Annotated in this window: 68 protein-coding genes and 1 tRNA gene (1 of these 69 running past the window's edge); 25 read left to right on the top strand and 44 right to left on the bottom strand. The window is 64.9% G+C overall.

Going from position 1 to position 53015, the window contains the following annotated elements; genetic code table 11:
* The 4 genes from HNP02_RS24410 to HNP02_RS24395 form a co-directional block, all read left to right on the top strand.
* Positions 1 to 418 carry the 3' portion of a lipoprotein LpqH gene (locus HNP02_RS24410; RefSeq protein WP_184443075.1) on the top strand. The gene continues 17 nt to the left of window position 1, outside the view, so 418 of the gene's 435 nt are visible here — the last part of the coding sequence; its start codon lies beyond the left edge, outside the window; it ends in the stop codon at positions 416 to 418.
* A 157-nt stretch (positions 419 to 575) separates the two neighbouring features.
* Positions 576 to 1076 carry a lipoprotein LpqH gene (locus tag HNP02_RS24405; RefSeq protein WP_184443074.1) on the top strand — a complete coding sequence of 167 codons (501 nt, stop codon included), beginning with the start codon at positions 576 to 578 and terminating at the stop codon, positions 1074 to 1076.
* Between the two features lie 191 nt (positions 1077 to 1267).
* Positions 1268 to 2746, top strand: a complete 1479-nt coding sequence (locus HNP02_RS24400) for a PE-PPE domain-containing protein (protein ID WP_184443073.1) — start codon at positions 1268 to 1270, stop codon at positions 2744 to 2746.
* A gap of 20 nt (positions 2747 to 2766) precedes the next feature.
* On the top strand, positions 2767 to 3225 hold the full coding sequence (locus HNP02_RS24395) for a GNAT family N-acetyltransferase (RefSeq protein ID WP_184443072.1): 459 nt from the start codon (positions 2767 to 2769) through the stop codon (positions 3223 to 3225).
* A 2-nt stretch (positions 3226 to 3227) separates the two neighbouring features.
* On the opposite strand, the gene HNP02_RS24390 is transcribed toward HNP02_RS24395, so the two are convergent.
* Positions 3228 to 4109 carry a cyclopropane mycolic acid synthase family methyltransferase gene (locus tag HNP02_RS24390; protein WP_184443071.1) on the bottom strand — a complete coding sequence of 294 codons (882 nt, stop codon included), beginning with the start codon at positions 4107 to 4109 and terminating at the stop codon, positions 3228 to 3230.
* Positions 4110 to 4170: 61 nt separating this feature from the next.
* Positions 4171 to 4584: a DUF732 domain-containing protein gene (locus HNP02_RS24385; RefSeq protein ID WP_184443070.1), complete on the bottom strand. Its 414-nt coding sequence runs from the start codon at positions 4582 to 4584 to the stop codon at positions 4171 to 4173.
* A gap of 222 nt (positions 4585 to 4806) precedes the next feature.
* Between HNP02_RS24385 and HNP02_RS24380 the strand changes: the two genes are divergently transcribed.
* Positions 4807 to 5730 carry a nitronate monooxygenase family protein gene (locus HNP02_RS24380; RefSeq protein ID WP_184443069.1) on the top strand — a complete coding sequence of 308 codons (924 nt, stop codon included), beginning with the start codon at positions 4807 to 4809 and terminating at the stop codon, positions 5728 to 5730.
* On the opposite strand, the gene HNP02_RS24375 is transcribed toward HNP02_RS24380, so the two are convergent.
* Positions 5731 to 6021: a hypothetical protein gene (locus HNP02_RS24375; protein WP_184443068.1), complete on the bottom strand. Its 291-nt coding sequence runs from the start codon at positions 6019 to 6021 to the stop codon at positions 5731 to 5733. It abuts the gene before it with no gap.
* Positions 6022 to 6088: 67 nt separating this feature from the next.
* Positions 6089 to 6826 carry a DUF2071 domain-containing protein gene (locus HNP02_RS24370; RefSeq protein ID WP_309241676.1) on the bottom strand — a complete coding sequence of 246 codons (738 nt, stop codon included), beginning with the start codon at positions 6824 to 6826 and terminating at the stop codon, positions 6089 to 6091.
* Positions 6827 to 6945: 119 nt separating this feature from the next.
* On the opposite strand from HNP02_RS24370, the gene HNP02_RS24365 reads away from it, so the two are divergent.
* Positions 6946 to 8757: a bifunctional serine/threonine-protein kinase/transporter substrate-binding domain-containing protein gene (locus HNP02_RS24365; protein WP_184443067.1), complete on the top strand. Its 1812-nt coding sequence runs from the start codon at positions 6946 to 6948 to the stop codon at positions 8755 to 8757.
* Here HNP02_RS24365 and HNP02_RS24360 read toward each other — a convergent pair.
* The 8 genes from HNP02_RS24360 to HNP02_RS24325 form a co-directional block, all read right to left on the bottom strand.
* A complete protein-coding gene (locus HNP02_RS24360) occupies positions 8748 to 9692 on the bottom strand; it encodes a class I SAM-dependent methyltransferase (protein WP_184443066.1) in 945 nt (314 codons plus the stop codon). The genes HNP02_RS24365 and HNP02_RS24360 overlap by 10 nt on opposite strands.
* Before the next feature lie 36 nt (positions 9693 to 9728).
* Entirely contained in the window at positions 9729 to 10136 is a 408-nt protein-coding gene (locus HNP02_RS24355) for a DUF1622 domain-containing protein (RefSeq protein ID WP_184443065.1), read from the bottom strand.
* A 17-nt stretch (positions 10137 to 10153) separates the two neighbouring features.
* Positions 10154 to 10873, bottom strand: coding sequence for an MgtC/SapB family protein (locus HNP02_RS24350; RefSeq protein ID WP_184443064.1), 720 nt, complete (start codon positions 10871 to 10873; stop codon positions 10154 to 10156).
* A gap of 65 nt (positions 10874 to 10938) precedes the next feature.
* Positions 10939 to 11586 carry a maleylpyruvate isomerase family mycothiol-dependent enzyme gene (locus HNP02_RS24345; RefSeq protein ID WP_184443063.1) on the bottom strand — a complete coding sequence of 216 codons (648 nt, stop codon included), beginning with the start codon at positions 11584 to 11586 and terminating at the stop codon, positions 10939 to 10941.
* Positions 11587 to 11789: 203 nt separating this feature from the next.
* Complete coding sequence (locus tag HNP02_RS24340) at positions 11790 to 12779, bottom strand: zinc-binding dehydrogenase (RefSeq protein ID WP_184443062.1); 990 nt, start codon at positions 12777 to 12779, stop codon at positions 11790 to 11792.
* Positions 12780 to 12781: 2 nt separating this feature from the next.
* Positions 12782 to 13672 (bottom strand): oxidoreductase, encoded by an 891-nt coding sequence (locus HNP02_RS24335; RefSeq protein WP_184443061.1) that lies wholly within the window; start codon positions 13670 to 13672, stop codon positions 12782 to 12784.
* The gene (locus HNP02_RS24330; RefSeq protein WP_184443060.1) at positions 13665 to 14033 is read right to left on the bottom strand and encodes a nuclear transport factor 2 family protein; all 369 of its coding nucleotides are present in this window, start codon (positions 14031 to 14033) and stop codon (positions 13665 to 13667) included. Before HNP02_RS24330 ends, HNP02_RS24335 begins: the two co-directional genes overlap by 8 nt.
* Positions 14034 to 14127: 94 nt before the next feature.
* The gene (locus tag HNP02_RS24325) at positions 14128 to 14634 is read right to left on the bottom strand and encodes a MarR family winged helix-turn-helix transcriptional regulator (protein WP_309241675.1); all 507 of its coding nucleotides are present in this window, start codon (positions 14632 to 14634) and stop codon (positions 14128 to 14130) included.
* A gap of 127 nt (positions 14635 to 14761) precedes the next feature.
* On the opposite strand from HNP02_RS24325, the gene HNP02_RS24320 reads away from it, so the two are divergent.
* Both HNP02_RS24320 and HNP02_RS24315 read left to right on the top strand, forming a co-directional pair.
* On the top strand, positions 14762 to 15130 hold the full coding sequence (locus tag HNP02_RS24320) for a nuclear transport factor 2 family protein (protein ID WP_184443059.1): 369 nt from the start codon (positions 14762 to 14764) through the stop codon (positions 15128 to 15130).
* A gap of 4 nt (positions 15131 to 15134) precedes the next feature.
* Positions 15135 to 16040, top strand: coding sequence for an alpha/beta hydrolase (locus tag HNP02_RS24315; protein WP_184443058.1), 906 nt, complete (start codon positions 15135 to 15137; stop codon positions 16038 to 16040).
* 12 nt (positions 16041 to 16052) lie between these two features.
* Here the strand turns inward: HNP02_RS24315 and HNP02_RS24310 are convergent, their stop codons facing one another.
* Positions 16053 to 16409, bottom strand: a complete 357-nt coding sequence (locus HNP02_RS24310) for a hypothetical protein (protein WP_184443057.1) — start codon at positions 16407 to 16409, stop codon at positions 16053 to 16055.
* A 503-nt stretch (positions 16410 to 16912) separates the two neighbouring features.
* Between HNP02_RS24310 and HNP02_RS24305 the strand changes: the two genes are divergently transcribed.
* On the top strand, positions 16913 to 17296 hold the full coding sequence (locus tag HNP02_RS24305) for a tyrosine-type recombinase/integrase (protein WP_184443056.1): 384 nt from the start codon (positions 16913 to 16915) through the stop codon (positions 17294 to 17296).
* Here HNP02_RS24305 and HNP02_RS24300 read toward each other — a convergent pair.
* From HNP02_RS24300 to HNP02_RS24290, 3 genes are all read right to left on the bottom strand, one after another.
* Positions 17275 to 17365: transfer RNA gene (locus HNP02_RS24300), tRNA-Ser, on the bottom strand. The genes HNP02_RS24305 and HNP02_RS24300 overlap by 22 nt on opposite strands.
* A gap of 29 nt (positions 17366 to 17394) precedes the next feature.
* Positions 17395 to 17865, bottom strand: coding sequence for a nucleoside deaminase (locus tag HNP02_RS24295; RefSeq protein WP_184443055.1), 471 nt, complete (start codon positions 17863 to 17865; stop codon positions 17395 to 17397).
* On the bottom strand, positions 17862 to 18380 hold the full coding sequence (locus HNP02_RS24290) for a tRNA adenosine deaminase-associated protein (protein WP_184443054.1): 519 nt from the start codon (positions 18378 to 18380) through the stop codon (positions 17862 to 17864). The genes HNP02_RS24295 and HNP02_RS24290 overlap by 4 nt, the downstream gene beginning before the upstream one ends.
* Positions 18381 to 18485: 105 nt before the next feature.
* On the opposite strand from HNP02_RS24290, the gene HNP02_RS24285 reads away from it, so the two are divergent.
* Positions 18486 to 19430, top strand: a complete 945-nt coding sequence (locus HNP02_RS24285; RefSeq protein ID WP_184443474.1) for a prephenate dehydrogenase — start codon at positions 18486 to 18488, stop codon at positions 19428 to 19430.
* Here the strand turns inward: HNP02_RS24285 and HNP02_RS24280 are convergent.
* Genes HNP02_RS24280 through HNP02_RS24260 form a run of 5 tightly spaced genes read right to left on the bottom strand, consistent with a single transcriptional unit; the run spans position 19393 to position 23620 of the window.
* Positions 19393 to 19995, bottom strand: coding sequence for a putative glycolipid-binding domain-containing protein (locus HNP02_RS24280; protein WP_184443053.1), 603 nt, complete (start codon positions 19993 to 19995; stop codon positions 19393 to 19395). The two genes, HNP02_RS24285 and HNP02_RS24280, sit on opposite strands and share 38 nt — an antisense overlap.
* Positions 19992 to 20777: an ABC transporter permease gene (locus HNP02_RS24275; RefSeq protein ID WP_184443052.1), complete on the bottom strand. Its 786-nt coding sequence runs from the start codon at positions 20775 to 20777 to the stop codon at positions 19992 to 19994. The genes HNP02_RS24280 and HNP02_RS24275 overlap by 4 nt, the downstream gene beginning before the upstream one ends.
* Positions 20774 to 21520: an ABC transporter permease gene (locus tag HNP02_RS24270; protein WP_184443051.1), complete on the bottom strand. Its 747-nt coding sequence runs from the start codon at positions 21518 to 21520 to the stop codon at positions 20774 to 20776. Before HNP02_RS24270 ends, HNP02_RS24275 begins: the two co-directional genes overlap by 4 nt.
* Positions 21521 to 21522: 2 nt before the next feature.
* On the bottom strand, positions 21523 to 22632 hold the full coding sequence (locus tag HNP02_RS24265) for an ABC transporter ATP-binding protein (RefSeq protein ID WP_184443050.1): 1110 nt from the start codon (positions 22630 to 22632) through the stop codon (positions 21523 to 21525).
* Positions 22633 to 22666: 34 nt separating this feature from the next.
* Positions 22667 to 23620: an ABC transporter substrate-binding protein gene (locus HNP02_RS24260; protein WP_184443049.1), complete on the bottom strand. Its 954-nt coding sequence runs from the start codon at positions 23618 to 23620 to the stop codon at positions 22667 to 22669.
* A gap of 122 nt (positions 23621 to 23742) precedes the next feature.
* Between HNP02_RS24260 and HNP02_RS24255 the strand changes: the two genes are divergently transcribed.
* Both HNP02_RS24255 and HNP02_RS24250 read left to right on the top strand, forming a co-directional pair.
* Positions 23743 to 23976: a hypothetical protein gene (locus HNP02_RS24255; RefSeq protein ID WP_184443048.1), complete on the top strand. Its 234-nt coding sequence runs from the start codon at positions 23743 to 23745 to the stop codon at positions 23974 to 23976.
* A gap of 63 nt (positions 23977 to 24039) precedes the next feature.
* Positions 24040 to 24420, top strand: coding sequence for a lipopolysaccharide assembly LapA domain-containing protein (locus HNP02_RS24250; protein ID WP_184443047.1), 381 nt, complete (start codon positions 24040 to 24042; stop codon positions 24418 to 24420).
* Between the two features lie 13 nt (positions 24421 to 24433).
* Here the strand turns inward: HNP02_RS24250 and HNP02_RS24245 are convergent, their stop codons facing one another.
* From HNP02_RS24245 to HNP02_RS24235, 3 genes are all read right to left on the bottom strand, one after another.
* Positions 24434 to 25309: a transglutaminase family protein gene (locus HNP02_RS24245; protein ID WP_184443046.1), complete on the bottom strand. Its 876-nt coding sequence runs from the start codon at positions 25307 to 25309 to the stop codon at positions 24434 to 24436.
* A gap of 115 nt (positions 25310 to 25424) precedes the next feature.
* Positions 25425 to 26447 carry a phosphotransferase family protein gene (locus HNP02_RS24240; RefSeq protein ID WP_184443045.1) on the bottom strand — a complete coding sequence of 341 codons (1023 nt, stop codon included), beginning with the start codon at positions 26445 to 26447 and terminating at the stop codon, positions 25425 to 25427.
* 43 nt (positions 26448 to 26490) lie between these two features.
* A complete protein-coding gene (locus tag HNP02_RS24235) occupies positions 26491 to 27087 on the bottom strand; it encodes a histidine phosphatase family protein (protein ID WP_184443044.1) in 597 nt (198 codons plus the stop codon).
* A gap of 60 nt (positions 27088 to 27147) precedes the next feature.
* Between HNP02_RS24235 and HNP02_RS24230 the strand changes: the two genes are divergently transcribed.
* Positions 27148 to 28212, top strand: coding sequence for a putative zinc-binding metallopeptidase (locus HNP02_RS24230; protein WP_184443043.1), 1065 nt, complete (start codon positions 27148 to 27150; stop codon positions 28210 to 28212).
* 15 nt (positions 28213 to 28227) lie between these two features.
* Complete coding sequence (locus tag HNP02_RS24225) at positions 28228 to 28989, top strand: SDR family NAD(P)-dependent oxidoreductase (RefSeq protein WP_184443042.1); 762 nt, start codon at positions 28228 to 28230, stop codon at positions 28987 to 28989.
* A gap of 5 nt (positions 28990 to 28994) precedes the next feature.
* On the opposite strand, the gene HNP02_RS24220 is transcribed toward HNP02_RS24225, so the two are convergent.
* On the bottom strand, positions 28995 to 29384 hold the full coding sequence (locus HNP02_RS24220) for a Dabb family protein (protein WP_184443041.1): 390 nt from the start codon (positions 29382 to 29384) through the stop codon (positions 28995 to 28997).
* Positions 29385 to 29421: 37 nt separating this feature from the next.
* Entirely contained in the window at positions 29422 to 31299 is a 1878-nt protein-coding gene (locus tag HNP02_RS24215; RefSeq protein ID WP_184443040.1) for an alkyl/aryl-sulfatase, read from the bottom strand.
* 95 nt (positions 31300 to 31394) lie between these two features.
* Here HNP02_RS24215 and HNP02_RS24210 point away from each other — a divergent pair, with 95 nt between their 5' ends.
* Positions 31395 to 32696 carry an APC family permease gene (locus HNP02_RS24210; protein WP_184443039.1) on the top strand — a complete coding sequence of 434 codons (1302 nt, stop codon included), beginning with the start codon at positions 31395 to 31397 and terminating at the stop codon, positions 32694 to 32696.
* 3 nt (positions 32697 to 32699) lie between these two features.
* Here the strand turns inward: HNP02_RS24210 and HNP02_RS24205 are convergent, their stop codons facing one another.
* Complete coding sequence (locus HNP02_RS24205) at positions 32700 to 33551, bottom strand: NAD(P)-dependent oxidoreductase (RefSeq protein ID WP_184443038.1); 852 nt, start codon at positions 33549 to 33551, stop codon at positions 32700 to 32702.
* Complete coding sequence (locus HNP02_RS24200; protein WP_184443037.1) at positions 33548 to 34429, bottom strand: NAD(P)-dependent oxidoreductase; 882 nt, start codon at positions 34427 to 34429, stop codon at positions 33548 to 33550. Before HNP02_RS24200 ends, HNP02_RS24205 begins: the two co-directional genes overlap by 4 nt.
* A gap of 146 nt (positions 34430 to 34575) precedes the next feature.
* On the opposite strand from HNP02_RS24200, the gene HNP02_RS24195 reads away from it, so the two are divergent.
* Positions 34576 to 34872 (top strand): helix-turn-helix domain-containing protein, encoded by a 297-nt coding sequence (locus HNP02_RS24195; RefSeq protein ID WP_221317981.1) that lies wholly within the window; start codon positions 34576 to 34578, stop codon positions 34870 to 34872.
* On the opposite strand, the gene HNP02_RS24190 is transcribed toward HNP02_RS24195, so the two are convergent.
* Both HNP02_RS24190 and HNP02_RS24185 read right to left on the bottom strand, forming a co-directional pair.
* Entirely contained in the window at positions 34869 to 35372 is a 504-nt protein-coding gene (locus tag HNP02_RS24190; RefSeq protein ID WP_309241674.1) for an LppP/LprE family lipoprotein, read from the bottom strand. The genes HNP02_RS24195 and HNP02_RS24190 overlap by 4 nt on opposite strands.
* 51 nt (positions 35373 to 35423) lie before the next feature.
* Positions 35424 to 35765: an EthD domain-containing protein gene (locus HNP02_RS24185; protein WP_221317979.1), complete on the bottom strand. Its 342-nt coding sequence runs from the start codon at positions 35763 to 35765 to the stop codon at positions 35424 to 35426.
* A gap of 52 nt (positions 35766 to 35817) precedes the next feature.
* Between HNP02_RS24185 and HNP02_RS24180 the strand changes: the two genes are divergently transcribed.
* Positions 35818 to 36420, top strand: coding sequence for a TetR/AcrR family transcriptional regulator (locus HNP02_RS24180; protein WP_184443034.1), 603 nt, complete (start codon positions 35818 to 35820; stop codon positions 36418 to 36420).
* On the opposite strand, the gene HNP02_RS24175 is transcribed toward HNP02_RS24180, so the two are convergent.
* The 6 genes from HNP02_RS24175 to HNP02_RS24150 form a co-directional block, all read right to left on the bottom strand.
* Positions 36421 to 36780, bottom strand: a complete 360-nt coding sequence (locus HNP02_RS24175) for an MmcQ/YjbR family DNA-binding protein (protein ID WP_184443471.1) — start codon at positions 36778 to 36780, stop codon at positions 36421 to 36423.
* Positions 36781 to 36838: 58 nt separating this feature from the next.
* A complete protein-coding gene (locus HNP02_RS24170) occupies positions 36839 to 37330 on the bottom strand; it encodes a metallophosphoesterase (RefSeq protein ID WP_184443033.1) in 492 nt (163 codons plus the stop codon).
* Positions 37330 to 37716: a nuclear transport factor 2 family protein gene (locus tag HNP02_RS24165; RefSeq protein WP_184443032.1), complete on the bottom strand. Its 387-nt coding sequence runs from the start codon at positions 37714 to 37716 to the stop codon at positions 37330 to 37332. The genes HNP02_RS24170 and HNP02_RS24165 overlap by 1 nt, the downstream gene beginning before the upstream one ends.
* A gap of 18 nt (positions 37717 to 37734) precedes the next feature.
* Positions 37735 to 38997 (bottom strand): DUF445 domain-containing protein, encoded by a 1263-nt coding sequence (locus HNP02_RS24160; protein ID WP_184443031.1) that lies wholly within the window; start codon positions 38995 to 38997, stop codon positions 37735 to 37737.
* Positions 38997 to 39680, bottom strand: coding sequence for an Abi-alpha family protein (locus tag HNP02_RS24155; RefSeq protein ID WP_184443030.1), 684 nt, complete (start codon positions 39678 to 39680; stop codon positions 38997 to 38999). Before HNP02_RS24155 ends, HNP02_RS24160 begins: the two co-directional genes overlap by 1 nt.
* A 149-nt stretch (positions 39681 to 39829) precedes the next feature.
* Positions 39830 to 41224 (bottom strand): Ig-like domain-containing protein, encoded by a 1395-nt coding sequence (locus HNP02_RS24150; protein WP_184443029.1) that lies wholly within the window; start codon positions 41222 to 41224, stop codon positions 39830 to 39832.
* On the opposite strand from HNP02_RS24150, the gene HNP02_RS24145 reads away from it, so the two are divergent.
* The 3 genes from HNP02_RS24145 to HNP02_RS43795 all read left to right on the top strand — a co-directional run bounded on the left by HNP02_RS24145 (position 41223) and on the right by HNP02_RS43795 (position 43191).
* On the top strand, positions 41223 to 41420 hold the full coding sequence (locus tag HNP02_RS24145; protein WP_184443028.1) for a hypothetical protein: 198 nt from the start codon (positions 41223 to 41225) through the stop codon (positions 41418 to 41420). The two genes, HNP02_RS24150 and HNP02_RS24145, sit on opposite strands and share 2 nt — an antisense overlap.
* A 538-nt stretch (positions 41421 to 41958) precedes the next feature.
* Positions 41959 to 42126, top strand: coding sequence for a hypothetical protein (locus HNP02_RS24140; RefSeq protein ID WP_184443027.1), 168 nt, complete (start codon positions 41959 to 41961; stop codon positions 42124 to 42126).
* 312 nt (positions 42127 to 42438) lie between these two features.
* Complete coding sequence (locus tag HNP02_RS43795) at positions 42439 to 43191, top strand: CHAP domain-containing protein (RefSeq protein WP_184443026.1); 753 nt, start codon at positions 42439 to 42441, stop codon at positions 43189 to 43191.
* Positions 43192 to 44221: 1030 nt separating this feature from the next.
* Here the strand turns inward: HNP02_RS43795 and HNP02_RS24130 are convergent.
* Positions 44222 to 44629: a hypothetical protein gene (locus HNP02_RS24130; protein ID WP_255506888.1), complete on the bottom strand. Its 408-nt coding sequence runs from the start codon at positions 44627 to 44629 to the stop codon at positions 44222 to 44224.
* 225 nt (positions 44630 to 44854) lie between these two features.
* Entirely contained in the window at positions 44855 to 45118 is a 264-nt protein-coding gene (locus HNP02_RS24125) for a hypothetical protein (RefSeq protein ID WP_184443025.1), read from the bottom strand.
* A 111-nt stretch (positions 45119 to 45229) separates the two neighbouring features.
* On the opposite strand from HNP02_RS24125, the gene HNP02_RS24120 reads away from it, so the two are divergent.
* The 3 genes from HNP02_RS24120 to HNP02_RS24110 all read left to right on the top strand — a co-directional run bounded on the left by HNP02_RS24120 (position 45230) and on the right by HNP02_RS24110 (position 47414).
* A complete protein-coding gene (locus HNP02_RS24120) occupies positions 45230 to 46036 on the top strand; it encodes a hypothetical protein (RefSeq protein WP_184443024.1) in 807 nt (268 codons plus the stop codon).
* Entirely contained in the window at positions 46036 to 46665 is a 630-nt protein-coding gene (locus HNP02_RS24115; protein ID WP_184443023.1) for a hypothetical protein, read from the top strand. Before HNP02_RS24120 ends, HNP02_RS24115 begins: the two co-directional genes overlap by 1 nt.
* A gap of 206 nt (positions 46666 to 46871) precedes the next feature.
* Positions 46872 to 47414: a DUF4352 domain-containing protein gene (locus HNP02_RS24110; RefSeq protein ID WP_184443022.1), complete on the top strand. Its 543-nt coding sequence runs from the start codon at positions 46872 to 46874 to the stop codon at positions 47412 to 47414.
* Between the two features lie 34 nt (positions 47415 to 47448).
* Here the strand turns inward: HNP02_RS24110 and HNP02_RS24105 are convergent, their stop codons facing one another.
* The 6 genes from HNP02_RS24105 to HNP02_RS24085 all read right to left on the bottom strand — a co-directional run bounded on the left by HNP02_RS24105 (position 47449) and on the right by HNP02_RS24085 (position 51342).
* On the bottom strand, positions 47449 to 48306 hold the full coding sequence (locus tag HNP02_RS24105; RefSeq protein WP_184443021.1) for a hypothetical protein: 858 nt from the start codon (positions 48304 to 48306) through the stop codon (positions 47449 to 47451).
* Positions 48290 to 48466: a DNA-binding protein gene (locus tag HNP02_RS44110; protein WP_375373706.1), complete on the bottom strand. Its 177-nt coding sequence runs from the start codon at positions 48464 to 48466 to the stop codon at positions 48290 to 48292. Before HNP02_RS44110 ends, HNP02_RS24105 begins: the two co-directional genes overlap by 17 nt.
* Before the next feature lie 62 nt (positions 48467 to 48528).
* Positions 48529 to 49014 (bottom strand): helix-turn-helix domain-containing protein, encoded by a 486-nt coding sequence (locus HNP02_RS24100; RefSeq protein WP_309241673.1) that lies wholly within the window; start codon positions 49012 to 49014, stop codon positions 48529 to 48531.
* Complete coding sequence (locus HNP02_RS24095; protein ID WP_184443019.1) at positions 49011 to 49343, bottom strand: DNA-binding protein; 333 nt, start codon at positions 49341 to 49343, stop codon at positions 49011 to 49013. The genes HNP02_RS24100 and HNP02_RS24095 overlap by 4 nt, the downstream gene beginning before the upstream one ends.
* Entirely contained in the window at positions 49340 to 49681 is a 342-nt protein-coding gene (locus HNP02_RS24090; protein ID WP_184443018.1) for a hypothetical protein, read from the bottom strand. Before HNP02_RS24090 ends, HNP02_RS24095 begins: the two co-directional genes overlap by 4 nt.
* 191 nt (positions 49682 to 49872) lie before the next feature.
* Positions 49873 to 51342, bottom strand: coding sequence for a hypothetical protein (locus tag HNP02_RS24085; RefSeq protein WP_184443017.1), 1470 nt, complete (start codon positions 51340 to 51342; stop codon positions 49873 to 49875).
* 104 nt (positions 51343 to 51446) lie between these two features.
* Between HNP02_RS24085 and HNP02_RS24080 the strand changes: the two genes are divergently transcribed.
* Together HNP02_RS24080 and HNP02_RS24075 are read left to right on the top strand one after the other, a co-directional pair.
* A complete protein-coding gene (locus tag HNP02_RS24080; RefSeq protein ID WP_184443016.1) occupies positions 51447 to 52070 on the top strand; it encodes a hypothetical protein in 624 nt (207 codons plus the stop codon).
* 60 nt (positions 52071 to 52130) lie between these two features.
* Positions 52131 to 52484 carry a hypothetical protein gene (locus tag HNP02_RS24075; protein ID WP_184443015.1) on the top strand — a complete coding sequence of 118 codons (354 nt, stop codon included), beginning with the start codon at positions 52131 to 52133 and terminating at the stop codon, positions 52482 to 52484.
* Positions 52485 to 53015: the final 531 nt, after the last annotated feature.

Below are 53015 nucleotides of genomic sequence, written 5' to 3'. Positions count from 1 at the left end.
CGTCGCCGCGTTGGCCGCCCTCGGTGTGGTTGCGGGCTGCTCGTCACCGCCGCCCGCCAAGCCGCAGCCGGGCACCCTCGTGGTCGGCACCGCTGCGGTCACCGTCAACGACGTCGACGCCGGCTCCACCGACGCGGTCGCTTGCACCGCCGCGGGGGCGTTGACCACGATCACCACCGGCGACGCGCAGTCCGGCGTCACGGCGCTCGTATCCAACAAGGACGAGCTCACCGCCGAGTCGGTCAGCATCAACAATCTGGGTGGCTTCACCGGAAGTTACAACGCCGGGCTCGGCGGCGAGGCCACGGTCACCATGACCGGTCGCACGTACGCCATCACCGGCACCGCCGAGGGGTTCGCCACCGACAAACCGAGTTTCCGGAGCAACGGCACCTTCACGATCAAGGTCGCTTGCTGACCGGTTGACCCGTTCACGGGTTGGCCAACAACCGTACGCCAGCCAATCCCCAGGCAAATTTTTCGCGCAAAGCCGGGACCGGGGCTGACGGGCGGGCCATAGTACTCAGGACGATCGGCTGATCTTGGCTGGTCGCACCGACAAGAGGAGTGCATTCGTGAAGCGTGGATTGCTGGTTGCAGTGGGAGGTGCGGCGATCGTGGTCGCCGGCCTGTCTGGCTGTTCATCGGGCGACAAGTCGTCGCCATCGTCGAGCGCGTCCAGCTCGGCGGCAGGCTCGAGCTCCGAATCCTCGTCGGCGAGCGCCTCCGCAGCCCCGAGCGGCGGCGGCACCAAGGTCACGATCGATGGGCAGGATCAGAACGTCGCAGGCACCGTGGTGTGCGCAGCCGTCGGCGGAAACCAGAGCATCGCGATCGGCGATGCGGGCACCGGCATCGCCGTCCTGCTCAGCGAAGGCGATTCGCCAACCGTCACCTCAGTCGGCCTTGGCAACGTCAACGGCGTCACGCTCGCCGTTGGTCCCGGCGCGGGCGACGCGACGGCCACCAAGGATGGCAAGAACTACTCGATCAAGGGCAACGCGACGGGCATCGACATGGCCAACCCGATGACCCCGGTGAACAAGCCGTTCGAGATCGCGGTCACCTGCCCTTAGTTCAGGGCTTCGAAACACATCAGGCGGCGGCGTCCCTCGGGGGCGCCGCCGCTTCTTTCAGATAGCCGCCGCTTCTTTCAGCTAACGGATGGCAGGCACAGACGACGGTGTGCATTCCGCGATGAAACGGGCCAACCCTGCGGTACCGTCCCAGCAACGCGCGTAGTTGGGGAACTCGGAGCGGGGGGCTTGTGGCAAAGCATCGGCTGCCGAAGTATCACAGGGCACGCAAGGCCGTTCTCACCGTCGTGGCCGCAGCCGGCATCTCCAGTGCGCTGGTGGTCGGACAAGCGACCAACAGCAATCTGTTGGTGCAGCTCACCAACACCGTCATCGGTATCGGCGGCCGCGACGACTCGATGAGTATTCGGGTTCCGAACAAACTCAGCGGCACGGTCGTGCCTTCGAGCTACTTCTATGAGGGCATCAACTATCCGGCCAGCCTCGCCCTGTCAGACAGCGCCAGGGACGGACTGCCCAAGCTGCACAACGCGATCAGCTCGAGGTCGGCCGAGACGTTCTTGATCGTCGCCGGTTACTCGGAGGGGGCGATGGTCGCCGAGTTGGAGCGACGAAGGCTGCAGGCACTCGACGCTTCGGCCGCGCCGTCGAACACACAACTGAGCTTCGTGATGATCGGCGCGCCGTTCACGCCCAACGGCGGCATCTTCGGGCGGTTCCCCGGCATCCCCATTCCGGTGATCGTCGACGGGATGGGCGCCGGTGTGCCGACGCGCTACGACACCACCTACGTCACGAACGAGTACGACCCCTACGCAGACTTCCCGGCCTACTTCAACCCGCTCGCATTGCTGAATTCCCTCCTCGCCGTTCAGTATTCACACCCCGACCAGTACTACGACGCCATCATCCCCGGAGTCACCCCCGCCAACGTGACGACGGTGCACAACAGTGCGGGCGGTTACGACACCTATGTGCTGGTGCACTCCCAGTACCTGCCTCTGCTTGGACCGCTGCGTCAGGCGGCGGCGGCGGTGGGCCTGACACCGTTCAGCGAGCCGGTGTTGAGCGCCTTCGAGCCGCTGCTGCGGGTTCTGGTCGACATGAGCTACACGGACCGGCTGAACCTGGATCCCGCGACGCCGACGCCGTTCTCACTCATCACCCCGCCGGAGAAGATCCTCCAGGCACTCGCTGCCATACCCGGCGCGATCGCCGAGGGTCTGGCGAACCTGGTGAACGGCGGCGGTCTGACGATCGCCCCGGTGAACCAGAACATCAATGCGCTGTCGGCGCCCCCGGCCCCGGCGGCGGACAGCGGGGACACGGCTTTGAAGAGCCTGACCGCCGCACCGGAAGCCAAGGCCCTGCCCAAGTCCGAGCCCGAGGCCAAGCCGGAGCCCAAGCCGGAACCCAAGGCCGAAGACACCGCACTGAAGGCGTCCGCGGAGTCCACCCCAACTGTGTCGACCGCGAAATCACCCGACGACGGACTGCATCCCACGGTGACCTCCAACGGCAACAAGGTCACGCCGGGCGAAGGCACTCCCTCCACCCCGGCATCCCCGGGGACCACGGGCACGCCGTCCACCCCGGCAACCACGGGCACGACGACCACCACCGGCACCAGCACCACCACCAGTGGGACGACGACGGGTTCCACCCCTGGCGAGGCCTCCGGTAGCACCGGATCCGAAGCCGCCGCGTAAGCCCGATTAGGCTCGCCGGAATGGACGAGCCAGTGCTGCGGCGTGCGACGGGCGACGACATTGGCGCCATCGAGGGGCTCGTCGCAGAGTCGTTCGGCAAGTACGTCGAACGCATCGGGAAACCGCCGGCCCCCATGCTCACCGACTACGCCGGAATGCTCGACACCTCCAGGATCTGGGTGGTCGTGCAGCGTGACGCCGTCATCGCCGTGCTGGTCACCCAGGACCAGGGCGACCATTTGCTGTTGGACACCGTCGCGGTGGCGACCTCCGCGCAGGGCGGTGGGTACGGCCGCCGGCTGCTCGAGCTGGCCGAGCGGGACGCCGCCGAGCAGGGCCTGAGTGAGGTGCGGCTGGTGACGAACGAGGCGATGACCGAGAACCTGGTGTTCTATCCGCGGCATGGGTACCGCGAGACGCACCGCGCCGTTCAGGACGGCTACCGGCGGGTGTTCTTCAGCAAGAGCCTCGCGAAGTAGGCCTACTTCTCCAGCGTGAACTGATTGACGTCGATGTAGCCGACGCGGAACATGTCGGCGCATCCGGTGAGGTAGCGCATGTACCGGTCGTACATCTCCTGCGACTGGATCGCGACGGCCTCGTCGTGGCGGGACTCCAACGCCGCAGCCCACCTGTCGAGCGTCTTGGCGTAGTGCGGCTGCAGCGACTGGGTTCTGGTCACCTCGAACCCGCCTTCGGTCGCACGCTCCTGCACCATCGGGATCGATGGCAGGCGTCCGCCGGGGAAGATCTCCGTCAGCATGAACTTGAGGAACCGCGCGAACTCGAACGTCAACGGCAATCCCTTTTCCCGCATCTCATCGGGATGCAGCCCAGTGATGCTGTGCAGCAACATGATTCCGTCGTCCGGCAACGCCCGGTGTGCCGTCGCGAAGAACGCGTCGTACCGTTCGTGCCCGAAGTGCTCGAACGCCCCGATGCTGACGATGCGATCGACCGGCTCGCTGAACTGCTCCCACCCCTGCAGGAGGATCCGCTTGGATCGCGGGCTGTCGGACTCGGCGAAGACGTGCTCGACGTGCTCGGCCTGGTTCTTGCTCAACGTGAGGCCGACGACGTTGACGTCGTAACGCTCGACGGCGCGCTGCATGGTGGCGCCCCAGCCACAGCCGACGTCGAGCAGCGTCATGCCCGGCTCGAGGCCCAGCTTGCCCAGCGCCAGGTCGATCTTGGCGATCTGCGCCTCTTCCAGCGTCATGTCGTCGCGCTCGAAGTACGCACAGCTGTAGGTCTGCGTCGGATCGAGGAACAACCGATAGAAGTCGTCGGAGATGTCGTAGTGGGCCTGAATGTCGTCGAAGTGCGGAGCGAGGTCGTCCTTGCCCGTGGGCGGTTTGGCCATCAACACAGAATGCCAGCCCGCCGCGCGGCGAGTTCGCGGAGTGCTAGGTCGAGCTCGCTGGTCAGGAGCCCGGCAGGCCTGGAATCTTCGGCATTCCCATGAAGTTCCCGATGCCTGCGAAGTTCCCGATGCTCGAGAAGTCCCCGTTTGCCATCTGATTGACCATGGTCGGGCAGTACATCTGAATCGCAATGGTGGTGAACAGTCCTGCCATGCCCGGCGAGACGCCGCTACCGGTGACCGTCGACGCCGCCTGGGCGAAGTTGCCGCCCGGCTGGGCGAGGATCGGGCAGATCGCCTGACCCAGCGCCGCCGTGGAGTTCGGGTCACCGAACCCCACTCCTGCGCCGCTGAGGGCGTGGAGGAAGGCGTCATTGCCCTCGTCGGCGCTTGCGGGTGCGATGGACGACATGGCGGCCGCGAAGACGCCTACGGCCACGGCTGCCACTCGGAATGTCGATCGTTGAGAGCTCATCTGCGACTACTTCTTCCGTCGTGCGCCCGACAGTGCACTTTTGACACTTGAGTCACATTGGAACCCTCTTTCACTCCAGACACGTTTACAACAAGATCCGGTAACGATTCGCAACCTATGCGTTTCCTCCGACGGTGCTCCGCGTGGTCGATGCGAAAATCCGCCGCCCTGTTATGTTCCGAACATGCCCCGTCGTCGTTACTTCACGGCCGGATGACGCCGATGGCGAATCGAATCCAGTCCCTCCTTGGAGTGCAGTACCCGGTCGTCCAGGCGCCGATGACCTACATCGCCCGCGCAGAGCTCGCCGCCGCCGTCTCGGAGGGCTGCGGCATGGGCATGATCGAGACCGTGACCGCCGAGGGCCGTGCCGATCTGCTTAGGGTGCGCCAGTTCACGGACCGGCCCGTGGCCGCGAACCTGATGATTCAGGGCTGGAAGAAGGACCCGTCGATCGTCGACACGATGGCCGCGGCCGACGTCCGCCACGTCTTCACCTCCGCAGGTGATCCTGCGCTGTTCACCGACCGCCTGCACGACGCCGGCATGACGGTGTTTCACGTCGTGGGATCACTGAAGGGCGCCGTGAAGGCGGCCGACGCAGGCGTCGACGCGCTGGTGGTCGAGGGCGTGGAGGGTGGCGGGTTCAAATCGGCGCTCTCCGCGTCGACGATGGTGCTGTTGCCGCTGGTTGCCGACCACGTCGACCTGCCGCTGATCGCCGCCGGCGGGATGTGCGATGCGCGCACGGCTGCGGCGGCGTTGGTGCTGGGCGCCGAGGGCGTGCAGATGGGCACGCGCATGCTGGCCAGCCAGGAGGCGCTCGTCCACGCGAACTTCAAGAACGCCATCGTGGACGCCGCCGACGACGGCACATTCCTGTTGAACATCCCAGGCAATCCCACGATGCGCGTCCTGCGGGTCGGCCTTGCGGCGCGGCTGGCCGGTTCCGATGACGGAGCGCCGGTGCTTGGCGGCATCACTCGCCTCTACTTCGACGGCGACATGGACGCCAGCGTCGCCAACACCGGTCAGGTGTCGTCCCGGATCACCGACCTTTTACCGGTGTCCGAGATCGTGCGGCGCACGTGGTGCGAGATCGAAGCGGCGTTGGACGCGGCGAGCTCTCGGCTCGGTCGAACGTAGTCAACTCGCCGGGTAGTCCCGCCGCAGCAGGTCGTAGAAGGCGAAGGCGGGAATCCCAAGGGCTGCCGAGAGATCGGCGGCGTACGCGCGGGCGATGGCCAGACCCTCGGTGCGTTCGTCGAACGTGCCGGTCAGATCCACCGCGATGCGGCAGCCGAAGGTGTCGGTGATCGCATCACAGTCGACCTTGACCTCGACCACACCGCGGGGTCTTGGCAGGCGAGTAACGGCGACGCGGACGTCATCCGCCCGGGCCGCCATATCGACATAGACCGACACGAACGCATTCATACCGCTCCCCATTATCTTGGGTCCCGGCGCAACCAGACGGCCGCACAACCTCTTGGTTGCAGGCTGTTCACCCGTTGGTCATGTGGGTCGGACGACCGAAGCGGGCGCGCACCCCCGGCGAGAAGAGCGCACGCAGGCGTTCCCCGGTGGGCCGCACGCCACTGGCCGGCACCAGATCGTCATCCAGATCGACCACCTCGGCCGCGTGAAGCGGGAACGGCCCATGCTCGTTGGGCACCCACCAGGTGCGGCCTGCCTTGCGGGTGTGGGCGCCCCACCGCGCGGTCAGCCAGATCTCCAGCGGTGTCGGCTCGACGGCCGCGCCGACCTCGACGGTCAATCGAGTCCGCAGTCCCCGCCGGGGCCAGCGCCGCACGCTGGCATAGGTGATTCGGTCGCCGTGCCGGGTCATCCGCATCTTCGCCCACGTGTATGGCACGCCGAGCCCGACCCTGGTCGCAGGAACCACCGCCAGCCGGGCCGTCTCCAACGAACGGAACAACACACCGTGGCGGCCCTCGTCGTCGGTGGAGTACAACCGGACGTTCGTCTCGAGGAAGCGGCCGAAGTACGGAAGAGGGCGCGAAATGCCCAGCGCGACATCGCTCATCGCGAACGGCACCAGACCGACGTACGTCGAGCCGTCGGCGAAGACGTCCGGTCGGGTGCCCGCCGGGTAGAAGTGTGCGATCGCCTCGGGGTCGACGGGCCAGTGCACGAAGGTGAGATCGGTCCAGTGCTGATGGGTGAACACGGGCCACGGCAACGGTGGCGCGGCAACCGGAAAGCCAGCCAGCTCGGACACTCGGCGATCGTGTCACGTTCGCCCAGCCAATTGACAAAACTGACGTATCCGGGCATTTCCGCCCTGGCTGATCTAGCATTTCGACGTCAACGCAGTTCGGCGGCGTCAAGGAGCAGCACTTGGATGCGACGCCGTTCGGGCACTATCAGTTGCTAGAACTGCTCGGTCGGGGCGGAATGGGCCAGGTATACCGGGCGCACGACACCCTCACCGACCGCATCGTCGCACTCAAGGTCCTGCCCGCTCACCTCGCCGGCGACCCGGTCTTCCAGCAGCGCTTTCGCCGTGAGGCACACGCGGCGGCAGGCCTGACCGAGCCGCACGTCGTTCCCATTCACGGCTACGGCGAGATCGACGGCCAGCTCTACCTCGACATGCGGTTGATTGACGGCGAGGATCTCGGAACCGTGCTGTCCGAAGCCCAGGGGCCACTGTCTCCGGAACGGGCGGTGACGATCGTCGAGCAGGTGGCAACGGCGCTGGATGCGGCGCATGCGGTCGGGCTGGTGCACCGCGACGTGAAACCGTCGAACATCTTCATCGCCGCCAAGGACTTCGTCTATTTGATCGACTTCGGCATCGCCCGCACCACCACTGAGACCGGATTGACTACTGTCGGAAGCACTCTCGGCACCATGGCGTACATGGCGCCGGAACGATTCAAGAGCGGGCAGAGCGATCCGCGCTCGGATGTCTACGCGCTGACCTGCGTGCTGCACGAATGCCTGACGGGCAGCAGACCCTACTCGGGGGACAGCCTCGAACAGCAACTCGCCGGCCACCTGGTGGCGCCTCCCCCGCGCCCGTCCGCGCTCAATCCCAACCTGCCCAAGGGTTTCGACGCCGTGGTCGCCAAGGGGATGGCGAAGGAGCCCGACAACCGCTATCAGACCGCAGGGGAACTCGCCGACGCGGTCAGAGCCGTTCAGCCGGTGCGGCGCGCCGCGCATTCCAAGCGCAAGCTGCCATCGCCGGGTGCCCGGCGGCCGCGGCGGCTGAGCACGCTCACACTGTCCGCAGCCGCCATCGTCGGGATCCTCATAGCCGCCGTCCTCACCTGGCAGATGCGCAGTGCACCAAGCGATTCGAGGAACGGCGCCGTTGGCGGATCTTCCACCACCACCGGATCGTCGTCGACCAGCCTTGCTCCCATGATCGGCGACCCCGCCGCCATCGCCGCCTCCGTGCCCGAGGCGATCCGGTCGACGGGGAAACTGGTGGTGGGGATCAACGAGCCCTACGCGCCTGCCGAGTTCAGGGGTGCCGACGGCAACCTGACCGGTTTCGACGTCGATCTGATGAACGCCGTCGCAAAGGTGCTCGGGCTCAACGTCGAATACCGCGAGACGGCCTTCGAGAGCATCATCCCGTCCGTGCAGGGCAAGGCCTTCGACGTCGGACTGTCATCGTTCACCGACACCAAGGATCGCGAAGCGTCCGCCGACTTCGTGACCTACTTCCAGGCGGGGACGCAATGGGCCCAACGGTCCGGCTCACCGGTCAACCCGAACAACGCGTGCGGTCGGCGAGTCGGCGTGCAGTCCCGCACTATCCAGGACACCGAAGAGCTTCCGGTGAAGAGCAAGGCCTGCGTCGCGGTCGGTTCGCCACCGATCGTGGCGATCGACTACGACAGCCAGGACGACGTCACCGCTGCCTTGACTGCAGGCCAGCTCGACGCCATGGCTGCTGACTCACCGGTGACGGGTTACGCCGTGAACCGCAGCGACGGCACGCTGGAGGCGGCGGGCGAGGTCTTCAACGCCGCGCCGTACGGCTGGCCGGTGGCCAAGGGTTCGCCACTGGCCGAGTCCCTCCGGCAGGCGCTGATGCATCTGATCGCCAGCGGCGAGTACCGCACGATCATGACCCACTGGGGTGTCGAGGCGGGGATGATCACCCAGCCGGTGATCAACGGCGCCTACAGCTGACCCAGCCGACCCTCGACGAAGACGCTCTGCGGCGTCCCGTCGTCCAGATCCGACGGCACTGAGCGCCCGTTGCCGGCCATCAGCTCCTCGGCGGTCAGGGCGGTGGTGCCCCAGCGGTGCGCACGCAGCCAGTCGACGACCTCGGTCCGTTCCTCTTCGTAGAGCAGGTTTCCAGACTCGGGAATGTCCTGACGGCCCAGTTTGACCGCTGCCGCCCGGTAGCGCTCCATCTGCTCTTCCCGGCGGGCGACGCTGTCCGCACTGAAGAATTCGTTGTTGAACGCCTCCACCGCGATCCGGCTGCCGGGCGCGCTCAGACCCTGGATGCGCTCGAACAGCAGATCCTGCGCCTCCGCTGGCAGGTAGGGCAGCAAGCCTTCTGCCGACCACGCGGTGGGCACCCCTGGATCGAATCCGGCCTGCTGCAGCGCGGTCGGCCAGTCCTGGCGAAGGTCGATGGGAACACCGACGTATCTCGCAATCGGTGTGGCGCCGTGGGATTCGAGCGTCTCGGCCTTGAACGCCAGCACCTTCGGCTGGTCGATCTCGTAGACCACGCTGCCGTCGGGCCACGCCAGCCGCCAGGCCCGCGCGTCCAGTCCGGCCGCCAGGATCACCGATTGGCGCACACCCGCAGCGGCCGCGGCGAGGAAGAACTCGTCGAAGAACTTCGTGCGCGACGCCATGTAGCCCGTCATCGCCGCCATCCGCTCCCTGAACCTCGGGTCGACCTCAGCCAGTTCGGTGGGCAGCTCGTCGTTCAAGTACACGCTCCAGATGCCGTCGCCCGCGGCTTCGAGGAACAGCTGCGCGTAGGGATCGACGATAAGGGGATCGTCGCTATTGGTTTCCGCAGCCCGGCCCGCGGCTACGCCGAGCGCGGTTGCCCCGACGCCCTCGCTGATGTCCCAGGTGTCATCGCCAGTTCTCGCCATGGCATCGACTGTACGCGAAGACGTTAGATGCGCTTATCAATCATTCGTGAGCGGCTGTGTCGATTCACGGGTAGCCCTGGCAAGGACCTCCGGCCCGGTCGTCAGGGCTTTGCGCCACGGCGCGACGCCGTCGACTTCGATCTCGATCGTGATGCTCAGCACCGTTCGGATCAACACGATCATGCCCAGCACGGCCGCATCGGTCAGTGACGGCGCCGACGTGACGGTCTTGACGATGTCCGCCGCGACGAGCAGCTCCAAGCCGAGCAGTATCGCCCCACCGAGCGAGTCGCGCAGCGTCTTGAAGGCACGGCCGCCGTTGGCGGTTCGCTTCCAGGTGACCGCGGCGAGCGCGAAGGCGTACATCGAGCCGAGCACCATCGCCAGCACGCCCGATACTTCGAAGGCGTGGGTTGCCCACTCGAAGAACGCCTGCAAGTGCATGCCACCAGCCCCTTCTGCTATCGCGACCAGTCCGCTGCCTGTTCGTGGGCGATGCTCCAGCGCACCGACGTGACGCCGGGTTGTTGGCTCAGCGTGAGGACGGCATCCTCGACGACCTGGTCGTCGCGGGCGGCGGTCTCGAACTCTGCCTGGAGCTCCACTTGCTCGGCAGCGTGGGCAGGCCGCGTCCGCACCGCGCGCAGCTGGAAAGCGGGCCGCGGCATCGCCTGCGCGACCAGCGCCTTGATCTCGGCCTCCACCTGCCGGCCGCACACCACCTCGAGCACGTAGTCGGCAGGAGTCGCGTCGCGGCCGCTCTCCTTGTGTACCCGGTCCATTCGGCTCGCCAGCGGCTGCAGGAACCAGTTCGCGGCCAGGATGATGGCCGCGCCCGCGGTCGCCTCGCGCCACATCCACGCCCCGGCCAGCGCGCCAACGGCCGCGGTCGCCCACAGGGTTGCGGCGGTGTTCAGGCCCGTCACCGACATGCCCTGCTTCATGATCACGCCGGCCCCGAGAAAGCCTATGCCGGACACGATCTGGGCTGCGACTCGAAGCCGGTCACCCGACTGGTCGAAGCTGTAGGCGCTCAGGATGAGGAACAGCGCCGAGCCCATGCTGACCAGAGCCATGGTCTGCAAGCCCGCCATCCTGGACCGCCATTGGCGCTCGAACCCGATCGCAAGGCCTAGCACCGTGGCCAGGCCTACGCGGCTCAGCAGTTCGACGGCCAGCATGCTCCGGATTTTCCACCCTGCGGGTGGGTCGGTCCGTCAGACACGCACGCTTGAATCCAACCTGATCATGTCAGCCGTGACCGCAGAACGGCCACCCCCGGGCCGGTCAGACTTTCGAATGCCACGTTTCGCCCGCATACCGCCAACATCACCGCTGTACCCGATCCGCGAATCAATTTGCCGTCGCCCCAGGTTTGCCCGGTGTCCTCATCGTGAAGCGCGATACCGCGGAGACGACGTCGCGGGAAGAAACCGAGCTGTGTCGGGCCCGTCAGGAAGTCGATCACGCGGGCCACCCGCTGAGGATCTGGTCGATGCGAAATCCCCAGAGGTATCCGCATGTCGGCACCGTGCACCAACACGTCAGTGAGACCCGACAACGGTCCGGTCACTGGCGGACTGAGCCGGTGACCGGCTTCCCGACGGAGGGTTTCGGCAATCTCGGTGGCTGAAGCACATGCCCGACGACGGGCCAGAGCGTCGATCCCACGATCGATGCTGCCGTGACGAACGCCGCTGGCCAGGAACCCCCAGAAGCCGTCGGTGAAATCACTGATCAGGTGCGCAGCAACAGTTTTGACGTCCCACCCGACGCACAAACTCGCCGTGGCCAACTGTTGGGGGTCAAGGCCATCGACCAATGCCGCGATCGACCTCCGCTCGTCAGCCACCGCCAGAAACACCCGCTCACGTTCGTCCGGGCCGAGGCGCACGATTGCAGAATACGCAGGCGGCCAGCCCTCATTTGAAGGAGAGGTTGGCCAACGACCGGTACGTCTTGAGATGCAGGATCCGCCAAGTTATCGGCACGATCGCAACGCCGGTGCCCATCAGCAACGTGACGGCACGGGAACGCGCACACCACTCCCGCCTGAAGCCAGGCAACAGGGGCCAAAGAGCTCATCGAACTCCGCGGTTACGAACCCGGCGCAATGAACGCCTTCATGATGTCGCCGGCGCGCAGCGCGTCGAAGGCGTCCAGCGCATCGGCCAGTGGGCTGACCACCGTGGTGAGGTCGGCGACCGCGATCTGCCGGGTGGCCAAAAGGTCGATCGCGCGGTCGAATTCGTCGTTGTAGATGTAGGACCCGCGCACCGTGACCTCCTTGAGCAGGATCGTCGCCGAATCAAGACCGGGGTCGGGCCCCGCTCCGACGACGACCAGGATGCCGCCGGGAGCAAGCAGTTTCAGCGCGGACGATGTTGCAGCGGCACTGCCAGAGCACTCGAACACCACGTCGACGGCCTCGGCTGCGTCTGCCGCGATCGGCACGGCATGGGACGCCGTCGCGAACTGGACCCGCTGCGGGGCTGGCTCCATGAGCAGGATCTGATCGGGCGATCCGAGGTGGGCGAGCCTGCACGCGAGCTGCCCGATCGGACCTCCACCGGTCACCAACACCGTCCGCCCTGCGAGCTCGCCTGCGAGGTCGACCGCCCGCAACGCGGTGGCCGTCGGCTCGACCCAGGCGGCCTCGAGTGTTCCCATCTCGTCGGGGATTCGGCGCAGGTGGCCGGGGAAGGCGGCCATCAGCGGCGCCAGCGCGCCGTCTGCCTGCAGGCCCAGTGCCGTCTCCAAAGTGGCTTGCCGACAGAAGTTCGGTCGCCCCGATCGGCAGTACTCGCACGTCCCGTCTACGTTGCCGTTCGGGTTGACCGCGACCCGCTGATCGACCGCCCAGTCTTCAACCTCGTCACCGACTGCTGCGACCCGGCCGGTGGACTCATGGCCGAGGATGCAGTCACCCCGGTACACCTGCGGCAACTGGGATGCGTGCAGATCGCTGCCGCAAATACCGCACATATCCACTTCGATCAGGACTTGATCGGCCCGCAGCGTCGGGCGCGGCCGGTACTGGAGCGCGATTCGCCCTTCGTCGATGAGCACCACTGCCGGCATCGTCATCGTCAGTCCCCAGTCGTGAATTCCTGGTCGAGCAGGGCGATGTCGCGATCACTCAACGACAAGTCACCCGCGGCGATGTTCTCGGCGAGGTGAGTACGCGTGCGCGTGCCCGCGATCAGCAGGACGTTCGGCGCGATGGCCAACAACCACGCGAGGGCCACTTGGACAGCGGTCGCATCGTGCGCGGCGGCGACGTCGTTGACGAGCTGGTTGGTCGTGATCGATTCGCGCTGCGCCCGCGGAAAGCCCAAGGGGCAGAAGGGCACGAAGGCGATGCCCCGTGCGTTGCACTCGTCCAAGATGGGTCTGCTGTCGCGTGCCGCGAGGTTGAAGTAGTTTTGCACGCAGACGATTTCGGAGACCTCCATGGCGCGCATCAGATGGTCGAGGCTGACGTTGCTGATCCCGATGCCGCCAATGAGGCCCTCGTCTCGGGCGGTGATCAGCGCGCCGAGTTGATCGACGAACCGGGCGTCGGGTACCGCCTTGTCCATCACCCGAAGATTGACGGCAGTGAGTTGCTCAATGCCCAACGTCACGAGGTTGTCTTCGATGCCCGCGCGGAGCTGATCGGGGTCGTCATAGGGCAGCGCGGCTCCGGAGTCGTCGCGGCGGGCTGCCACCTTGCTGATCAACGCCAAGCCATCGGGGTAGGGGTGCAGCGCGTCTCTGATCAGTTCGTTGACCACCCCTGGCCCGTAGTACTGCGCGGTGTCGATGTGATCGATCCCGGCGTCCACGGCGGCCCGTAGCACCGCGATGGCTTCATCACGGTCGCGTGGTGGGCCGAAGACGCCGTCTCCTGCGAGCTGCATCGCTCCGTATCCGATGCGCCAAACCGACTTGTCGGCAAGGCGATAGCGGGAACCCGCCCGTGCGGCAGGGTCAGGCATAGATGGGCGTGACGTCGAAGTAGACGCGGTAGTCGTCGATCTTGCCTGCCGAGTCGGTATGGAAGATCGTGGTGCACGGGACGGTGACCTGCAGGCCATCCTTGCGGCCGTAGGTGACCTTCAGCTCGATGATGGTGTCGTCGTCGACGTTCCATTCCTTCACGATGTCGTGATGCAGGCTCGCGATCGTGTCGTAGAAAGCGTATGTGCCCTTGCGGATTTCGTCGGCGCCGACCATCGGCTGGCCGTTGCCGAAGACGACTCGCCCGTCCGTGGCGAACAGCGAGACCAAGTTCTCGACGTCCATGGCGTCGGTCAAAGCGAAGACGTTGCGTGCGAGCGGACGCGTTGTGGCACCCATGGGAGTCCTTCCATCGCCTTGGGTTGAGTGCGTCCATATTAGATGATTTATCACGCTTATGACAAGCGTGGATGCCAGCACCTGCCGCTTGGGCTTACCAGGGAGCTGGCGGCAGGGAGCTGTTGAAGTTGATGTTGACTCTGACGTGTTCCAACGCCGCGGTGAGGGGTGCGAGGAGGTCGTCGGGCAGCGGGTCGAAGAACATTCGCCTGACCAGGGCCACGTGATCGGGGGCTGCTGCATCGATCGCGTCGCGACCGGCCTTCGTCAACGTCGCGTCGGTCGCCCTGCCGTCGTCCTGCGATGGAATCCGCTCGGCAAGCCCGCGCTCGCATAGCCGTCGCAGCTGGTGCGATGCGCGACTGCGTTCCCAGCCGATCAGCGCGGCCAGGTCCGAGACCTGCAGGCGCCCGTCAGGTGCGTCGGTCAACGCATTCAAGACGTGGTAGTCGGCAAGTGACAGATCGCTGTCACTTTGCAGCTGCCGATTCATCTCGTAGTTCATCCGCATCTGCACGGCCATGAACGCGCGCCAGGCTCGCAGCTCGGGTGTTGATAGCCAAGGTTCTTGAGCGGACTTCCTGCGCGGGCTACGTGACACTTTCATTCCTTCTCGCGGTATCCGCTGAGGATATCGCGATCACGGGATTAAAAGTCGTACGCCGCGATGTTTGAATGATCTATCACGCATCATGCAGCCTGAGAGCGTCGAACCTGGAGGATCCACCATGACTGAGACCGTCGTCGAGCTGATGGAAGCGAACCTGCTCGAGGTGTTCAACGAACGCGATGCCCAAAGCAGGTCAGCGGCAATCGAGCGCATCTATGCTCCCGACGTTCGCTGGTCGGACGACGAAGGGATCGTCGTCGGCCACGAGGCGTTGGAGGCCAAGGCGATTGCGTTGCAGTCGCAGCTGGAGGGGCTGGTCTTCACCAAGGCCAGCCCGGTCTACCAAACCCGTGGCTTGGGGTATCTTGCCTGGGAGGTCGGCCCCGAGGGCGGCGACTCCGTGGCCGCCGGATTCGACGTCGCAGTGGTGCGCGACGACCTCATCTCCGAGCTCTATACGGTCATCACCACTCAACCTGGCAAGTAACCCAATGCCCACCAATGCCGACGACAATCCATCACAGCTGCTCGAGGCGTTCGTCGAGTACCTTCGCGCGCCGACTGTCGGCGACTCCGAAGGCACGGGGTTCGACGATGGCTCGTCTGAGCTGGAAGGCGTGACGCGCAGCATCGGTGACTTGGGCGGTGTCCCCGCCATCACGCTGCACCCGCGGGCCGGCGACCCCGATCGCACCGTGCTCTACTTCCACGGCGGCGGCTACGTCAGCGGTTCTCCCCCGCAGCGTTATCTTCCACTCGCCGCCGCGGTGGCACTGGCCGCCAATGCGCGAGTACACGTGGTGGACTACCGGCTCGCTCCGGGAACTCCGTTCCCCGGCGCATTCGACGATTGCCTTCGTGCCTATCGGTGGCTCGTCACCGATGGCGGCGTGGACCCGAGAACGCTGGTCGTGCTCGGTGATTCGGCGGGCGGCAATCTCGCGGTCGCCGTCGTCGCCGCGGCCCGGGATCACGGCCTGGCACTTCCCGCGCGTGTCGCCGCGATCTCGCCGTTGGCCGACCTGACGCTCAGCGGCGCCTCCATCGAGGAGCGCAAACACCTGGACCCCTTGGTGACTCGTCGAATGCTGGAATCCACGATCGTCGACTACCTTGCCGGTGCCGACCCTCGCGACCCCCGGTGCTCCGCGATCTTCGCCGACCTACGCGGCTTCCCTCCGATGCTCATCCAGGTCGGCGAGAACGAGATCCTCTACGACGACGCGGTCCGCCTCCGGGATGCTGCCACCGCCGCAGGTGTCGAGGTGGCCTTCGAGTCGTGGCGGCACGGAATCCACGTCTGGCCGGTGTTCGTCTCTGCCGGGCTGCCCGAATCCGCTGCTGCCATCGAACGTCTGGCCACCTTCGTCAAGGGCCAAGCGGCACACACCGCCTAGCGGGCGAATTGGCTACAGGCCGCCGCATCGCGAGGGAGCGAAGAACGGAGACCACGGCGGGCAGTCCGGAGGCAGGGGCTGCGGCGGCGGTGGTGGAATCGGAGTGGGAAACAGGTTCTCGCCCTCCCAGTACGTCGCAGGTGCGTGAGTCCGCACGTCCCAGTCGAACCAGTAGGTGTGGCAGATGTTCATGTCCCAATCCAAGGAGCCCTCCTGCCGCGGGGGGTCATTCGGCAAGTCCTGGCCTGGGCACCATTGGAACGGGCCGTAGGTATACGCCTGGGCAGTTCCTGCGGCGAGCCACAGACCGGCCGTACCCAGACCGCCAGCGACCAACACCGCCGTTGCCAGCCGCGAGATTCGGTTCATGGTTCGTTCCTTCCGGAGTGCGTCGCAGTCAGACTGCGACGGACCTCTTGGAGGATTCTTGGAACGCAAGGCCGTCCATGGGCACGGTCAGGAGTCACCTCCCAGCGCGGCCTGGATCGGCGTAACGTCGGAGTCAGCAGGTCAGGGAGTGCTTTGTGTTGGGAATCTATGTTGCGGCGGACGACCGGTATCTCGACGTTTCCCCGACGGCGCTCCTGATAGGCGCGGCGGTACTCGTCGGGCTGTTCGTCTTATGCCTCGTCGCGGAGAAAGCAATCGGGTGGTTTCGAAGTCGACTATGAGCCGTCTCGCAGGACGGTGATGGGGCGAAGCATTTTTCGCGGAGCCACGAAAAAATACACCGGATTCAAGCACGGGGATTTCGCAATCGCCCGGGCGGCAAACTGTCTTGCTGATTTGGCAATGCCGAGGGTTCCCGATTCCAAGTCAGAGAACCTCAGTTTGTCCTCGATGAACTCTCGGTGCAGTGCCAGGTTCGCAGGATGGATCAACTGGTGTTCGGCGACGGCGAGCACTACCAGCCCCGGCCGAAGTCGATGGGAGGCTGGTTCGCGGGAGCGGTGAAGCGGGCCAAGGTGCAGGAGATCAGCCCACATGATCTGAGGCATACCTGCGCGTCGATCGCGATCAGCTCCGGGGTAAACGTGCTGGCGCTGGCGAGCGTGCTGGGCCACGCCGATCCGAGCGTCACCTTGCGGGTCTACGCCGATCTGTTCGACACCGATCTCGACGGCGTTGCGACGGCGTCGGATTCGAAAGCGTGCAAAGTGTGCGCACGCGGAGGATATCCATCGCTCCGTAGAACGCAAAACCGCCCTTACCTGAACGAACAGGAGGGCGGTTATGGCGGTGGCGGAGGGATTTGAACCCTCGGACGGGGGTTACCCGTCACACGCTTTCGAGGCGTGCTCCTTAGGCCGCTCGGACACGCCACCGTGTGGCACCTTACCGGTCGACGGCCCCGCTAATCCAATCGCTGCTTGGCGAAGAACGCCTCCAGCGGCGCCGCGCACTCGTCGGCCAGCACCCCGCCCCGCACCTCGGGCCGGTGGGTGAGCCGCCGGTCGCGCACCACGTCCCACAGCGAGCCGACCGCGCCGGTCTTGGGCTCCCACGCGCCGAAGATCACCCGCGCCACCCGCGCCATCACCAACGCTCCCGCGCACATCGTGCACGGCTCGACGGTCACGGCCAGCGTCGCACCCTCCAAGCGCCAACCGTCACCAAGAACCCGCGCGGCCTTACGCATCGCGAGGATCTCGGCGTGCGCAGTCGGATCGCCAAGTTCTTCACGGGCATTGACCGCACGTGCCAGCTCGGTGCCGTCCGCAGCGAACACCACCGCACCGATCGGCACGTCGCGGGGACTGGCGGAACCCGCTGCATCCAGGGCGAGGCGGATCAGCGCCTCGTCTGTGGGAGTGTCCGATCTCACCGATCGAGTTTGTCGACCACGGCGGACATCTCGTCGCCGAAGCCCATCTCCTGTGCGATGCGGGCCAGCTGCTCGTCGGCATAGTCGTCGTCGGAGAGGATGATGCTCAGCACGCCCTCGTTGAGGCCGACGTCGGCGAGCACGCCGAGGTCACCCTCCTCGAACGGGTCCTCGTCGTCGAGGTCGGCCAGGTCGATGTCGGCGTCCAGCTTCTCGAGCACTTCGGCGGCGATGTCGTACTCCAGCGCTGCCGTCGCATCCGACAGAAACAACCGCGTGCCTGCAGGAGCGGGCCGCACGATCACGAAGAACTCATCGTCGACGTCGAGCAACCCAAAAACGGCGCCGGCGCTGCGCAATTCTCGCAGCTCGGTTTCAGCTGCACTGAGGCTGATCAACGCGGCCCGGCGCATCGCCGTGCAACGCCACTTTCCGTCCTCGCGGACGACCGCGATACCAAAGCCGTCAGGGAGTTCTGCGGCTTGCTTCTTCGCCTGTGCACGCTGCGCTCCCATGAAACCAACGCTAGTCGCAGACCTGGCGCTTTGACCAGCGATCGTGCTGATGCCTGGTGCAGGCACGATCCGGCGATATGCCAACCTTTAACGGTGACCACTCCGGTGTGCGTGCTTGGCTTGGGGCTCATCGGCGGATCGGTGATGCGGGCAGCAAAGGCGGCCGGCCGCGAGGTCTTCGGATACAACCGGTCGGTCGACGGCGTCGAGGCCGCTCGATTCGACGGTTACGACGCCACCGACAGCGTCAACGACGTCCTGGCTCGGGCGGCGGCAACCGATGCGCTGATCGTTCTCGCCGTTCCCGTTCCTGCACTGCCGATCATGCTCGGCCACGTCCGTTCCTCAGCCCCTCAGTGCGCGCTGACCGATGTGACCAGTGTGAAGGGCGCCGTGTTGCAGGCGGTCCGGGACCACGGCCTCGTCGACCGATTCGTCGGCGGGCATCCGATGGCAGGAACGGCGCGATCGGGCTGGGCCGCGAGCGACCGGCGCATGTTCGTCGGCGCACCATGGGTGATCAGCGTCGACGATCACGTCGACCCTCGCGTGTGGGCGAAGGTGATGCACCTGGCGCTGGACTGCGGCGGTGTCGTCGTCCCGGCCCGTTCCGACGAGCACGACGCCGCCGCCGCGGCCATCTCGCACCTCCCGCACCTTCTCGCCGAGGCGCTCGCGGCGACGGCCGGTGACGTCCCCCTTGCGTTCGCTCTGGCCGCGGGGTCGTTCCGAGACGGCACGCGGGTGGCCGCGACGGCTCCCGACCTGGTCAGGGCCATGTGCGAGGCGAATTCCGAGCAGCTACACGGCGCGCTGGATCGCACGATCGACCTGCTCACCAGCGCCAGGGACCACCTGGCGGCCGGGCAGCCGGTGACCGAGCTCGTCGAAGCAGGCCACGCCGCACGGATGCGCTACGACAGCTTCGACAGGCCGGAGATCATCACCGTCACGGTCGGCGCCGAGAACTGGCGTGACGAGCTGGCCGCCGCGGGTCGTGCCGGCGGCGTGATCAGATCCGCTCTGCCAGTCCTGGGTAGTCGAGGATGAAGCCCTCGCCGTCGACGGTGATCGTGGTGTCGGCGACCGGAGATACCAGCTTGATGCCGCCGGTCCCGTCGCTGCTGTAACTGGTGACCGCCTGCTCGACCGACAACTCGGGCAGCCGCACGTACACCACCGGCGTCGTGATCGAGTCGGCCTGCTCATAGAGGCCGGTGCGGCGGATCGGCAGGGCGTTGAAGAACGGACTGAAGATCACGTCGACGTCGAGCGCACCGTCGTAGGCCGCGCGCGTGGTCTGATTCTGGTGATCCTGAACCAGCCACATGTTCTCTTCGTCGCGCGCGATCGAGAGCTGGCGTTCGCGTTCCGCGAGAGTGACCGTCAGGGACAGGCGTTTGGTGGCTCCGCGGTCGTCGGTGACCAGGTCGTAGGACGCGCTGAACGCCGGGTGCTTCGGCGTGGCGGCGGCGACGATCCGCCCGTAGGCCTTGATGCGATTGCCCGACAACTGCACCCGCACGGACTCCATGCGTGGAACGTCGTGGGCGCGCCAAGTCAGGATCGCCGGCCAGGCGTCATCGGCTGCCTCGGAGCGGGCTGCTGCACTCACCCCCCTACCGTAGGCGACGGACCCTCCCGTTCGTAGCCGCCTCGGGAACTCTCCCCAGATCGAGATCTAGTCGATGACTCGAGGGCCACTTCGTCGCCGATCAACGGCTGCGGCATCCGGCGGAACCGGTCGGTGCCGGGCTCCGACCACCACACGACGAGGGCCATCGCGGCGTCCAGGATCAGCGCCAGCGCGGTCACCATCAGCGCACCGACCAGGGCGAGGTAGAACTCGCGCACCTTGATGCCGTCGATGAGGTAACGGCCGAGACCGCCGAGGCTGGCGTACGCGGCGATGGTGGCCGTCGCCACGATCTGCAGCGTCGCGGTGCGCAGCCCGCCGAGGATGAGCGGTAGCGCGTTGGGCACCTCGACGCGCATCAGCACCCGCGGCTCCGTCATGCCCATCGACCGGGCCGCATCGACCACGGTGGGGTCGACGTTTGCGATGCCCGAGTAGGTACCCGCCAGCAGCGGCGGGATGCCCAACAGCATCAGCGCTACGGTCGGCGGCACCAGCCCGAGCCCCCACAGCAGCACGCCCAGCAGAAGCACGCCGAGGGTGGGCAGGGCCCGCAACGCGTTGACACCCGTTACGACGAGGAACGTGCCGCGGCCGGTATGGCCGATGATCATGCCGATCGGGATGGCGATCAAGGCCGAGAAGATCACCGCGACGACGGTGTACTGCAGGTGCTCCAGGATGCGGGCTGTGAGACCGGCTGGGCCACCCCAGTTCGCGGCGGTGAAGATGTAGGACAGCGCCTGCTGCAGGAAGTTCACTTCGCTTCCCCCGTCGCTTCGCTCGCCCGTGCCGCTGCCCCCGTCGCTTCGCTCGCCCGTGCCGCTGCCCCCGTCGCTTCGCTCGCCCGTGCCGCTCGACGGCCGACCTTGCCGGCTCTGATCCATGGTGTGGCGGCCTTGCCCGCCAACATGATCAGGGTGTCGACGACCACTGCCAGGACGAAGATCGCGATGATGCCTGCAATGATCTGATCACTCTTGTCGGACTGATATCCGTCGGTGAACCACGTGCCGAGGCCGCCGATGCCGATCACCGAACCGACCGACACCATCGAGATGTTCGTGACGGCAACCACGCGCAGACTGGCCACTAGCACCGGAACAGCCAGCGGCAGTTCCACTTTCAGCACCCGAGTCAGGGGCTTGTAGCCCACCGCGGTGGCGGCGTCCAGCGCGGCCGGCGGCACGGCGTCGAGTGCTTCCGGCACCGCACGCACCAGCAGAGCGACCGTGTAGAGCGTCAGCGCCACGATCACGTTCGTCGGATCGAGGATGGTAGTCGGGATGAGCAGCGGCAACACGACGAACAGCGCCAGCGACGGAATCGTGAACACGATGCTCGCGATGACGGTGGTGATTCTCCGCAACACCGTCGTCCTGTGCACGAGAGCGCCGAGCGGCACCGCGATCACCAACCCAAGCACCAACGGGAGCAACGAGAGCCACAGGTGAATGACCGTCAGCTCCCACGCTTTGTCGAGGTGGGTGAAGAGGTAGCGCACGGCTACCCCACCTCCGGCACGCGCCGCTGGTTCTGGAGCGCTTCCAGCACGTCGGCGGCCCTCACCCCGCCGAGCAGTTGACCGTCGTCGTCGACCGCGACGCCCAACCCGCTCGGGGAGGACAGGGCGGCATCCAGGGCCAGTCGCAGCGTGCCGTGGGGCGGAAAGAAGGAACCGCCACCGACGGTGCTGTCGTACAGCGCGCTGCCCTTGCGGTGAACGTCGACGCCGTTACCGTTGATCCACGCGAACGGTCTGCCGTCGACCCTGGTCACCAGGGCCCACTCACCCTCCGCGAGCTCGAGGGCGTCGACATCGGTTTCGACGACGCTCCGGATGTCGTGCAACGGCAGACCGGTCGCCTTGAAGAACTGAAGGCCGCGGTAACCACGGTCGTTGCCCACGAATCCCGAGACGAGCTCGTCAGCCGGATTGGACAATACGAACGAGGGTTCGGCGTACTGCAGCAGCTTCCCGCCCTTGCCGAACACCGCGACCTTGTCGCCGAGCTTCACGGCCTCGTCGATGTCGTGGGTGACGAAGACGATGGTCTTGCGCAATTCGCTTTGCAGACGCAGGATTTCGGTCTGCAGCTCCTCGCGCACCACTGGGTCGACGGCACTGAACGGCTCGTCCATCAGCAGGATCGGCGGGTCGGCGGCAAGCGCACGGGCCACGCCGACACGCTGCTGCTGACCACCGGAGAGCTGCGCCGGATAGCGGTCGGCCAACTTCGGGTCCAGCCCGACCCGCTCCAACACGCCCAGCGCGGCTTTCCTTGCGCTGCGCCGGGATTCGCCCTTGAGCACGGGCACCGTCGCGACGTTGTCAACCACGCGAAGATGCGGCATCAGCCCGGCGCTCTGGATGACGTAGCCGATGCCGAGCCTAAGCTTGACCGGATCGACCTTGGTCACGTCCTTGCCGTCGACGGTCAAGGTGCCCGACGTCGGGTCGATCATTCGGTTGATCATCCGCATCGAGGTGGTCTTGCCGCAGCCGGACGGGCCGACGAACGCCGCGAGCGTGCCCTCGGGCACCTCGAGCACGAGGTCGTCGACGGCAACGGTGCCATCCGGATAGACCTTGCGGACGGCATCGAATTTGATCACGTTGGTTCCCCGTATCTTCTGCTCTTCGCTGCGCTTAGCCTGCGATCGGCTTGTCGAAACCGTTCTGCTGAACCCATTTCTTCGCCGCCTGATCGGGGTCGATGCCACCGTTGCCCGACGTTTCGGTGTTCATCTCGATGAGTGCTTCGGTGGTCAGCTTGGCGCTGACGGCATCGAGCACCGTCTTGAGCTGATCCGACAGCTTCTGCGAAGCGACCAATGGGACGACGTTGGCAGCCAGGAAGTTGTTCTTCGGATCCTCGAGCACCACCAGCTTGTTCTGCGGGATCGCCGGTGACGTGCTGAAGATGTCGGCGGCGGTCACCGTGCCGTCGACGAGCGCGCGCACCGTCGCCGGACCGCCCCCGTCGCTGATTGCGATGAAGTTGGCAGGCGACACGTCGAGGCCGTACTTCGCCTTGAGGCCTGGCAGGCCCTCGGCCCGACTGATGAACTCCGACGGCGCACCGAACTTCACTTCCGTGGAGTGCGCCGCGAGGTCTCCGATGGTCTTGAGGTTCCACTTCTTGGCGGTCTCGTCGGTAACCGCCACGGTGTCCTGGTCGTTGGCAGGCGATGGCGTCAGGATCGACAGATCACCGGGCAGCGCGCGGTACAACGCCAGTTCGACGGCAGAGGGGTCGGTCGCCTTGGTCTTCTTGTCGAAGTACTGCAGCAGGTTGCCGGTGTACTCGGGGATGAGGTCGATGGAGTGATCCTTGACCGCGGGGATGTACGTCTCACGGCTGCCGATGCCGAACTGCCGACGGACGGTGAAACCGTTGGCCTCCAGCGCCTGGGCATAGATCTCGGCGATGATCTTGGACTCCGGGAAGTCCGCGGAGCCCACTGCGATCGACTTGAGATCACCCGATATCGCACCGCCACCGAGCGGGTTGGAACTGCCGCACGCTGAGGTGATGAGGACGAGGACGACTGCGAGTACGGCCAGACTTCTCTTGTGCACGGTTCGTCGCGGGGGGTTCATCCCAACGTCCTTTCGGCGTCACATGCTTTCCGCGACCCTAACGGCCTGCACAGGATGTTGCCGGGCTTTAACTCGTGCTGAACGGACGGTTGACCCCGCAATTCGGATGACACACTGACGCGATGACATCCAACGACGTTTACGAGCGGCTGGGCATTCTCGAGCAGCTCGTCCAACACCTTTACGAGAAGACCGGCGTACCGATGCCCGATCTGCGGGCTCTCGCCCAAATCCAGGTGTCGGCCGCCGTGCAACGGCTGGTCGCCTCGGGAAACAAGATCGAGGCCATCAAGGTCTACCGAGCCGAGACCAATGTCGATTTGGCCACGGCGAAGCGGATCATCGAGTCCTTGTGACACTTCGGTGTTAATCCGGTACCGCTGGTTACATTCGCAAGGCCGACCGGCAAAGATGGGGTCATGAGTACCGACCCGAACGTGTCGCCCGTCGAGCCGGTTGCGCCCGGGCCCCTCGATCCGATCGCCGACGAGCCGCCGCCGGACGCACCCGCGCCAAAGCCGCCGCCACCCGAGAACGCGGTGAAGTTCACCAGGGCCGCCGCGCTGTGGTCGGCCCTCATCGTCGGCTTCGTCATCCTCATCGTGTTGCTGATATTCATCGCGCAGAACACCGACTCGGCCACCTACCACTTCCTCGGGTGGAACTGGAGCCTGCCGAACGGTGTGGCGATCCTGCTGGCCGCGGTGCTTGGCGGCCTCGTCACCACGCTGGCAGGCGCAGCCCGCATCGTCCAGCTTCGCCGCGCCGCGAAGAAGAACTACAAGGCCGCGCTGAGGTAAACAGCCCGGCGGGTCACCGGATCGACACCAGCTCGTTGATCGAGTCGTTCGGCAGTGGGCCGTCGACGACGGCCGTCACCGCCGCCCAGTTCAGCGTGATCGAGCCGTTGTGGTTGTCAAGGAACGCGGTATCGGCGGCGTCGCGTCCGGTGCTGATCCGCACCAACGTCTGACGCGGCGCCAGCAGGGTGGCATCCACCACGCGCCAGTGACCATCCACGTACGCCTCGGCGACGGCGTGGAAGTCCATGGGTTCGCAGCCCGGCGCGTACACCGCGACCATCCTGGCAGGCACGTTCACCGCACGGAGCAGGGCGATCACCAGGTGTGCGTAGTCACGGCACACGCCGCGTCCAGCCAGCAGCGTGTCGACGGCGCCGTCGATCGGGTCCGATGAGCCAGGGACGTAGGCCAACCGGGTGCCGACCCACGACGACACGTTCTCCAACAGCGTGGCGTGGTCGGTGTACGAACCGAATTCGGTTGCGGCGAAACCGAAGAACTTGTCCGACTCGGCGTAGCGACTCGGTCGCAGATAGGTGGACATGTCGATCTCGGCGAAGGGCGCGGGCTGCGCCTCGCCGATGATCGTCGCGCTGTAGCTGGCCAGCAGACTGCCCTGGCCGGCGTCGAACTTGTGGATGCGGTTGCCGTGGTCTCCGATGACCTCGTTGGCCTGAATCTCGTTGCCGTTCAACGTGAACAACATCGATTCGGTGACGGCTGCGCCAGGCTGTGGACCGACCGCGATCTGGAACTCCAGAGTGGTCGGTTCGGCGATCCAGACGTCGAGTTCGACGCCGACGTGCCGCTTGAGGGCGTCCGGCGACGGCGTCGCCTCATCGGGCCCGTCGAGCTTGTCGCGTCCGCGCAGGGTCCATGACGGCATGTGTGACCGCCTTTCCATCAATGGGGACTCTCGCGTCAGCGCGAGGATTCGGCCGAAAGTACCCCAGTTACTGCCCCATCAAACCCCAGAGAGACCCTGCCGTCTCGCCCGAGGGCTACGCGAGGGACGTGAGGCCCATCGCGATGAGGGGCGCGACGGCCTCGCCCACCTTGTCGCCGTATTCGGTGCCGCCGCCCATCCGGTCGCGGAACTGAATGCCCGCGGCGATGATCGCCAGCTTGAAGTACGCCAGCGCCATGTAGAAGTCCCAGTGCGCCAACGGCAGATCGGCAGCGACGGAGTATTTGTGCGCCAGCTCGTCGGCCGACGGGATCTGCGGCGACGACCACGCGGCGTCGGCGTGCACCATGTCGAACATCGGGTGGCGGTACACGCACATCAGCGCCGCATCGCTGAGCGGGTCGCCCAGCGTGGACATCTCCCAGTCCAGCACCGCGCGCACCTTGGTGGCATCTTTCGCGTCGAGCATCGTGTTGTCGATGCGGTAGTCACCGTGCACGATCGCGCTGCGGCTCTGTGGCGGGATTCCGTCACCGAGCTTGGCGTGCAACAGCTTTACGTCGGCGTCGCGGGCGTCGTCCTCGGTCTTCACCAGGTCCCACTGCCCACCCCAGCGCCGGACCTGACGCTCGAGGTAACCCGTTGGCTTGCCGAAGTCGCCGAGGCCGACGGCCTCCGGGTCGACGGCGTGCAGCTCGGCGAGCACCTTGATCAGCGCGTCGACGCAGGCCTCGATGGTGGCTTGGTCGCCGAGCGCCTCGAGCTCGGCGGTGTGCCTGACGATGCGTCCCGGCACGAAGTCGACCATCTGGAACGGGGCGCCGAGCACCGAGTCGTCGTTGCGCAGGGTCACCGCATGCGCGACGGGCACCGGGGTGCCCTCCAGCGCGGCGACCACCTTGTACTCACGGGCCATGTCGTGGGCCGACGGCGTCAGGCCGTGCAGCGGCGGGCGCCGCAGCACCCACTTCGACGCGTCGTCGAAGACCAGAAACGTCAGGTTGGACCGGCCGCCCGAGATCAGCTCCGCCTGTAGCTCACCGGTCCGCTGAACGCCGATGGACCGCAGGTGATTGTCGAGTGCGCCGAGATCAAGGCCGTCGAGCGAAGAAGTCACCCGAAATGTCTACCATCCGATACTTTGCTCTTCGCGCGAGCGCTCATCGCTGATTCCGCGGGAGCAGGTCCCATACGTGCTCGGTCCCGTTGACGGAGGCGACGCGCAGCTTCCCGTCGCGCGACGACAGCAGCCGGGTGACGCCCGCGTAGTCGACCTGGACGCACAGCAGCCGCTCGGTGCGCATGACCCGGTGCACCAGCGCGTTGATGACGCCACCGTGGCAGAACACCACCACGGTGTCCTCGTGGGCCGCGGCCGCGACGAGGTCGTCGACCCCCGCCTCGACCCTGGCGATGAAGGCCTCCTCGTCCACGTTGCCGGGCAGGTGGCCGTCGATGAGTCGCTGCAGGTCTTCCTGCGACGCCTCTTCGATGGGGGTGTAGTGCGAAAGGCCGTGGTCGTACTCGGCGAGCCGCTCGTCGACGTCGACGGCGAGGCCGAGCGCGTCGGCCACCGGTTGCGCGGTCTGCAGCGCGCGCCGCTGCGGGCTGCTGACCAGCCGCGCGATGGGGAATCGGGCCAGCGCGTCGGGCAACCGCTTGGCCTGTTCGATGCCGTCCTCGGACAGGTCGGGGTCGGCGCCCTGCCCCGGCTCGCTGCGCAGCGGCAAGGCGTGCCGGATCAACAGCAGTTGCATGTGACGTCTCGTCTCCTCGATGAACCGTTCGGTGTGGCTGCCTGTGTCACGATATGGGCCGTGCGCGCATTCGCCTGCCCCGTGTGCAACGCCTTCACCCCGTTCGACTCGGACGGGTGCGCCGAATGTGGCACGACTCTGGGCTTTCACCTGGCGACGAAGTCGATGCTCCCGATCACCGACGGGGTTGTCGCGCTCGACGGCAGGCAGTGGGTGCGGTGTACCCAGCACGAGACGCTGGCGTGCAACTGGCTGGCACCGGCCGAGCAGACGGCCTTCGAGCGCGGCCGCTGCCTGGCTCACTCGTTGATCCGCCGCGAGCCCGACGCCGACGACACGCTGGCGCGCGAGAAGCTGGTGCCGACCGCGGCAGCGTTGCGCAGGCTGGTGTATCAGCTCCACGACATCGGCCTGCCCATCGACCCGTTCTGGCGCCAGGACGGTGGGCTGGCATTCGACCTGTTGTCCAGCTACACCACCGGCGAGCGGGTGATCATCGGGCACGCGGGAGGCGTGATCACCATCGACCTCGTCGAATCGCTCGACGACTACCGCGAGTCGCTGCGGGTTCGCCTTGGTGAGCCGTATCGCACCATGCTCGGGCACTTCCGCCACGAAGTGGGCCACTACTACCAGCACGTGCTGGTCGAAACCGGTTTCGGCGCAAAGGAATATCTCGACGAGTGTCGCACCTTGTTCGGCGACGAGCGCGCCAGCTACAAAGATGCGATCGCCCGGCACTACGAGTTCGGCCCGCCCGCCGGATGGAGCGAGACGTTCATCTCCGAGTACGCCACCATGCACCCGTGGGAGGACTTCGCCGAGTGCTTTGCGCACTACCTGCACATCGCCGACACCATCGATACCAGCCGCGAGGCGGGCATGGTGCTTCATGCCGACCTGGTTCGGTTCGCCGCCCCGCGCGACATCGTGCCGTTGGAGTCCTACGACGACGTGCCCATCGAGCGGATGCTGTTCGACTGGCGGTGGATGTCGCTGTTCTTCAACCGAGTCAACACGGCGATGGGTAAGAATCCCCTGTATCCGTTCGAGATTCCCAGGGCCGTGGCGGGCAAGCTCAGCTTCATCCACCGGGTGATTCGTGAAACGGCCCACGCGACTTGATCGAGGAGTACTGAGATGGGTTACGCGGACCAACTGTTCGACCTGACCGATCGCGTGGTGCTCGTCACCGGCGGCAGCCGCGGATTGGGTCGCGAGATGGCGTTCGCGGCCGCGGAGTGCGGCGCCGACGTCATCATCGCCAGCCGCAACCTGGAGTCCTGCGTGGTCACGGCCGAGGAGATCTCGGCGTCCACGGGCCGGACGGCGTTCCCCTACCAGGTGCACATCGGCCGCTGGGATCAGCTCGACGGCCTGGTTGACGCCGCCTACGAGCGGTTCGGCAAGGTCGACGTGTTGATCAACAACGCAGGGATGTCGCCGCTGTACGACGGGTTGCCGTCGGTGACCGAGAAGCTGTTCGACGCCGTGATGAACCTGAACCTCAAGGGGCCGTTCCGGTTGTCGACGCTGGTGGCCGAGAGGATGGTGGCGGCCGGCGGCGGATCCATCATCAACGTCAGCTCCACCGCGTCGCTGCGCCCTACGCCGGACGTCGTGCCCTACGCGGCCGCGAAGGCTGGGCTCAACGCGCTGACCGAAGGCCTGTCCAAGGCGTACGGCCCGACGGTGCGGGTGAACACCTTGATGGCGGGGCCGTTCCTCACCGATATCAGCAAGGCTTGGGGACTGGAAGAGGGTCACAACCCGTTCTCGCACCTGGCCCTCGGACGCGCCGGCGAGCCGAACGAAATCGTCGGCGCCGCACTGTTTCTCGCATCTGATGCGTCGAGCTACACCACCGGGTCGATTCTGCGGGCCGACGGCGGGCTGCCCTAACAGGGCTACTCGTCGACGGCGATCGAATCCAGCTGTCGACCCCATTCCGGATACTTGGCCACCTTCACCTGATGCAGCGTGAACACCTTGGTAGCGGTGTCGGGGTCATCGTCGTCGGAGAACCGCACAGCCGACAGTCTTGCCACCCTCGGCAGGATCACGTCGTCACCCGCAAGGTGTACCGGATCGTGCATGTACTTCTCGAGGTCGGCCAGGCCGTCGATCGCGACGACGTAGCCGAAGGTCAAGCCGGTCGGGTCGGCGAACTCGGGCCCGACCGACGAGAACGCGACCCACGGCAGGCCGGCCGTTCGGCGCAACGCCGTGAGCACCGCGGCGCGCTGTTCGGCCGTGGTGTCGTCCTTCAGCGTGAGACGTAAGACGTTCAGGATCATGACCGGTGAAACCGGGTGTGCCGTCGACCTGTTCCCGCTACGGGGTGACGATGTCGAACCCAGGGTCGGGCCGGTCCAGCACGCCCAGTAGCGCAGGCAGCGCGTTGGCGTCGCCCGCTGCGTCCAGGCCCGGCGACGTGGCGTCCCCGGCAGCGAACGCCAACAGCCGCACCTTGTTGGCCAGCGTGACGGTCGCCGTGGCGGTCGAGGCGTCGGCGGCCGCCTTGCGGTAGACCAGGACGCCGTTGCGCAGCGTCAGCCGGTAGTTGGTCCCGATGTCGCTGAACGTCACGTCGATGGCGAGGTCGAGGTCCCACGCCCTCGGCCCGTTGACGCTGATGGCGAAGCTGTCGAACAGCTGCTCAGGGGTCAGCTGGGAGAGCATCGACATCGACGTGGTCGTGGTGCCAACGCCGAAGTTGCCGTCCCGCAGCTCGGTCGCCCCGGAGAGGAAGAAGTTGCGCCACGTCGCATTCTCGGCGCCGTAGGCCAGCTGTTCCAGGGTGTCCGCATACAACGCCTTGGCAGCCCCGTGGTTCTCATCGGTGAAGATGGCGTGATCCAACAGCGTTGCCGCCCAGCGGAAGTCACCGTCGTCGAAGGCGCGCTGAGCCAGCTCCACGACCCGGTCGATGCCGCCGATGGCCTCGACGTAGCGCGGCCCGATCGCCTCGGGTGGGTGTGGCCACAGCCTGGCCGGGTTGCCGTCGAACCAGCCCATGTAGCGCTGGTAGACCGCCTTGACGTTGTGATTGACCGACCCGTAATAGCCGTGGGCGTGCCATGCCCGGTGCAACGCGGGTGGCATCTGGAAGTCCTCGGCGATCTCGATCCCGGTGTGCCCCTGGTTCAGGAGCCGCAACGTCTGGTCGTGCAGGTAGGCGTACAGATCCCGTTGCAGGGAGAGGAATTCGACGATCCGCTCCTTACCCCAGGTCGGCCAGTGGTGCGACGCGAACACCACGTCGGCGCGGTCGGAGAACGTGTCGATGGCCTCGGTCAGATAGCCCGACCAGCCGTGCGGATCGCGCACCAACGCCCCGCGCAGGGTCAACAGGTTGTGCAGGTTGTGGGTGGCGTTCTCCGCCATGCACAACGCGCGGAACTTGGGGAAGTAGAAGTGCATCTCCGCGGGAGCCTCTGTGCCTGGCGCCATCTGGAACTCGATCTCGACGCCGTCGATGACGTGCGTCTCGCCGGTCTCGCGAATGTCGAGCGTCGGGACGATCAGGGCGATCTCCCCCGTGGACGTGTTCTGTCCCAGACCGCAGCCGACCTGCCCTTGCGGACCTCGAGCCAACAGCGTGCCGTACATGTAGCCTGCGCGCCGCGTCATCGCCGTCCCGGCATAGACGTTCTCCTGCACGGCGTGCTGAGTGAACCCCTCTGGCGCGAGCACCACGACCTTGCCCGCATCGACGTCGGCCTGGGTGGTCACGCCCAGCACGCCGCCGAAGTGGTCGACGTGGCTGTGGGTATAGATAACCGCGCTCACCGCTCGATCTCCGCGGTGGGCGCGGTAGAGCGCCAGAGCCGCAGCCGCGGTCTCGGTGGAGATCAACGGGTCTATGACGATGACGCCGCTGTCGCCCTCGATGAAGCTAATGTTCGACAGATCCAGGCCGCGGACCTGATAGATCCCGTCGACCACCTCGTAGAGGCCCTGCTTGGCGGCCAGGGTGGACTGCCGCCACAGGCTGGGATGCACCGAGGCGGGCGCGTCCCCTGACAGGAACGCGTAGACGTCGTTGTCCCACACCACCCGTCCGTCCGCGGCCTTGACGACGCACGGCTGCAGCGCTGCGATGAAGCCGCGGTCGGCATCGTCGAAGTCCCTGGTGTCGTCGAACGGCAGCCCCGTCAGATGTTCGGCGTGCGCGGCTTCGATGACGGCGGTGGGCGGCTTCTGATCCATGCCACCGAGATTGCCATTCGAGTGGCACCGAGGGAGCGGTTCGACACGATATTCACTCAACCGTCAATCGAGCCGCCTAGTGGTTGACTTGGCCCATGAGCGGAGCGCTAGGCACGGGTTCGATCACCACCGCCAGTGCGACCGCGATCGGCGTCGGCGGGATGATGGGCGCCGGCCTGTACACGCTGCTCGGCCTTGCGTCGACGGCGGCCGGGGTGTGGTTGCCTCTGGCGTTCGTGGTGGGCGGCGTGGTGTCGGTCTTCAGCGTGTACTCCTACGCCAAGCTTGGTGCGAAGTATCCGAGTCGCGGTGGCGCCGCGCAGTTCCTGCTCCGCTGCTTCGGCGACGGGCTTATCGCGGGCGGCCTCAACGTCTTTCAGTTCCTCGGCTGGATCATCGCGATGGCGCTCTACTGCGCGGGATTCGCCGGCTACGTCCGCGCGCTGCTGCCGTGGGAGACACCCGCATGGTCGGGCAAGCTCATCGGGATCGGTCTGGTCGTCGTGGTGGTGCTGATCAACATGGTGGGCTCCAAGCTGGTTGGCCGGTCCGAGTTGTTCGTCGTTACCGTCGAATTGGCGATTCTCGGGGTGTTCGCAGTGTTCGGTCTGATGAAGGCCGACCCAGAGCGGTTGGCCGAGAACGGCGATCACCACTGGCTCGGTGTGTTGTTCGCCGCCGGTCTGCTGTACGTGACGTACGAGGGGTTCGGCGTGGTGACCAACTCCGCGGGGGACATGCGCAACCCGGCCAAGGAGTTGCCGCGCGCGATGTTCTCGGCGCTGGCCATCGTGGTGGTGGTCTACGTCGTGATCAGCGCGATCGTGGTGACGACGTTGAGCCTGCCGTCGATGGACGCCAACCAGGGCCACGTGTTGTCGGAGGCCGGACTGGCGGCGATCGGTCACGTCGGCTTCGTGGTGATCGGGATCGCGGCGCTGCTGGCCACCGCGTCCGGGGTGAACGCCACCATGTTCGGGGACACGAACCTGGCCTTCATGGTCGCGAAAGTGGGTGAACTACCAAGCGATTTCACCCGCGGGGTATGGCGCGGCGGTACCGTCGGACTGTTCGTCGCCGCAGCATTGACCATGCTGTTCGTGGTGTTCTTTCCGCTGTCGGCGGTGGGGTCGATGGCCAGCCTGGCGTTCCTGATCGTGTACGCCACGGTCAGCGCGGGACATCTGAAGGTGTACCGCGAGACCGGTGCCAAGCCGTGGCTGCTGGTGGTGGCGGTGGTGCTGAACGTGGCATTGTTCGCCCTGCTCTTCGGTTACACGATCCACACCGGGCCCGCCAGCACGTGGATCACGTTGTTGGCCGTGTTCGCGCTGAGCTTCGTGTTCGAGATCGTCTACCGCAAGCGCACGGGCCGCCCGCTGAAGGCCCAGCACTAGTACTCACTGCATGGCGCCGACGCGAGAGAGGTCGTCGTGCCCGTAGCCTGCGTCGACTGCGGCATCGACGTGCCTCCGGAGTGACTCCAGCGCACCGGCTTCCACACCGGCGTCCCGCGACGCGGTGATCAGGTGCCGCAGCGACGCCGCGACGGATGTCACCGGTGCGCTGCTGTCGTCGTGGCGATCGGCTTCGATGCGCTCGGCCCACTCGGCGAAGATCGGCGGCAGGATCCCCACGATGCCGTTGGCGTGCGGCAGCAGTTCGCCTGGCGCGATGCCGTTGGCCCGGGCCACCGTCAGGGCGTGCAGGAATCCACTGACCGATGTCCAGAACAGGTCGAGTAGCGCCATGTCGTAGGCGGCGGCGCGGCCGTGATCTTCGCCGAGCCAGGTCGGTTCACCCATCGCGGCGAAGAGTGCTCGGTGGGTGTCGAAGACGTCCCGTGGTCCCCCGAAGAGGATGCTCCCGCTCGGGGTTCCGATCGTCGTCGTCGGCGTCATGATGGCGCCATCGAGGTAACGGCCGCCACGATCCTCGACGAGCTTGGCCGTGAGCTTGGCCCGATCGGGAGTATCGGAGCTGAGACCTACGATGACGCGCCCATCGACGGCGTCGCCCGCCGAAACAAGTACGGAATCCACCGCATCGTGGTCGATGACGTTGATCAGGGTGAGATCGCTTGAAACGACAGCCGCCGCCGGGCTTGCCGCCACCACTGCGCCGCGCGAACGCAGTTCCTCCGCCTTCGCCGCCGTGCGATTCCACACCGTGGTGCGGTGATTCGCGTCGAGCAGAGCACGCGAAAGCGCCTGGCCCATCGGGCCGAGACCCAATACGGTGACCGATGTCATGCTGCTGCCTCTGGACGCTTGATGCTCTCGATGACGCGGGCGAAACCGTGGCTGCCGTGCCCGGCGTCGATCTGGCGGTGAATGAGACGTTGCACCATGTCGACGACTTCGGTGCTAACGCCTTGGCCGCGGCTGGCCTCGACGATCTCGCTGATGTCGGAGAACTGCAGACTCTGTTGGCCCGCCAGCGTGTAGTCGCCGCCGTCGACGATCTCTGCGTAGTCGCCCAACACCGGAAGCACCGCCTGTAGCCATGCGGTCGCGCGGGTGGCGAACTCCTTGGCCGGTACACCGGCGGCGCCGACCATCGCGGCACCGTGGAAGAACCCCGCGAACATCACATACATCCCGGCCAGCAGGGCGAGGTCGTACAGCGATGCCATACCTGCGTCGTCACCGAAATACTCAGGACGACCCCATGATTCGAGAAGATCGCGGTAGTCGTCGTAGAGCCGCTGCGATCCACTGTAGAGGACGCTGGATGCGGGCGATCCGATCATCTCCGGGACGGCCATGATCCCGCCGTCGAGGTAGTCGACACCCGCGGCGCCCGCCCAAGCGGCCAGTTCCCTTGCGCCGTCCGGTGAGGTGGTGGTCAGGTTGATCAGCCTGCGTCTGGTCAGCCGGTCCACAACCGGGTCGAGCACCTCGTGCACCGAGCGCTGATCGAAGAGGCACACCACGACGACGTCGGCGGCGTCGACAGCCTCGCCCACCGTGGTCACCGCGCGGGCACCGGCCTCGACGAGTGGAATCGTTCTATCGGGGCTGCGGTTCCAGACGGTCGTTGAATATCCGGCGCGGATTGCGGCATCGGCGAGTGCCGACCCCATCTCACCCACTCCAAGGAAACTGATCCTGCGCTGTGTAGCCGTCATGCGACCATCGTTGACGCGACGCGGAGTTTTCGACAAGTACCCACTATAAAGTGCGATACTTACCAAATGGAAAGTATTGGCTCTGACCTGCTAGGAGAGTGCGCGTGACCGCATTGGGGCAATTCACCTGCGAGCTGGACGCGGCGATGGCGGTCGTCGACGGGAAGTGGAAGCCGCTCATCCTTTGGGAGCTGAAGGAGGGACCGACGCGGTTCAACGCACTGCATCGCAGCCTCACCGGGATCTCGCAGAAGATGCTGACCCAGCATCTCAAGGAGCTGCAGCGCCACGGTGTGGTGCACCGCGAGAGCTATCACGAAGTGCCGCCGCGGGTGGAGTACTCGATGACCCCGGCCGGCGAGGAACTACTGGAAGCGCTTGAGCCGCTAGGCAATTGGGCGGCCAAACACATCAAACTGATTTGCACTGCCGCCGTCGGCTAGCTTCCCGGGTTCGGCGGCAGCGGGTCGAGTGTCGCCACGCGATCGTCGCGCCACTGGTAGTGCACCTCGTAGGAGGGACCGGGGCAGGCCGTGCAGACGTTGCGGCCGTCCTTGTAGTCCAGGACGACGGTGTCGTCGGCGGTCTCGTCCTTGTTCAGTGCCGTGAACGGATATGGCGTCGGGGTTGCAGTCCCGACGTATTCGCCGAGGTGGAAGAGCAGCGCGTGTGCGGGTGAGCTGCCCGTGGCGCCCTGCACTGTCACCAGCGCGACCGACAGCGTCGCGCAGGGATCGAAGTTGCCGCCGTACGGGTTCGGATCCCACGGGGCGTCGACGCCGCGGATCGCCGGGGGCAGCGAGCGCACGGCAAGGGCGATCTGCGGGGCCGTGAGGTTCGCGCCGCACTGCGATCCAGGTGGCGCGGCACTGGCCGTCGGCGACGAGGCGAGGGCGATGGACGCAGCCAAAACCACGAGGCTCGTCGTCACGGCGCGCAGCACGCTCAGGAATCTACCCCGATGTGTCACCGGGTAAACATCTATTTCACGGGTCTAACCAGTGGTGACGTAGTCGCTGACGACACAGGCACGCGTTCGGGAGCGTTCGAGAAACCGCGCCTCATCTGCGGCGACGAGTTCGCCGTTGTCGCCCGCGGTCACTGCGGCGATCCAGGACCGGAACGCCGCCCGGTCGGCGAATTGTTGCTCGGTCACGACGTGGAAGTCGATACCCGTCTCACCCAGGTTCAGGGCGTCACCACGCTGCAGGTAATGCCGCTTGTAGACCACGGGTGGCGGCGCCAGGCTCAAAATCAGTGGCACATGGTGATTCTCGTAGTAGTCGACGAACTCCTCGGGGGACATGCCCTCGCGTTTGACGAGATAGCTCAGCATCTTCAACACCCTGCTAGGCTAACTGGGGAGTTCCCCGTTTAGCAAGGACGAGATGCCGCAGACACCACCCGCCGACCCTCGTTCTTGGTTGGAGCTGCTCGTGCATCCACCGCTGCGGGCCGATGCCCGCCGCAACTACGAGGCGCTCCTCGCGTCCGCCGACGAGCTGTTCACCACCGACGGCCCCGATGCCTCACTGGACAAGATCGCCCGCCGCGCCGGTGTCGGCAACGCCACCCTGTACCGCCACTTCCCCGACCGTCGAGACCTGTTGGTCGCGGTCTGCGTCGGCGACGTCAGGGCGCTCTGCAAACTCGGCGACCAACTCCACGCGGATCCCGATGCGGACCAGGCCTTCTCCGGCTGGCTGCGTGCCTACATCGACCACGTCGGCGCGAAACACGGTCTGGCAGCGGCGTTCGCCACCGGTCGTCGGGACGATTCAGAACTGGTCGCCGCATGCCAGGCTGCGGTGGCGGCGATCGGCAGCTCGCTGCTTCGACGGGCCCAAGACGGTGGCGCCGTACGCACCGACGTCACGCTCCCCGACGTCGTCACACTGGTCAACGCCATCGCGATGGCCACCGAAAGTAGGGCCGCCGGCGAAGCGGACCGCATGCTGGCGATAGTCCTCGCCGGCATTGCGTCCCGCTGATCAGCGCTGACTGGCCAGCCACTGCTCGCCGCGACGCTTCGACGCCCGCGAGAGCCACGCGTCCTGGATCAGCTCGGTGAGTTCGGTCCTGTCGATCTCACCAAGTCGGCTGCCGCGCACCAGAACCGACGGGTGATCGTCGAAACGGTCGGTGGTGAAGAACGGCGAATCGCGGTCCTGCACCAGTGCCAACTTGTCTCTCTCGGACTCGACCCAGATCATCACGACGTCCGGGTACTTCTCCCCGGTCTCGGGATCCCGCGCGTCGGGCTGGGGAGTTCGGAAGAACACGAACGACTTTCCGCCGACCTGATACACCGCGTTGCCCTTGGGCCCGTCGACCCGCGTCACGTGCGGCATCGCCGCAGCGAGCTCGTGCACGTCGGCGACACGGGCTGGACGGTCATCCGCCCTTCGATCAGACACGGTGCAGCGTCACCTCGGAGAGCACGCCGTCGGCCACCGTCGCCGTCATGTAGGTGCAGAACGGCTGACGCCTGCGGTCGGTGGGCGAGCCCGGATTGAGCAGGCGCAGGCCAGTTTTCGCGGTGGTATCCCACGGAATGTGGCTGTGTCCGAACACCAGCACGTCGGTATCGGGGTAGAGCATGGCCATCCTGGCGTCACGCCCGCCAGAGGCCCCCGTCTCGTGCACGACCGTGAACCGCAGCCCGCCCAACGTGACGTCGGCCCGTTCGGGCACCCGTCGGCGTAACTCGTCGCCGTCGTTGTTGCCCCAGCAGGCGACCAGCCGCTCCGCGCGCTCCTCGAGTTCGTCGAGCAGCGACGGCTCCACCCAGTCACCGGCGTGCAGCACCACGTCCGCGCGGGCGACCTCGTCCCACACCACAGCGGGCATGTCACGGGCGCGTTTGGGCACGTGGGTGTCGGCGACGAGCAGCAGACGCATCAGGACGGTTGAAGCAGCTCAGCCATCTTCGGCATGATCACCTGCAGTGCCTTGAACGGCCGCATCATCACCTTGAACGAGATGATCTTCTCGTCGTCGTTCCACTCGATCATGTCGACGCCGTTGACGTAGATGCCGTCGACCGTCGCGGCGAACTCCAGCACGGCGGAGCGCTCGCTGAACCACTGGCCGACGTAGTGAAAGTCCGTTGCCGAGAACAACTTCTCCGCGGCGCCCAGGTACAGCGCCGTCTTGGTCTTGCCCTCCTGCGGCGAGAAGACGGCGGGCGAGTAGAACACCGCGTCGTCGGCCAGCAGGCCGTCGAGCTCTTCGGGACGGTGGTTGTCGATGATGTCGATCCAACGCTGGATCACCGGTGGGGTCATGGCTACATCCTCGCAGGGTCAGTGCGCGAACAGTTCGATCATCTGAACCTGGAGCTCACCGACCAGACCGCCGAGGATGGCGCCGACCGCGATCATCAGAGGCTCGTCGTCCTTGAAGACGGGTCGGAGGATCGACTCGTACTCCTCGTTGGTGAGCGCGTTCATCTTCTCCACGATGGTGTTCTCCAGTTCGATCGCCTCCGTGGCGTAGTCCTGGGCGTCGAGCAAGGTCGTCGGCAGCCGCTCGAGGACCAGCGCCACCACCTTGTCCTTGAGGCCGCGGTAGCGCTTGGTACCGACGGCGAGTGCGACGACGGGGGTCGCGATGCCCGTCTGGGCATCGATCGCCGCGTCGATCTCCTTGGCGACGAGCGCGAAGAGCTTGTCGGCGCCCGGTCCCTTGATAATGCCGTCGAACAGGATCTCCGGGGTGAAGAGGTCGTCGGCCAGGATCTTGGCGTAGTCGCGGGTGATCTTGCCCCGCTGGGCGTGCAGCAGTCCCTGGAATGGGATGAAGCCGAGGAACTTGCGCTGGTGTACGGGGCGGAACAGCATGTTCAGCGCGATGTAGTCGCTGATGAAGCCCACCGCGAAGCCGAACGCGGGCATGATCCACGGATTCTTGAACAGCGCCCACGCCACCATCTGGACCAGGCCGATGCCGAATCCGAAGACGATTCCGCTGCGCCGTACAAACGCCATCGCGTCGGTGGTCATGCCGCGGAACAGCTTGACCAGCTTCTCCTTGTTCCGCACCAGGGTGGTGACGGCGAGGAACTGCAGGTCGACGTACCGGCTCAGGTCCGCCTTCATCTCGAGGAGCACGTTCTCGGTGATCCGTGGTACCTGGGACTGAATCCTGGATTGGATCGCCTGCCTGCCGGCGTCTGGAAGGGAGTCCCACAGGCCGGGGCGGAGCTGCTCGGCGAGTTCCCGGGATATCTCGTCGACCGCCTGGATCAGGGGCTCCCGCAATGCCTCGACCGCGTCGTTGGCGTCGATGCGGTCCAGCAGCTCTTCGGGTTTGAGCAGATTGGCGGTCAGCAGCTCGATGGTCTTGGAGCCGACCTTGCCCGCCCGCCGTGGCACGATGCCCTGCCATCCGAATGGCCCGATGCCCTTGAATTCCAGTGGCCGGTACAACATCTCCAGCGCGACGATCTTCGTGCTCCACCCGACGAAGGCTGCGATCAACGGCATCGACAGATAGATCAGCCAGTTGGTGCCGAAGTCGTGGGTGATCTCCGACCAGCTGGACAGCGCGACGAGGGATGTGGTCACTAGGCGTCGCCCTGCGTGGTGGCCTCCCATAGCGACCTGCCGAGGCCTGACAGGCTCAGCACGTACTTGTCGATCTTCGCCGAGATCGGTCCTCGCGAAGCGCTCTTGATGGCGGCGAGTACCGACGTCTCGGCCATCAGTACCTCGTACTCGGTGTCCAGAGCGGTGTCCTCGGGCCCCTTCTCGACCAGGCCGAGCGACAGCAGATGGCTCACGTACTGCGGGACCATCTGGGGCAGCGCAACATTGGCGGTCCGGCCGATGAGCGACGCGTTCTCCAAGGTCGCCTGTCCTTGCACACGCGGCCGAGTCCAGGTGTACACGTTCACCAACGGCGACACCGAGCCGTCGGACAGCGCCCCAATGATCCTGGCCTCGTCGGCCACCAACTGGTCGAGCAGGTGATGGTAGAGCTCGACCTGGCTGCCACGGGTGTTCTGGCCCAGTGCCCGGTCCAGCAGCTGAGTCATCTTGCCGCTCAGCGAGTCGGGGGCCGGTTCATCATCGACGGCAGTCGGTTCCTGAGCCAATGTCTTGGGAGCGCCATCGGGGTCCAAGGCGTCGAGCCCGGTGCGCAGTGCGGCAACGATCTGTTCCTCGGCCCAGTCGTAGACGTTGATGCCTATCCGAGCGGCGCCGACAGCTGACCCGAGCCACCCGCGAGGATCGAAGGAGAAGTCCACTTGGGAAACTTAGCGGCGCGGGCCGCTCGGCCACGCGGCTTCGGCACAATCTCACACCCGAAACCGGGGGTGCGCCGCAAACAAGCCCGGCTACAAACTCCGCCCGAAGGGATTCGAACCCCAACCTTCTAATCCGTAGTCGGGCAAGGTCATGACGAGGGTGACTTTCTGCGTGCGCGACGGAGGAAGATGAAACCGACGATGGCGAGTGCGCTTCCGCCTGGCACAGGAACGGTTATCACGGTGTACCCGATGCCCGCGAGGATGCCGAGTTCGATCGCGTTCGGGATTCTGACGCCTGGCCCCGTGGCTAACTGGGCGTTCATGATGTTCCGGTCCGAGCCGGTGAAAGTCGCGTCATCCAGATGCGATATCGCGCTGCCGTCCTCCCACGGACTGGGCGTATAGAGCGGCACGAGCGCGCCGTAGGCCGTGACGGCATCGACGCCGCCAAAGTACAGGCCGCCGTTGCCCCCCGTCAGATTGGCGTCGAATGCGGTGTTCCACGTGTAGTCGGGGCGGATCGCCTTGGTGCCGTTGTTCGTGGAGATGAAGCTGTCGTACACCGTCCACGCCCGACCCGTGTTCGAACCTGCCGCTCCGACATAGGACATGAACCCCAAGGTATGCATCAACTCGTGCAGCGCCACGGTCGTCAGGTCGTACTCGGTGCTTCCCACCGAGTCACCGAGCGCCCACGGGTAGCCGAAGTTCCAGTCGATCTCTCCATCGGCCGCCGCGCCGTTGGAGTCGATACCGGAGATGAGCTTGTTCTGGACAACGGTCTGCCAGAAGCCGGGCGCGGAACTGATGAGCGGGCTTCCTGCCGATGCCAGGGTGCCGTCCGCTGAGTCCGTTGCGCTGACGTCGTAGGTGAGGGTGACGGCATGGGTGACCAGGAGGTAGGCGTTGTAGCCAGCGGCCGCCTGCTCCAGTGCCGCACGGCGATCGTCGGTCCACAGTTCCGAGCCCGTGGTGTAGTTGAACGCGAATTTGATTGCGCCCTCGTTGACCAGCGCGCCCGCCGACGCCCCAGCGCCGCGGAACGGGTTGAGCAGGTTGACGTGCAAACCGAGATCCTGGGCCATGACGACGAAGGTGTCGACGCCGTTGAATCCTGCACCGGGTGTGTATACGAAGCTGCCGTCGGAATTGAGCTGCACGCTGCCCGACGCCGGGCCCTGAACCAAGCGGTAGACGATCTGATCCCCCTCGGGATCAACGGCGTCCACGTGACCGGTAATCAGCGTGTCGGACAGGCCAGTGAGCAGAATCGGCGCCACCGTCGGGGTCTGGTTGAGCAACGTTTGACGCACCGCGAATGCGGCACCGTTCAGCAGGTCCTTGAACGGAGTCGGCAACGGCATTTGGGCGACGAAGGCCTGGAACGCTGCAAAGAACCCCGTGACCTGATCACCCAGAACGTTGTTGTTCGGGGCGACGACCTGCAGTGCCCACGGAATGACGGGACTGGATGCCGCCGCCACCGAAGGTCCCGAATCTGCTACGGCGGCAGCGGTTTCCGTCACGGCCGGCGCGGACATGAGCGCTACGGCAGGCGTGCTAACCACGGCCGCCGATGACGACGCGCGTTCGGCGACGCTGCTCGACGAGGACGAGGACGCGAAAGTGGAGATCGACGCGGACTCAGACGAGGGCCCCTCCGAGGACGAAGAGGAGGACGATTCGGACGACGCCGACACACCCGAGTGCTTGGCACTCAACCCGGTGGAAGTCTGATCATCGGCCTGCGTGCTGCCGGACTGCAGAGAGCCCGTGTTGGTCTGGGCCGTGACCGCCGTCTTGTCGTCCGCATCACTCTTCGAACCCGTCGAAGCCGAGGACGCCGAGCTCTTCCCATCGGAACTCGAACTCGAGGACGGCGACTCGACCGTGGCCTGCCCGTCGGACGCGGCCGACGAACTCGGACTCGCCGCCGGGGAAGTGTGCGATCCAGCGCCATCGGCCGACGATCCGCCCGAATCCGAACCACCTGAACCATCCGAACCCGACGACGATTCTTGCGACGCTTGGCCGGAATCGTCGGCGAGGGCGACACTCACCTGCGGACCAGCCAGTGACACACCGAATAGCGCTGCGCTCACACCCGCCGAGGCGGCACCAACCTGCAACCACTGCCGAACACCAAAGCTCTGCGACCGACGAGGACTCTTCGACCGACGTGCACGATGCCTACCCCGACCGCCCGCTTTTCCAGTCGCCATTTTCTGACCCCCGCGTCAATTGTTGGTATCCCAAGTTAACCCCCTGGAGCCACGTGCGCAGCGAATTCAATCCGGCGATTTCGGGAATGTGCATCGCCGCCCTGTCAAGCACAATCGCCCCGTTGGCTGAACTGGATGATGGCGTCACGCACGGAATCGTGAACATGGGGGAGAAGAAAGAGCAAACCACGTCATCCGTTCGGACGAAGTGCACCGACTGAGTTCGGCTAGCGCAGGTTCGGCGTGGATGCTCGTAGCGGACGTGACCGTTGACGGTTGAAATCTAGGCCAGCTAGCCCCTACCGGCGAAGTTCTCGCCAACGAATCGATCTTGATTTGCTGCGCTTGATCAATGGGACTGATATACCCATGCATGTGGGTCGGGGAAGGGCCACACGCGCGGGAGGACTCACGTGTTCGATTTTGGAGTGCCTTCCTGTCTTCGCGCCGACGATCCTCGACTGAGGTCGTCCACGCCCACTGCTGAATCGCGCCACCTGAAGACCGCCCCGCACGGACTGGCGGCGATGGCCGTGGCTGCACTCGTCGCAGCAACGGGTATGCAGTCGATGACTGAGGCCCCTTCGGCGTCCGCCGATGCGAGTGCCACGGTCGAAGCAGACACCCCACAGATGTCCGACGCCAACCTCACGTCTCCCCAGGACGGGTCCTACAACCCCGGGGATCAGCTGACGTTGGTCTGCTCCACGCGCGGGCAGAACGTGAACGGATTCTTCAGCTCCGACATCCCCGGCGGCTGGGACGACCTGTGGTACCGAACGTCAGATGGCCACTTCGTTGCCGATGCCGACATCGCAACCGCCACACTGAACGTCGCCGCCCCCGAATGCAGCCCGCCACCCCCGAGCGGCGGCAGTGGGTCAGCGCAGACCGCCCACACCGACCGCGCGATGGGCAGGACTCAAGGAAGCAATCCGGGGACGGACGGTCAGTGCACCTGGGGTGCTGCACAAAAGTGGTTCGAGGCCAGCGGATCGTATCCGGCGTTTCGTGGCGACGCGCTGGCGTGGAGGGACTCGGCAATCGCTGCGGGCTGGACCGTCGTGGACGACGCTCAGGACCGTTCGATCGTCGTGTTCCAACCCGGTATTGCCGGTGCGAGCCCAGTCGGCCACGTCGCGTGGGTGGATTCGGTCTCCCAACGTCCCGATGGCCGATGGATCCACGTGACCGAGATGAACAATTCGCAGCTAGGCGGCGTCGGCATCTTCAATGGCCGCGACGTGAAGGACGTCCCCGGAATGTCCTACATCCTGTTGCCCTGACCAACCGGACTGTTCGCCGTCTCTGGATGATGACAACGCCGCGTCACGCCTCGCCGGAATCGGTTACTACTCAGTGCCGCAGCATATTTGGCCCCTCGTCATTTCCAAGGACATCCCGCGCGAATCACCCTGGAAACACTGATCGGGCAGGTCGTTGTGAGGCAGCAGGTGTTGGCGTGGTTCGCACGGCGGCCGGAACAAATTAGGACCACGAAGTCGAGGGCGTACTCGAGGCTCTTGCCGAGGCAACACGAAGGAACCGACAGCCCCTACGTCCTACCAACCATTCGGCCCGTCACCCCTCCCCTGCAGATTGGGTGAACGCCACATGCGGGCGATCCGTGACTAGGTTATGAGCACGACGATGCGGACCGAGGCACCCCAATTGGCCGGGGAAGTGCGGTTTCGACGCGAAGGCGACCAACTGTGCGTCGATCACGCGACGCCGGTGATGTGGTTCGCCCTCCATGCCCTGCAGCAGGGCCGAAAGGCCCCCGACGTCGGGTTGAGTTTCGACGGCACTCACGTGACCCTCCATGCGTCCAATGGGCGATGGATCTGGAAGCTAACTGGCCGCAGTCGTTGCCATGACAGAGGACCAGACGCCGAGTCGCTCGTCATGGTCGAAGGCATCTGGCCAGACTGAAGACCGCCAAAACTGTCGTCAAAAACCATCAGAGGCGCTCTCCGCAATCGCGAAAAGCGCCCCTGACCTGCGTGCGCCCGAAGAGATTCGAACTCCCAACCTTCTGATCCGTAGGAACAGGCCGATCCCATGAACAGCCACGATACGCACTCCGGCGGCGTGCAGGTGGCGGTGTCGGGGAGTCCGGCTGTCGTCATCGCTGTCGTCAGAATTGTCGTCAAGTCATGGTGTGAAATAGTGCACTCCCACCGCTTCCTGATACCCAGCGATCCTGCGCTGACGATCGGATGTGGCAGGGGTGCGAAGCCATCACGTGGTGACGTCGAAGACGCCCTTTACTCGCCGATCGGGGAGTCAGACACTTCGCATGAAGGGGGCGCTTGATTAGACAGCGGCGCCATTGGGATTGTGACGGTCGGCTTTGGTGTAAGCGTCCAGAAGCTTGTTGTCGGCGGTGCCGAAGCATTTGAGCGCCTCAACCAGCAAGGCGATGACGTCAGCGACTACTTGCCTGTCGTCTCCCTCAGGAAGCCCGTAGCTATGCAATTCCCACCGGTGCTTGTGGTCTTCCAGGCGAGGCCACAACTCGGTGATCACAGGTGTGAAATCGCTGGCCAATTCGGCCAATTCGGCGCGCAGACCGGCATAGTCCTGCGGCCCGGCTGGCGTATCGGACATGCCGGACAGCTCGTTCACGCGCGGATGTACCTCCAGATCGCCGGCACCGCGTAAGCGCCTGAAGAAAGCATAAGGCGGCTGACGCCGACCGACGCGCACCAAATCGGTCCGCACGGGACCTGCCTCTTCTCCCGTGACCTGGAGCGTCGACAGGTGGCAAACCTGCAGGGTTATGGCTCTCACCAGCACCAATGGCACACAAGGCGGCTGAGCGACCTACTCCCTATCTATGCCAGGCCAACGGGGCTTATCTGCAACTGTGGGCAGATTGTGGGCACGGCGTGGGCGTTTGGCTATATGGACCCGCGCGGCGGTGCCCTCTCGCGCTTCTCAGAGACCCTAGTCGCGGTGACGCCAGTCCTCGATGTTGACGACTTCCGCGGAGCTGGCCGTGCGTCCCTCAAGTTCTGCCAGTTCCCACGCCGCCGCGTTAAGCCGCTTTAGGCAGTGGTCTTGCCAGGCGCGTTCTAAGGCAGCCTCCGGACAATCGGTGGGGAGGTCGAAAATCCGTCCGCCCGTGCGGTCTCTCCCTTCATCAACCCACAGTTGGTGTTCCCGGTTGAGGAGGTAACGCTGAAGCTTGATTCCGTCGTCCTTGGCCATGCACACATTCTCAGGCCCGGGTGGTAGCGGTCGTAGGTATCGGCACGTCGCAGCCGGTTTGTCGGTCAGTCCGCTTACTGTGAAACTCGTGAGGCTCGCGGATGAGGTGACGTGACAGGCGAAAGTAGCGAAAACAGCCTGCTAGCGGCGCTAACGACGTACAAAACGGCGCTCTACGCCGCCGGCATCGTGATCGCCGGATTCTGTCTGATGTGGGTTTCCAACATCGACTGGTTCGAACACCATAAGCCTCTTCAAGCTACGGCCAACCAAGTCGGAGGACTCTTCGTCACGATTGGCGGCCTGGCTGTCTTGTGGGACCTTCGGGCGAAGCGAGACTTCATGCGCGAGGTTCTTGCGGAAGCCAGGATCGCAGCCGATGTCAGTGCAGCGGGCGTTGAACGGGTGACGATGAACTGGCTCGATGTCCCCTGGGAGGACCTCTTTAAACAGTGCAAGCACCTGTCCGTCTTCATTTCCTACGGCAGTAGCTGGCGCAAATTGCATTGGCCGAAAATTGAAGAATTCGCCAAAGACAAGAATCACTCGCTGAAGCTCTTTCTCCCAGACCCCGACGATGAGCCGACGATGCGAGTCCTGGCGCAACGGTACGACTACACGTTGCAGAAGATCCGCAGGGAAGTCCTCGAGACAACTAAGGAGTTCGCCGAGCTCGCCGAGTCTTGTGCCGCCGATATTCGCATCTACTACCGCGCGGGTGACCCGACGTACACCTGTTATTACTTCGGCGACAAGGTGCTCATGACCCTCTACGCAAATCGGAGGCGGCGCGGCAATGTGCCAACACTGCTAGTGGGGCAAGGGACGTTCAGCGACTTCTTCAGAGAAGATCTCGATGCGATCGAGAACCAAAGTAGATCGGTCGCATTGGCCGATGTCACCGGAGGTGGGGAGTAATGATTTCAACCCGGGAAGTCGATCTGGTCGAGGGCGACGTCTCCTCGGACTTCGAATGGGCCGTCAGGGACGCCGCGATAGTGGCTTGGGATATCGAGACCAGCGGCCTCGACTGGCGGCTCGATCGCATCGGCACCTGCCAATTGCACGTGCCGGACGTCGGGACTCAGGTAATCCGCATGAACGGCCATCAGCCGGAGAGACTCCGAGAGTTGCTGATGTCTGAGCATGTTCGAAAGGTGTTTCATCACGCGCCCTTCGATCTCAGGTTCATGCGACACCATTGGAAGGCGAATGCCCAAAGTGTGGCGTGCACCAAGGTGCTGTCGAAGATCGTCCGACCGGCCGCGTCCAACGAAGAGCACAGTCTCAAGCCGACTTTGGAGCGGTTCCTTGGGGTGGTGCTTGACAAGACTCAACAGACATCCAACTGGTTGTCGACAGCGTTCACGCCGGAGCAGCTTGCATATGCAGTACGGGACGTCGAGTTCTTGATCCCGTTGTTAGACACGTTGATGAATGAAGCGCGGGCGAACGGCGTGGCGGACATCGCCGAGCGGACATTCGAATATCTACCAACGCGTGTCGAGACTGATATCCGCGGCTGCGGTGACGTTTTCGCCTACTGACCCCCGGCACATACCAACGGCGGCGTTGGGGGAACTTAGTTCGGCCAGCGGTGGCCCGAGCCGGTCCTGTTGGTCAACCTCTTGTGTGCCCGGGAGGACTTCATCCGACACGCATCCGAACACCCACCGCCCGGCGCCCGAACTACGGGCCGACTCCGCAGTGCCGCACTACCGCGGTTAGCGGCGGATGCATACGCTTGCACCTTATGCTCACGTCAAAGCCGACGAAGTTCGTCGTGTCGCTGGCGGTATCAATGGTCCTGGCTGGCTGCAGCTCGGAATCACCACCACCAGCTGTGACCGTGACGAAGTCCGTCACCATCGCTGCTCCTACCGCACCCGCGCCGACGGCGGCGACTGCCCCAGCTCCGCAAGTGGGCATCGGCCAAGTAGCCCGTGATGACGGGTTGGCGTTCATAGTCACCGAGATCCGCCCTCTCTCCGGACAGATGGCTGGTAAGGGTTTCGCCGTGTTGCTGACCGTCAAGAACATCGGCAATACCGCCCGCACATACGCTGCGGCCGACCAGAAGTTGATCGATAGTGGCGGGCGCGAATTTTCCGTCGATACCGACGCGATGATCAAGGACTCTGGGGAACCTGGGGTCGTGCTCCGAGCCGACATTAACCCGGGTATCCAATTGGACGTCGGGCTGATAATCGATATGCCATCAGACGCGAAGCCAGCCCGGATAATGCTCCACGAATCCAGCTACTCGCGTGGAGTAATAGTCAGTCTGGCGTCGTGATAGTCGGCGTCTTCCATCGAGCGTTCGCCTGGATTCACTGCTTGTCATCGACTACGGGCAGTGTCTTCAGTTCTTCCCTGAGCTGTGCGGCTTCGGATTCCAACTTCTTCAAACGTTTTTCGAGCGTCTTGCGCGCGGGCGGCTTCGGCTTGGGCGGCTTCACCGATTTCGGCTTTGGTTTGACCCATCCGACGCCCTCGTAGGCCACGACTGTTCGAAGGTTGGCGCAGGTATGGCACTGGTTGAAGGGTGCCGGCTGGGGATGCTTCTCGGCGTAGATGCGCCGCCAATAGGCTTCGTCGTCATCGTCCTTGGCGACGACCGGAAGGATTTCCTCCAGCCCCCGCCACTTTTTGGTGCGCGTCGAGCGCGCCGGTCCGTCCTCGGGCTTCCAGCCGGGCTTGGTGAATTTGGTGTCGAGGTGGCCGCAGCTGAGCAAGACGTCCCAAACCGCGTCGTCGTGTGGCGTTCCGATTGTCTCGCCGTCGATCTCCATCGGCTCGAAGTGGTGTAGGTCGTCGTGCCGTTTCCTCCACTCGACGATGTCGCGCACCGGGCCGCCGGTGAGGCGATGCTGTGGGCATTTTGGGTCGTGGCACAGCCATTGGCCCTCAGGTAGCTGTTCCTCGCTGTGCCAGTGGTGGTAATTGTCAGATCGCTGCATGAGGCGCTCAAGTGCGTTCCCGTGGGTCACGACGTCGCGGATGCAGCCGCAGTTCAACTGGATTCGCCATTGATAGGTGTCTTCGGGCTTGGGGACGAGAAGGTCGAATATGGCCGCCTGTCCGGGTCCCTTGTTCACGTTGCGCCAGCGCCAGTCCTCGTATTGGCGAACCAGTTGTTCGCAGGGGATGGGCGTACCGGGGAGTTTGCGTTCAACCACGTTGTCCACGGGGATCATCCGTTCGTTGAATGGTGTTGTGCCGTAGCCATTCCAGTACGTCGGTCCAGCGGTAGCGCACACGATGCCCGACCTTGATGAACTTTGGGCCGCTCCCGAGGTAGCGCATCTGTGCTAGTGAGTTGACCGTCGTGTGGAGGTACTTGGCCACCTGGGCTGGCGTAGCCAATTCCGGTAGGCCAGGTGGAAGTTCCACTGGTTTGCGCTGTTTGGTCACGGTTGGCGCTTCTTGCGGCGCCGTTTGATGTCTTCGAGGAATTCCTTGCAGCTACAGGCCGCGCACGACCCGATTGGCCGCGGTTCGCCGATTCGTTCGTCGAGGGTTTGGTCTGTCCAGATGTGACTGATAGCCCGATCGCCGCACTGGCAGTAGCGCCAGAAGGTTTCATCGAGGGGATCGGGTCCGGTGGGTTGGCGGGGCCGTGTGACGGTCCTGGCGCCGACAGTCGTCGTCGGTTTCGCAAGCGGGCGGGCGCTGGTGCGGGTCGACCCTGCCTTGCGTGGTCGCCGCGGGGGTTCGGCCATCGGGCGCATCAGTTGTTCGTCGATCTCGTCGAGGTCAATCCTGATGCGCGCGTGACTGCTACGTCCTATCCGGTAACCGGATAGCTGGCCGTCGGCGATCAGCCGGCGCACGGTCTTCTCGCTGATCTGCAGATGCTCGGCCGTTTCGGCGACGGTGATGTAGCGGCGGCTCACCATGTTCTCCGGTAGCGGCCCAGCTGTAGTAGTGACTCGCGGTCGATGCGGATGCGAGTCAGGCGGGGGCTGATCTGGTAGTGCGCGGCTGCCTGGTTGATGGTTACCCAGCGGGGCAGTGGCTGCGGCGGCACGTTTGGTTCTCCACGCAGGCGAAGTATTGGTCCGCGTTCGACTCGGATGAGGCGACCAAACGGCATGGCGCCGCCGCGCGCGCCGATGCGTCGAACCTCCAGATTGTGCAGCACCTTGTGGTACATCTCGGCGCGGTCGATGCCGAAGTACTCGGCTGCCTGTGTGACCGTTAGCCAAGCGGGCAGATCGGTCACCGCTCGCGCAGCTTACCCAGACACTTCCGACACATCGGGGCGTCGGATTCCTTGGGCTGGCCGCACGTCTGGCAGATCAGCTTGCGCCCCTGGCGTGCTGCCGCGGACTTCATCGCTAGTCGTTGGTAGTACGCCATACGCGCGTACTCGGCGCGCTTGGCACGCTCTTGGATCGTGAGCTTGCCCTCGGGGTCGACTTCCGTCTCGAACTTGTCGAGCATCGCTCGCCTCGCCGGCAGCGTACGGGCCGCCCGGTCCTCCGTCTTTGCCCACGAGGTGTAGGCACCCAGCCTGCCCCGCTGACTCCGGAACTGAGGATTGTCAGTTGATTTCGCCATTTATTGAACCTAGAAGGAACGAGGGGGTGACCGTCGCCCGAAGATAGCGATGTTCGAGTATCGGACTTGCCTCAGACACCCGCTGTTGATCCGACGGTAAACGTCAGGCGGGATCAAGCATCGACCTTCCAGTGGCGTCTTCGCTGGTGGCGCGGACTCGTTAGCTGCCCTGGCTGCACCGCCTGGCGGGTTCACTCCGACTCGTCGGCCGTTTGGGCTTTGAGTGACGCGTCCCATTCGTCGTACGAAATCAATTCCGGAATGAGCTTGATCGATGCGACTTTTTGCACGACGTCCTCAAGGCTGAGAAACTCGTAGATCGCGCGTACGACCTCACGTGATACTTGAGCCATGGGCGTATCAACGCGAAATTTGTCGCCCGTGGGCCAAGAAATCTCGATGGAGTACGGAAGCGATTGGTCGGCTTCGGTCGCGTTGGTTCCCACTACTGAGACACCCGCATCGACGAGCGCTCGATCGAGCCGAGCCCAATTGGCTACTGCTGCGATCACCAGACGACGGTGTATCAAGTCGCTGACGGCGACCTGTGGAATCTCGTAGCTGAAGAAGCGCATGATCGGAAAACCATCCAAGTCGTACTCTTCTTTCATCGGAACTTCACGGACAAGGAGAAACGGGTTCGCCGCTTCCCCAGGATGAAGCTCTTCTGCAACCCGGTCGACGTATTGCTTCCGGAACTTCTGCATGTGCTCTTCTGTTACGCCGTCCCGTTGGTAGAAGAGGGCGTACGCGATGAAGTTGTCGACCGAGAAGAAGGCAAAGCCGTCAAGCCGAGCGACCCGTATCGCGCGCCTCAAGTCAACCCAATGATGCGTGTCGTCGTGTTCGAGCTTGAGCAAGATGTTCGGGACGCCCTCAATGGTCGTCATCGCGTTGTCTTTCATGTCGCGACGCTCGATCATTTTGTCCAGCCGCTTAAGTTGCCGCTGCAAGCGACGATCGCTCTCCAACGGATTGCGCTTCGGGGCAGCTTCCTGCGACGGCGCGACGGCACCAACCGTGGGCCTATCAGCGATCTCCGTCAGCAGGTCTATCCGTTCATTGCTCCAGATATTGACCGCGAGAACAGCGTTTGTCACACCGTCCTCGGCGGTTTCACTCTCCCGGACAGAACTCTTCAGTTCGACCGTTTGAAATCGCCACTCGCCCTTCTTCTTCGGCTGCATGAAAGTGATGTCGCCGATGCGCAACCAGTTGGTGATGTCGTGAATGATCGGGACGCCGAACTGTTGTCCTAGAAGATGCCCCGCCATGGTCACAACGGCTTGTGTGTTCGGCGCTATCTCCACGACACCGGGCTTGGGTCCGCTCATTAACGCTGCTATTGCTTTGCGGTCGAACAGAAGAACCTGCCAGGCGAGCGCATCGCCCACACAGCGTGCATACCAACGAAGGACACGCAAGTAATCTAACGACGGTCGCGCCTCGCTGTTTCTTCGAACCGTTCGCTTGAGCGCGCCGATGTCGCGTTGGATCACCGCCTGGAAGCGTAAGAGGTCATCCTGAAAGCCGATGAAGACATCGACGCCCTCGGTCAGCAGTTCGGTCATCTCCGCGCGTTTTGCAAGCTTCACTAGTCTGCGTTGCATTCGCCGGATTCGCTTGCCGGTGTATGGCTCGCCAGCCTCGTACGCCTTCACGACAGCCCATCGTACGAACCGGCACCCACAATGTTCGGCGCTTTTTGTCGAACGGCACCCGCGTCATCGATGCTCTTGTCCGACCGAACTGCGACGATGACTGCATGATTGATTACGTCGAAACCCCCGGCGAGCCCGGTGGGGTTTACGTCGATCAGGTACGGATCGTCTACCGGTCAATTGACGGCCAGACCGATATGACGGGCCGCGCCACCGTTGTCCTGATCTCTGATGCCGGGATGCCAATCGACCGCGAGCGGTTGCGGCACGAAGTCGAGCGGCTGCACTACACGCCCAATCCTGCCGGTGGGTCGATCCACGATTCGTTCTTAAGTGAAGAGCGCCTAAGAACGACTAGCTGGGGCGCATCCGGCGCATCGCTGGAGCTGTTCATGTGGGTGACTTCGGCAGCAGTCAGCGGCATACTTGGTAGCGCGGCGTATGACGGATTGAAGGGTGTTGGCAAGCGGCTGCGCGACTTGCACCCACCGGCTTGGAATCCCAGACCGCTGGACGGCCGGGACGCGCAGGGACGCGCAAGTCAAATGGCGCAGGCCGCCTGGCCGGATCTCGGCGAACCGCTCACTGTGCTGTCGTGCAATCTGGACGGTGACACTGCGACGGTGGTTCTGCGAGCGCCCGATGGTTCGACCATCACCGCGCAACCGACGATAACCGCCTTCGACGCCATTGGCCCGATTACCCGCGCCTATCCTGATCCGCAATGATTAGCCCGGCGAGAGGATCACGGCTACATTCCTCACCTCTGTAACGGCATACTCAAATTTATGAGCACTAACTGGACGCCGGAAGAGGTCGCCGACATCAAGAACGTGATCGCCATCGTTGGGAGCGCGGCGATCGACGGCGACGAAGTGGTCAGCGCCCAAGGCCGATTGGACAAATACCTCACCAATCTCGACGGTGCCGCGCGAGTTGCCACCGACGCGGTGAATCTCTGCGGGCTGCTGCTTGAGCATCTCGTTCAAACCGAGCAGAAGAATCAGGACTTCATGCGAGTTCTGCTCGATGCGATGCAAGAGATGCGGCCCGGAGGCAACCAGCCACTACCTGAACCGCCCGCGCCACGCTCGTACGCGCAAATCCTTCGGTTCATCTCAGAAGGACTGCCGAAGAAGTAGCGAACTGGTCTGGACTCTCGGAAGCTCTTCACGACGCCTTGGCGGTCGTTCAGTATGAGACGCGGCGACCGGCGCTGACCCCGACGTAGTAGCGCGAACGGCCGCGCTTTGGTTTGAGTTCGATCCCGGGGCGCACGCCGACATACTCGCCGCCAGGGCCGACACGACCAGCGCTCACTTTGCGCGACACTACTTTGGTCGGCACGGCGCGTTTCACCCGCGACGACCGCGAGCCGGTCGGCGCGAATCTCCCGCGGCGGTCGCGCTTGATGTTGCGTCGCTTCGCCATTCGTCAGCGCTTCTGCTGACGGCCGTTGCTCTTGGCCCGTCGGCCGACCTTGGTCGATCCTTTGGACCGCGCCTGCTTCGCGAACTTGGCGCCCGCTGCTTTCTGCTTCTTGATCGCCACGTCAAGCATTCCTCCCGTTGGCGACCGTGACCGCGCTCGCTGAAATTCCCCACTGCCGCTCATCGAAATTCCCCACCCGTGTGGCTCCGCCGAGAAGGGCGGGCCTCCCTCGATGCTGCTGG

This window comes from Mycobacterium sp. AZCC_0083 (genome assembly GCF_014202335.1).
Taxonomy (GTDB): domain Bacteria; phylum Actinomycetota; class Actinomycetes; order Mycobacteriales; family Mycobacteriaceae; genus Mycobacterium.
Note: the sequence above shows the minus strand (reverse complement) of the source record. Positions and strands in the feature narration are given on the sequence as shown.

What these genes read in the sequence shown, in the direction of transcription:
- HNP02_RS24375 (WP_184443068.1), bottom strand. Translation starts at nt 6,021, where the DNA reads ATGAATGCGTTCGTGTCGGTCTATGTCGATATGGCGGCCCGGGCGGAT.
- HNP02_RS24245 (WP_184443046.1), bottom strand. Translation starts at nt 25,309, where the DNA reads ATGCCGTCATGGACCCTGCGCGGACGCGACAAGCTCGACGGGCCCGAT.
- HNP02_RS24360 (WP_184443066.1), bottom strand. Translation starts at nt 9,692, where the DNA reads ATGGCGAGAACTGGCGATGACACCTGGGACATCAGCGAGGGCGTCGGG.
- HNP02_RS24320 (WP_184443059.1), top strand. Translation starts at nt 14,762, where the DNA reads ATGACTGAGACCGTCGTCGAGCTGATGGAAGCGAACCTGCTCGAGGTG.
- HNP02_RS24185 (WP_221317979.1), bottom strand. Translation starts at nt 35,765, where the DNA reads ATGCTGAGCTATCTCGTCAAACGCGAGGGCATGTCCCCCGAGGAGTTC.
- HNP02_RS24115 (WP_184443023.1), top strand. Translation starts at nt 46,036, where the DNA reads ATGATTTCAACCCGGGAAGTCGATCTGGTCGAGGGCGACGTCTCCTCG.
- HNP02_RS24380 (WP_184443069.1), top strand. Translation starts at nt 4,807, where the DNA reads ATGGCGAATCGAATCCAGTCCCTCCTTGGAGTGCAGTACCCGGTCGTC.
- HNP02_RS24350 (WP_184443064.1), bottom strand. Translation starts at nt 10,873, where the DNA reads ATGCTGGCCGTCGAACTGCTGAGCCGCGTAGGCCTGGCCACGGTGCTA.
- HNP02_RS24215 (WP_184443040.1), bottom strand. Translation starts at nt 31,299, where the DNA reads ATGGATCAGAAGCCGCCCACCGCCGTCATCGAAGCCGCGCACGCCGAA.
- HNP02_RS24290 (WP_184443054.1), bottom strand. Translation starts at nt 18,380, where the DNA reads ATGGGAGCGCAGCGTGCACAGGCGAAGAAGCAAGCCGCAGAACTCCCT.
- HNP02_RS24235 (WP_184443044.1), bottom strand. Translation starts at nt 27,087, where the DNA reads ATGCAACTGCTGTTGATCCGGCACGCCTTGCCGCTGCGCAGCGAGCCG.
- HNP02_RS24305 (WP_184443056.1), top strand. Translation starts at nt 16,913, where the DNA reads ATGGATCAACTGGTGTTCGGCGACGGCGAGCACTACCAGCCCCGGCCG.
- HNP02_RS24310 (WP_184443057.1), bottom strand. Translation starts at nt 16,409, where the DNA reads ATGAACCGAATCTCGCGGCTGGCAACGGCGGTGTTGGTCGCTGGCGGT.
- HNP02_RS24145 (WP_184443028.1), top strand. Translation starts at nt 41,223, where the DNA reads ATGAGCGCTACGGCAGGCGTGCTAACCACGGCCGCCGATGACGACGCG.
- HNP02_RS24330 (WP_184443060.1), bottom strand. Translation starts at nt 14,033, where the DNA reads ATGGGTGCCACAACGCGTCCGCTCGCACGCAACGTCTTCGCTTTGACC.
- HNP02_RS24220 (WP_184443041.1), bottom strand. Translation starts at nt 29,384, where the DNA reads ATGATCCTGAACGTCTTACGTCTCACGCTGAAGGACGACACCACGGCC.
- HNP02_RS24335 (WP_184443061.1), bottom strand. Translation starts at nt 13,672, where the DNA reads ATGCCTGACCCTGCCGCACGGGCGGGTTCCCGCTATCGCCTTGCCGAC.
- HNP02_RS24075 (WP_184443015.1), top strand. Translation starts at nt 52,131, where the DNA reads ATGAGCACTAACTGGACGCCGGAAGAGGTCGCCGACATCAAGAACGTG.
- HNP02_RS24180 (WP_184443034.1), top strand. Translation starts at nt 35,818, where the DNA reads ATGCCGCAGACACCACCCGCCGACCCTCGTTCTTGGTTGGAGCTGCTC.
- HNP02_RS24210 (WP_184443039.1), top strand. Translation starts at nt 31,395, where the DNA reads ATGAGCGGAGCGCTAGGCACGGGTTCGATCACCACCGCCAGTGCGACC.
- HNP02_RS24205 (WP_184443038.1), bottom strand. Translation starts at nt 33,551, where the DNA reads ATGACATCGGTCACCGTATTGGGTCTCGGCCCGATGGGCCAGGCGCTT.
- HNP02_RS24355 (WP_184443065.1), bottom strand. Translation starts at nt 10,136, where the DNA reads ATGCACTTGCAGGCGTTCTTCGAGTGGGCAACCCACGCCTTCGAAGTA.
- HNP02_RS24175 (WP_184443471.1), bottom strand. Translation starts at nt 36,780, where the DNA reads ATGCCGCACGTGACGCGGGTCGACGGGCCCAAGGGCAACGCGGTGTAT.
- HNP02_RS24110 (WP_184443022.1), top strand. Translation starts at nt 46,872, where the DNA reads ATGCTCACGTCAAAGCCGACGAAGTTCGTCGTGTCGCTGGCGGTATCA.
- HNP02_RS24260 (WP_184443049.1), bottom strand. Translation starts at nt 23,620, where the DNA reads ATGAACCCCCCGCGACGAACCGTGCACAAGAGAAGTCTGGCCGTACTC.
- HNP02_RS24385 (WP_184443070.1), bottom strand. Translation starts at nt 4,584, where the DNA reads ATGAGCTCTCAACGATCGACATTCCGAGTGGCAGCCGTGGCCGTAGGC.
- HNP02_RS24315 (WP_184443058.1), top strand. Translation starts at nt 15,135, where the DNA reads ATGCCCACCAATGCCGACGACAATCCATCACAGCTGCTCGAGGCGTTC.
- HNP02_RS24165 (WP_184443032.1), bottom strand. Translation starts at nt 37,716, where the DNA reads ATGACCCCACCGGTGATCCAGCGTTGGATCGACATCATCGACAACCAC.
- HNP02_RS24340 (WP_184443062.1), bottom strand. Translation starts at nt 12,779, where the DNA reads ATGACGATGCCGGCAGTGGTGCTCATCGACGAAGGGCGAATCGCGCTC.
- HNP02_RS24255 (WP_184443048.1), top strand. Translation starts at nt 23,743, where the DNA reads ATGACATCCAACGACGTTTACGAGCGGCTGGGCATTCTCGAGCAGCTC.
- HNP02_RS24200 (WP_184443037.1), bottom strand. Translation starts at nt 34,429, where the DNA reads ATGACGGCTACACAGCGCAGGATCAGTTTCCTTGGAGTGGGTGAGATG.
- HNP02_RS24150 (WP_184443029.1), bottom strand. Translation starts at nt 41,224, where the DNA reads ATGTCCGCGCCGGCCGTGACGGAAACCGCTGCCGCCGTAGCAGATTCG.
- HNP02_RS24090 (WP_184443018.1), bottom strand. Translation starts at nt 49,681, where the DNA reads ATGGCGAAATCAACTGACAATCCTCAGTTCCGGAGTCAGCGGGGCAGG.
- HNP02_RS24125 (WP_184443025.1), bottom strand. Translation starts at nt 45,118, where the DNA reads ATGGCCAAGGACGACGGAATCAAGCTTCAGCGTTACCTCCTCAACCGG.
- HNP02_RS24395 (WP_184443072.1), top strand. Translation starts at nt 2,767, where the DNA reads ATGGACGAGCCAGTGCTGCGGCGTGCGACGGGCGACGACATTGGCGCC.
- HNP02_RS24080 (WP_184443016.1), top strand. Translation starts at nt 51,447, where the DNA reads ATGATTGATTACGTCGAAACCCCCGGCGAGCCCGGTGGGGTTTACGTC.
- HNP02_RS24390 (WP_184443071.1), bottom strand. Translation starts at nt 4,109, where the DNA reads ATGGCCAAACCGCCCACGGGCAAGGACGACCTCGCTCCGCACTTCGAC.
- HNP02_RS24225 (WP_184443042.1), top strand. Translation starts at nt 28,228, where the DNA reads ATGGGTTACGCGGACCAACTGTTCGACCTGACCGATCGCGTGGTGCTC.
- HNP02_RS24250 (WP_184443047.1), top strand. Translation starts at nt 24,040, where the DNA reads ATGAGTACCGACCCGAACGTGTCGCCCGTCGAGCCGGTTGCGCCCGGG.
- HNP02_RS24170 (WP_184443033.1), bottom strand. Translation starts at nt 37,330, where the DNA reads ATGCGTCTGCTGCTCGTCGCCGACACCCACGTGCCCAAACGCGCCCGT.
- HNP02_RS24195 (WP_221317981.1), top strand. Translation starts at nt 34,576, where the DNA reads ATGGCGGTCGTCGACGGGAAGTGGAAGCCGCTCATCCTTTGGGAGCTG.